At 51.0% G+C, this 57,671-nt stretch carries 43 protein-coding genes, 1 rRNA gene and 1 pseudogene (1 of these 45 running past the window's edge); 15 read left to right on the forward strand and 30 right to left on the reverse strand.

Annotated features, from left to right (window positions below; translation table 11 throughout):
* Window positions 1-703 (reverse strand): 16S ribosomal RNA (locus GJ688_RS14365); the annotation flags it as partial.
* Window positions 704-1,236: 533 nt separating this feature from the next.
* On the opposite strand from GJ688_RS14365, the pseudogene GJ688_RS21595 reads away from it, so the two are divergent.
* Together GJ688_RS21595 and GJ688_RS14375 are read left to right on the forward strand one after the other, a co-directional pair.
* A pseudogene (locus GJ688_RS21595) lies at window positions 1,237-1,377 on the forward strand (DUF2922 domain-containing protein); the annotation flags it as partial.
* A 173-nt stretch (window positions 1,378-1,550) separates the two neighbouring features.
* Window positions 1,551-2,060, forward strand: coding sequence for a VUT family protein (locus tag GJ688_RS14375; RefSeq protein ID WP_207708821.1), 510 nt, complete (start codon window positions 1,551-1,553; stop codon window positions 2,058-2,060).
* Window positions 2,061-2,254: 194 nt separating this feature from the next.
* Here the strand turns inward: GJ688_RS14375 and GJ688_RS14380 are convergent, their stop codons facing one another.
* The 4 genes from GJ688_RS14380 to GJ688_RS14395 all read right to left on the reverse strand — a co-directional run bounded on the left by GJ688_RS14380 (window position 2,255) and on the right by GJ688_RS14395 (window position 6,822).
* Window positions 2,255-2,605: a cupin domain-containing protein gene (locus GJ688_RS14380; RefSeq protein ID WP_155477253.1), complete on the reverse strand. Its 351-nt coding sequence runs from the start codon at window positions 2,603-2,605 to the stop codon at window positions 2,255-2,257.
* A 205-nt stretch (window positions 2,606-2,810) separates the two neighbouring features.
* Window positions 2,811-3,140: a nucleoside triphosphate pyrophosphohydrolase gene (locus tag GJ688_RS14385; RefSeq protein ID WP_155477254.1), complete on the reverse strand. Its 330-nt coding sequence runs from the start codon at window positions 3,138-3,140 to the stop codon at window positions 2,811-2,813.
* A 51-nt stretch (window positions 3,141-3,191) separates the two neighbouring features.
* Window positions 3,192-5,552 (reverse strand): DEAD/DEAH box helicase family protein, encoded by a 2,361-nt coding sequence (locus tag GJ688_RS14390; RefSeq protein WP_170292021.1) that lies wholly within the window; start codon window positions 5,550-5,552, stop codon window positions 3,192-3,194.
* A gap of 217 nt (window positions 5,553-5,769) precedes the next feature.
* Window positions 5,770-6,822 (reverse strand): DUF7309 domain-containing protein, encoded by a 1,053-nt coding sequence (locus GJ688_RS14395; RefSeq protein ID WP_155477256.1) that lies wholly within the window; start codon window positions 6,820-6,822, stop codon window positions 5,770-5,772.
* Window positions 6,823-7,044: 222 nt separating this feature from the next.
* Between GJ688_RS14395 and GJ688_RS14400 the strand changes: the two genes are divergently transcribed.
* The gene (locus tag GJ688_RS14400) at window positions 7,045-7,869 is read left to right on the forward strand and encodes a hypothetical protein (protein ID WP_155477257.1); all 825 of its coding nucleotides are present in this window, start codon (window positions 7,045-7,047) and stop codon (window positions 7,867-7,869) included.
* 54 nt (window positions 7,870-7,923) lie between these two features.
* On the opposite strand, the gene GJ688_RS14405 is transcribed toward GJ688_RS14400, so the two are convergent.
* Window positions 7,924-9,072, reverse strand: a complete 1,149-nt coding sequence (locus GJ688_RS14405) for a zinc-dependent alcohol dehydrogenase (RefSeq protein WP_155477258.1) — start codon at window positions 9,070-9,072, stop codon at window positions 7,924-7,926.
* Window positions 9,073-9,449: 377 nt separating this feature from the next.
* Window positions 9,450-10,523, reverse strand: a complete 1,074-nt coding sequence (locus GJ688_RS14410; protein WP_155477259.1) for a uroporphyrinogen decarboxylase/cobalamine-independent methonine synthase family protein — start codon at window positions 10,521-10,523, stop codon at window positions 9,450-9,452.
* Between the two features lie 172 nt (window positions 10,524-10,695).
* Between GJ688_RS14410 and GJ688_RS14415 the strand changes: the two genes are divergently transcribed.
* Window positions 10,696-11,100, forward strand: a complete 405-nt coding sequence (locus tag GJ688_RS14415; RefSeq protein WP_155477260.1) for an acyl-CoA thioesterase — start codon at window positions 10,696-10,698, stop codon at window positions 11,098-11,100.
* 130 nt (window positions 11,101-11,230) lie between these two features.
* Here the strand turns inward: GJ688_RS14415 and GJ688_RS14420 are convergent, their stop codons facing one another.
* Entirely contained in the window at window positions 11,231-12,094 is an 864-nt protein-coding gene (locus GJ688_RS14420; RefSeq protein ID WP_155477261.1) for an alpha/beta hydrolase, read from the reverse strand.
* Between the two features lie 36 nt (window positions 12,095-12,130).
* Complete coding sequence (locus GJ688_RS14425) at window positions 12,131-12,955, reverse strand: PIG-L deacetylase family protein (RefSeq protein WP_155477262.1); 825 nt, start codon at window positions 12,953-12,955, stop codon at window positions 12,131-12,133.
* Between the two features lie 379 nt (window positions 12,956-13,334).
* Between GJ688_RS14425 and GJ688_RS14430 the strand changes: the two genes are divergently transcribed.
* Entirely contained in the window at window positions 13,335-14,393 is a 1,059-nt protein-coding gene (locus GJ688_RS14430; protein ID WP_155477263.1) for a gluzincin family metallopeptidase, read from the forward strand.
* Window positions 14,394-14,500: 107 nt separating this feature from the next.
* Window positions 14,501-15,307, forward strand: coding sequence for a YhfC family intramembrane metalloprotease (locus GJ688_RS14435; RefSeq protein ID WP_155477264.1), 807 nt, complete (start codon window positions 14,501-14,503; stop codon window positions 15,305-15,307).
* A 161-nt stretch (window positions 15,308-15,468) separates the two neighbouring features.
* On the opposite strand, the gene GJ688_RS14440 is transcribed toward GJ688_RS14435, so the two are convergent.
* Complete coding sequence (locus GJ688_RS14440; protein WP_155477265.1) at window positions 15,469-16,653, reverse strand: M24 family metallopeptidase; 1,185 nt, start codon at window positions 16,651-16,653, stop codon at window positions 15,469-15,471.
* Window positions 16,654-16,752: 99 nt separating this feature from the next.
* Window positions 16,753-17,406, reverse strand: coding sequence for an HAD family hydrolase (locus tag GJ688_RS14445; RefSeq protein ID WP_155477266.1), 654 nt, complete (start codon window positions 17,404-17,406; stop codon window positions 16,753-16,755).
* A 213-nt stretch (window positions 17,407-17,619) separates the two neighbouring features.
* Between GJ688_RS14445 and GJ688_RS14450 the strand changes: the two genes are divergently transcribed.
* The 3 genes from GJ688_RS14450 (at window position 17,620) to GJ688_RS14460 (ending at window position 22,335) form a co-directional block, all read left to right on the forward strand.
* Window positions 17,620-18,426 (forward strand): M23 family metallopeptidase, encoded by an 807-nt coding sequence (locus tag GJ688_RS14450; protein WP_155477267.1) that lies wholly within the window; start codon window positions 17,620-17,622, stop codon window positions 18,424-18,426.
* Between the two features lie 140 nt (window positions 18,427-18,566).
* Window positions 18,567-21,758, forward strand: coding sequence for a PAS domain S-box protein (locus GJ688_RS14455; RefSeq protein ID WP_170292022.1), 3,192 nt, complete (start codon window positions 18,567-18,569; stop codon window positions 21,756-21,758).
* A gap of 148 nt (window positions 21,759-21,906) precedes the next feature.
* Window positions 21,907-22,335, forward strand: a complete 429-nt coding sequence (locus GJ688_RS14460) for a hypothetical protein (RefSeq protein WP_155477269.1) — start codon at window positions 21,907-21,909, stop codon at window positions 22,333-22,335.
* A 174-nt stretch (window positions 22,336-22,509) separates the two neighbouring features.
* Here GJ688_RS14460 and GJ688_RS14465 read toward each other — a convergent pair whose 3' ends face one another.
* Both GJ688_RS14465 and GJ688_RS14470 read right to left on the reverse strand, forming a co-directional pair.
* Entirely contained in the window at window positions 22,510-24,672 is a 2,163-nt protein-coding gene (locus tag GJ688_RS14465) for a YcdB/YcdC domain-containing protein (RefSeq protein WP_155477270.1), read from the reverse strand.
* A gap of 199 nt (window positions 24,673-24,871) precedes the next feature.
* A complete protein-coding gene (locus GJ688_RS14470) occupies window positions 24,872-26,314 on the reverse strand; it encodes an aldehyde dehydrogenase family protein (RefSeq protein WP_155477271.1) in 1,443 nt (480 codons plus the stop codon).
* A 215-nt stretch (window positions 26,315-26,529) separates the two neighbouring features.
* Here GJ688_RS14470 and mutM point away from each other — a divergent pair, with 215 nt between their 5' ends.
* From mutM to GJ688_RS14495, 5 genes are all read left to right on the forward strand, one after another.
* Window positions 26,530-27,348, forward strand: a complete 819-nt coding sequence (gene mutM / locus GJ688_RS14475) for a bifunctional DNA-formamidopyrimidine glycosylase/DNA-(apurinic or apyrimidinic site) lyase (protein ID WP_170292023.1) — start codon at window positions 26,530-26,532, stop codon at window positions 27,346-27,348.
* Between the two features lie 176 nt (window positions 27,349-27,524).
* On the forward strand, window positions 27,525-29,204 hold the full coding sequence (locus GJ688_RS14480; RefSeq protein WP_155477273.1) for a spore germination protein: 1,680 nt from the start codon (window positions 27,525-27,527) through the stop codon (window positions 29,202-29,204).
* Entirely contained in the window at window positions 29,188-30,300 is a 1,113-nt protein-coding gene (locus GJ688_RS14485; RefSeq protein WP_155477274.1) for a GerAB/ArcD/ProY family transporter, read from the forward strand. Before GJ688_RS14480 ends, GJ688_RS14485 begins: the two co-directional genes overlap by 17 nt.
* Window positions 30,297-31,592, forward strand: a complete 1,296-nt coding sequence (locus tag GJ688_RS14490; RefSeq protein ID WP_155477275.1) for a Ger(x)C family spore germination protein — start codon at window positions 30,297-30,299, stop codon at window positions 31,590-31,592. Before GJ688_RS14485 ends, GJ688_RS14490 begins: the two co-directional genes overlap by 4 nt.
* A 6-nt stretch (window positions 31,593-31,598) precedes the next feature.
* Window positions 31,599-31,766 carry a hypothetical protein gene (locus GJ688_RS14495; RefSeq protein ID WP_155477276.1) on the forward strand — a complete coding sequence of 56 codons (168 nt, stop codon included), beginning with the start codon at window positions 31,599-31,601 and terminating at the stop codon, window positions 31,764-31,766.
* A gap of 43 nt (window positions 31,767-31,809) precedes the next feature.
* Here the strand turns inward: GJ688_RS14495 and GJ688_RS14500 are convergent, their stop codons facing one another.
* From GJ688_RS14500 to GJ688_RS14580, 17 genes are all read right to left on the reverse strand, one after another.
* Complete coding sequence (locus GJ688_RS14500; protein WP_155477277.1) at window positions 31,810-32,367, reverse strand: 3'-5' exonuclease; 558 nt, start codon at window positions 32,365-32,367, stop codon at window positions 31,810-31,812.
* Between the two features lie 259 nt (window positions 32,368-32,626).
* Window positions 32,627-34,339, reverse strand: a complete 1,713-nt coding sequence (gene phnD / locus GJ688_RS14505; protein ID WP_235911003.1) for a phosphate/phosphite/phosphonate ABC transporter substrate-binding protein — start codon at window positions 34,337-34,339, stop codon at window positions 32,627-32,629.
* A gap of 98 nt (window positions 34,340-34,437) precedes the next feature.
* Window positions 34,438-35,754 carry a phosphopyruvate hydratase gene (gene eno / locus GJ688_RS14510; RefSeq protein ID WP_155477278.1) on the reverse strand — a complete coding sequence of 439 codons (1,317 nt, stop codon included), beginning with the start codon at window positions 35,752-35,754 and terminating at the stop codon, window positions 34,438-34,440.
* Between the two features lie 102 nt (window positions 35,755-35,856).
* Window positions 35,857-37,407 (reverse strand): 2,3-bisphosphoglycerate-independent phosphoglycerate mutase, encoded by a 1,551-nt coding sequence (gene gpmI / locus GJ688_RS14515; RefSeq protein ID WP_155477279.1) that lies wholly within the window; start codon window positions 37,405-37,407, stop codon window positions 35,857-35,859.
* Window positions 37,408-37,517: 110 nt separating this feature from the next.
* Window positions 37,518-38,273 (reverse strand): triose-phosphate isomerase, encoded by a 756-nt coding sequence (gene tpiA / locus GJ688_RS14520; protein WP_155477280.1) that lies wholly within the window; start codon window positions 38,271-38,273, stop codon window positions 37,518-37,520.
* 183 nt (window positions 38,274-38,456) lie between these two features.
* Window positions 38,457-39,641 (reverse strand): phosphoglycerate kinase, encoded by a 1,185-nt coding sequence (locus GJ688_RS14525; protein ID WP_155477281.1) that lies wholly within the window; start codon window positions 39,639-39,641, stop codon window positions 38,457-38,459.
* Window positions 39,642-39,644: 3 nt separating this feature from the next.
* A complete protein-coding gene (gene gap / locus GJ688_RS14530) occupies window positions 39,645-40,670 on the reverse strand; it encodes a type I glyceraldehyde-3-phosphate dehydrogenase (protein WP_155477282.1) in 1,026 nt (341 codons plus the stop codon).
* Window positions 40,671-40,977: 307 nt separating this feature from the next.
* On the reverse strand, window positions 40,978-42,714 hold the full coding sequence (gene pyk / locus GJ688_RS14535) for a pyruvate kinase (RefSeq protein ID WP_155477283.1): 1,737 nt from the start codon (window positions 42,712-42,714) through the stop codon (window positions 40,978-40,980).
* A 29-nt stretch (window positions 42,715-42,743) separates the two neighbouring features.
* A complete protein-coding gene (locus tag GJ688_RS14540; RefSeq protein ID WP_155477284.1) occupies window positions 42,744-43,964 on the reverse strand; it encodes an anaerobic glycerol-3-phosphate dehydrogenase subunit C in 1,221 nt (406 codons plus the stop codon).
* Entirely contained in the window at window positions 43,961-45,226 is a 1,266-nt protein-coding gene (gene glpB / locus GJ688_RS14545) for an anaerobic glycerol-3-phosphate dehydrogenase subunit GlpB (RefSeq protein ID WP_155477285.1), read from the reverse strand. The genes GJ688_RS14540 and glpB overlap by 4 nt, the downstream gene beginning before the upstream one ends.
* Window positions 45,219-46,829 (reverse strand): anaerobic glycerol-3-phosphate dehydrogenase subunit GlpA, encoded by a 1,611-nt coding sequence (gene glpA, locus GJ688_RS14550; protein WP_155477286.1) that lies wholly within the window; start codon window positions 46,827-46,829, stop codon window positions 45,219-45,221. Before glpA ends, glpB begins: the two co-directional genes overlap by 8 nt.
* 377 nt (window positions 46,830-47,206) lie before the next feature.
* Window positions 47,207-48,709 carry a glycerol kinase GlpK gene (glpK, locus tag GJ688_RS14555; protein WP_155477287.1) on the reverse strand — a complete coding sequence of 501 codons (1,503 nt, stop codon included), beginning with the start codon at window positions 48,707-48,709 and terminating at the stop codon, window positions 47,207-47,209.
* 104 nt (window positions 48,710-48,813) lie between these two features.
* Window positions 48,814-49,524 carry an MIP/aquaporin family protein gene (locus tag GJ688_RS14560; RefSeq protein WP_155477288.1) on the reverse strand — a complete coding sequence of 237 codons (711 nt, stop codon included), beginning with the start codon at window positions 49,522-49,524 and terminating at the stop codon, window positions 48,814-48,816.
* A 482-nt stretch (window positions 49,525-50,006) separates the two neighbouring features.
* Window positions 50,007-50,579 (reverse strand): glycerol-3-phosphate responsive antiterminator, encoded by a 573-nt coding sequence (locus tag GJ688_RS14565; RefSeq protein ID WP_155477289.1) that lies wholly within the window; start codon window positions 50,577-50,579, stop codon window positions 50,007-50,009.
* Between the two features lie 256 nt (window positions 50,580-50,835).
* Window positions 50,836-53,055, reverse strand: a complete 2,220-nt coding sequence (locus GJ688_RS14570; protein WP_170292024.1) for a hybrid sensor histidine kinase/response regulator — start codon at window positions 53,053-53,055, stop codon at window positions 50,836-50,838.
* 131 nt (window positions 53,056-53,186) lie between these two features.
* Window positions 53,187-53,648, reverse strand: a complete 462-nt coding sequence (locus tag GJ688_RS14575) for an ECF transporter S component (RefSeq protein ID WP_155477291.1) — start codon at window positions 53,646-53,648, stop codon at window positions 53,187-53,189.
* 193 nt (window positions 53,649-53,841) lie between these two features.
* The gene (locus GJ688_RS14580) at window positions 53,842-55,647 is read right to left on the reverse strand and encodes a SulP family inorganic anion transporter (RefSeq protein ID WP_155477292.1); all 1,806 of its coding nucleotides are present in this window, start codon (window positions 55,645-55,647) and stop codon (window positions 53,842-53,844) included.
* A 450-nt stretch (window positions 55,648-56,097) separates the two neighbouring features.
* Here GJ688_RS14580 and GJ688_RS14585 point away from each other — a divergent pair, with 450 nt between their 5' ends.
* On the forward strand, window positions 56,098-57,671 hold the 5' portion of the coding sequence (locus GJ688_RS14585; RefSeq protein ID WP_155477305.1) for a heavy metal translocating P-type ATPase. Its footprint extends 826 nt past the window's final position; the window shows 1,574 of its 2,400 coding nt (coding positions 1-1,574); the start codon lies at window positions 56,098-56,100; the stop codon falls past the right edge of the window.

The following is a 57,671-nucleotide window of genomic DNA, read 5'->3' on the forward strand; positions in this document are numbered from 1 at the left end:
GCCACGGGTGTTCCTCCCGATATCTACGCATTTCACCGCTACACCGGGAATTCCGCTATCCTCTCCATCTCTCAAGACATCCAGTTTCCAAGGCCATTTCGGAGTTGAGCTCCAAGCTTTCACCTCAGACTTACACGTCCGCCTGCACGCGCTTTACGCCCAGTCATTCCGGACAACGCTTGCCCCCTACGTATTACCGCGGCTGCTGGCACGTAGTTAGCCGGGGCTTCCTCCTCAGGTACCGTCAAAATTCTTCCCTGAAGACAAGGGTTTACAATCCGAAGACCTTCATCCCCCACGCGGCATTGCTCCGTCAGGCTTTCGCCCATTGCGGAAGATTCCCCACTGCTGCCTCCCGTAGGAGTCTGGGCCGTGTCTCAGTCCCAGTGTGGCCGTTCACCCTCTCAGGCCGGCTACCGATCGTCGCCTTGGTGAGCTGTTACCTCACCAACGAGCTAATCGGACGCGGACCCATCCAAGAGCGGATTGCTCCTTTGGTTGTCCGGGGATGTCCCCAAACAACGTTATGCGGTATTAGCAGCCCTTTCGGACTGTTATCCCCCACTCTTAGGCAGGTTATCCACGCGTTACTCACCCGTCCGCCACTAAGAGCTTCCATCGAGACTTCAGCTCTCCGTTCGACTTGCATGTGTTAGGCATGCCGCCAGCGTTCGTCCTGAGCCAGGATCAAACTCTCCACAAAAAATGTAGATAAGCTTGAGTCAAGCTCTTATTGATTAAATTTCTTATCGAGTTAATGCCTCTTATAACAGAAGTCATCCACTTGTAAGAAGTTGTCCATCCTTCCCGCTTGCGCGGGTCAAATTGACTTTGGTTTCGCACGCTTTTGCTTACAACTGTTTGATTTTCAAGGACCAGATTTTCTCGCCCGCTTGCCGGGCGGAATCATATAATATCATGTTTGTTTCTCTAATTCAACTGGTACTTCTAAGCAATTTAATTGCCTATTGAAAAGTCCGTTGATTAGAGCATAACCAAAGCCCATGATTATGTCTGGAACGCCTCAACAAGGGATTTGGTTGCGGCAGGAGCTATAGCTTATCAAATAGACCTCTATAATTCAACCAGAAATGTTTGGCACATAAAATCAGGCCGGGTGGGAACAAACTTCCTCCACCCGGCCTCTCAAAAGAGGTAAAAAATCGGTGGGAAATATAGAAACACTCGAACTGTCTTTCAAATTGGTCGCGATGTGGTGCTGCGAGTCCTAAAGCAGGCCTTACGAGAGAAGAAGTAACAACGGTCATGGACACCATCATTGCTAACAACCTGTTCACGACCTCAGACAGAAACTCAATTGGTAAAAAGGACGTCCGTATGGTCTCCTCGAATGTAACCGCCCTATATAACCCCTAAGAACAGGTATGACCCCAGCATGAGCCGCTGTAATGTTACGCAGGGACTCATCTTGGGATAGTCTAAATTGTTTTTCATATTGACACGAGGGCTCTGTCAAAAGGATACTATGGATAGCTTCGAATTGTTAATGAAAGGTGGTAACGCAACTGTTTTTAATTGCAATGTACATCATGGCTATCGTTGCCGCTAACGTAATAACGGCGGCGTTCGCGCCATTAATTGCCGGTCCCATGGTGATCCCTTATGGAACCTTCCTCATCGGTGTTACCTTTATATTGCGAGATCTTGTCCAACATCATTTTGGTCGGATGAAAACGTATGTGGTCATCATCCTCGCCCTGGTCTGTTCGGCGATTAGTTCGTACCTACTCGGAGATACTTTATACATCGTGTTCGCGTCATCGATCGCGTTCATCCTCTCCGAGTCTTCCGATACGGAAATTTACTCCCGACTTTCTCTTCCTATGGCCTGGAGAGTTTGGTGGAGCGGACTGGTAGGCGGACTCTTGGACAGTGTCGTTTTTGTCGTGATTGGACTATCGCCCCTCGGGGCAGGTATGGTTCCTTGGGAAGCGGTGCCTATGGCGATATTAAGTCAGATTCTAGTCAAAACGGCACTTCAAGGTTGCGGTGCTTTGATCGTTAAGGAGTTTCCTGGTATGTTTCCAGAGCTACGTTAATTAAATAAAAAATTTAAATCCCATTGTATTTCTACGCGCATTACATATGGTAAAAGAGTTTACCGGCAAGAACGGTTCCTTACTTCGTTGATCGAAAAGAATTGATTTACAGCAACTCTGTCTCACCTCGATAGTTTTTCAGTAAAAGAGCCCCTGCTACGATTGATTAGCAGGGGCTCTTTTTTCTGGTTATCTTACGGCAAGTAATCCTCCCTTACGGGTGCAAACACTTCAATGGCGACAGTATCCTTAAGAACTCGAGCCGCATGTTCTATATTACCTGGGATGCACCAACTATCTCCTGGGGAAAGAGTGTATTCTTCTGTCTCGATAATCAGGACAAGCTCACCCGATACCAAGTACCCCGTCTGTTCGTGAGGATGTTTGTGACGAGGAAGCTCTTGGCCTTTCACGAGTTGGAATTCGCTAAGCAGTGTTTTTTCTCCATAGACGAGCGTTTTCCGAGTTATTCCTTCGGTGACGGTAATGTAACCTTCGCCGCTTTTGCGGTAGATTACATGAGTCGGGGTGCTATTCTCTGCCATATTTGTACCTCCTTAATCGTGTTCTCATAAGTAAAGCTGAAGGTATGCTTTTTGAACTTATCATTACTTTAATGGGCCTATTGCCGGTTGGCAATGAGTTCCTTCATCTTGTTCTTTTGATTTCGCTTCTTTTCATCAATTCGTTCTTGAAATTCCCTACGAAGTTGTTCATCTTGCTGTACGATACGAGCCACAGTTTTGCCTCCTAAACTCCCTTTTCTCGAACCCGAATGAGCATTATCTTTTCGTTGAACCCGCCTCGCTCTGCTCTTTTCCGCTCAGCAATCGTTTCAATTTCTCCCCAACTCACTCCATGAAGTTTGGAGAGCGAAAGCATAACCTCCAAGATATCGGCTAGTTCTTCTATATCGCCAGATGTCAAATATTCCTGAACTTCTTCCGTCAATTTTTCTCGAAGCAATTTACTGTACTCTTCATCATTTAAAACACGAGTTTCTGGCTGCTTCCCGGCTTGAAGAATGATCTCAGGGATACGATCCCTCACGAGCTTATGATATATCTTGATTTCCGACAACTCGATCTCCCCCGTAATTTAAACTTCTCCCAGCCTACCGTAGGCATCTTTTCACGACTTCATCCAGCGGCTGTAGTAATCCTGAATTTGCTTTTGCCCTTGCTCAGCCACAAACTCCTTATCAGTTACGGTTAACTTTTTCCATAACGATGGATTCCACTCCACTTCCGTCAGTTCTCGGCAGCGACGAAAATAACCTTTTCGTTCGAACTTTTCAAAGGGCATTTCGAAGATTAAGGAGCGTACATCCTCCACGGTCAGCTCCTGAACTCGAAGCATTTTCGAGCCTTTCTTCTCAGCAGGAAGCCCTTTTTCGGCCCGTTCTATATAAAAGGTAACGAATTTTTCGACTAAGCGCTCGACAGATACTTTCCCTTCTGGATCAGCCAACTCCAACATCGCCAAAAGCAACACCGGTTTATAAGAAAAAAACATATCCCCCTGCCGTACGAAAGCCATAAACTCCTCATAGATGGGTAGACGTTTGGGAATCCCCTGCCGAATTCGGATTTCCTCCAAACGGTCTGGTTCAAAGTAATAGTAAGTTCGGCGGCCCACCGGTAGCGTGTGGTCCGCTTTTTCTTTGCTCTTTTGGATCCACTTGATGACGGTATCGTCGGAAACCCCTAACTCAATTGCCAAGCGTCGGTGACTCCACAGGTGTTCCACTGCTTCTTGCCAATCGAAGAGTTCAACGGCCTCTATATCTGTTACCCATAAATGGAGGTGGGTCGTGACCTCGGGGCGGTCTTGTCCGAGTTGATAAGCCTCCCAGGCCGCTTGTTCCTCAGCCAATTTTTCCTTTGGTGCCAAGACGAGTCGTCCAGCGGCATACTCCTTGATCTTGAACAACCGGTGTAAACTAAGGCTCTGATTGTACCGGTTTCCGTTATCGACAAAGTCAACGACCAGCAACGCATGTTTGCCGGGCGCTTTTCGGGTCCCCCGTCCTAACTGTTGCAGGTAGACGACTTTTGACAACGTGGGACGAGCCATGAACAACACCTGTGTCTCCGGGCTGTCCCATCCTTCGTTTAAGATGTCACAGGCACAGAGCACATGAATCGTCCCTTTTTCGTAGTCCTTTAGAATTTGCCGACGTTCGTTGCGACCGAGGCGGCCAGAGACGGCTTTAGCGGCGATACCATGTTCAGTAAAGTGCTGCGCCAGTTCTTCTGCATGGTTCACATTGACACAGAAGACAACCGTTCGTTCTCCCGGGACCAAGTCTAGGTAGGTTTGTACGATTAACTTGTTTCTCTCCGGGATATGCAGTATCTCCTCTAAGTCTTTCACCTGATAGCGAATCCCGTTGAAGCGAACCGAAGACAAGTCTACGTTCGTCTTTACTCGCACGCATCGAATCGGTACAAGTTCACCCAGTTCTATCGCTTGCCGCAAATCCATCCGGTGAGCTACATGTTGAAAAATATCCAATAGTGACTGCCCGTCCATCCGCTCGGGGGTAGCAGTCAGTCCGAGCATATGTTTCGTTTTGAAATAACTGATCACTTGCTGATATGTACGTGACGTGGCATGGTGGGCCTCGTCAATGATCATATAGTCAAACTGCTGCGGATCGTAATCAGTAAGATTCCGGCTGATATACTGGACACTGCTGACCGTCACGGGAACAGGCTCCCTTTTCTCTTCATCGACGACTGCCAATGTATGTACGGGTTCGTGGATACATCGAGGACCGTCACCATCGACCACGGTTACTCTTGCACGGGGCCACAGGCGGGCAAAGGTCCTTGCTGCCTGGTCCAGCAGTTCCCGAGTATGGGCCAAAAATAATACGGGCAGCCCCAATCGTTTTGCGTCCATCACTGCCGTCGTAGTTTTTCCCGTTCCTGTCGCATGGGTCAATAGGGCGATGGTCTTCCCATCTTTCCGGAGCCTCGTCAGTTCTTCCAGCGCAGCCATCTGGTGTTCTCGAAGCTCTAAATCACCGGAAGCCACTTCTCCTGCCCGTTGCGCGGGAAGAAAGTCGGCCCATAATTGCAGCATTGGGTTGTGACCGAGGAATTGTATCAATTCGCTTTTCACTTGCTCGCGGCTCTGCGTTAGCTGACGGTAAGCCCAGCGATATACTTTCCATCCTTGATAAATGAGACTATTTTGCCGGATTAGGTCATCGATAAACTTATCTCTAGCTACTTGAGAGGGATCGTGATATCGCTGACCGTCGATTTCCAGAGCGTATTTTTCAATTCCCGACATCAGTGCATAATCGATGCGCCGGGGATAGCCGTATATATCATCAAAAGGATATTCGGGAACGAGATATTGAAGTTTTTCTAAGCCAAAGGTATCCGCGAATAGTTCTAGGAAAATGTCCTCGGAAGCCAATCCTTTGGTACCTGATTTTGGCGTTCCCATGGTCTCGTTGCTCCCTTTTTCTTTTTTCAACGGGCATCCATGCTAACTTTTGTAGGATGAAATAAAAACTTCTATTGATTATTTTCCAATATTTGAATTAAGATTCTACAATCTTCACAATAAACCTTCTGCCGAGGATTGATTATCTGGGGTCCTGTCCTTTGTTTTCGACAGAAAAGAGAAGCCCCTCCAACTTTTTAGCATTTGGAGAAGCTTCTCTTTTATATATCCCTTTACTTCATCTTCGTTACAAAAATTCCCTGTGCATCTCAACCTTCATCTGTTCTAACAACGGCAGTGACTCCTTGAGAACCAAGGTGATTCCCAACCGTGTAACAATCGGCTCAAACAATTTCTGAACTTCCGGCTTTTTGACCTCGATGAATTTGGGCAGTTCCGAGATCGTTTGTAGCTTTTGGAGGAACCGGGTGGTAAACTCTGCTGCTTCCGTGGCCTTCTCAACCATGTGAAAGTCCAGTATGTACCCACTTTGTTTGTGTCCTACTGCGTACATATATGGATAATAGGGTCGCTGTTTCGGGGATTCACAGACTGGCCCGGTCGGTGCGTAGAAACAGTCAATCTCCCAGGTTCCTTGCTTCCGCCGTTTTTGTCTAAGGATGCTAGCCAACATGATCTCATCAAAGGCGGCGGTTGGAGATTTTTCCTTCGATTCCTTCCGGTCGTAAGAAAAGATTTGCAATAAGCTGAGCCAATGGTCTTCCCACTGCAGATCTCCTTGATTATCCTCACGGGGAACACGTACCAGAAAATTTTTGTTGACATCGGCCTCACCGATTGTAATTTGTCTATCGAGGCAACGCTGAGATACATCGATAGCTTGTTCTAGAACAAGCGTCATCAATTCCACTTCATGATCAGTTAAATGGCGAGGATAATATCCCGGCTCAAACTGCCGAAAACTCGGCCAGGCATGCTTCCCCCGAAAGCGATATCCTAAGGAACGGATGATTTTCATGTCTTCACTATCCATCTGGTCGCGACTGTCAAAAGAAACCATCAGCGCATGTTGTACATGGAGCGCATCGACAGGATCCAGGCAACCCCGCAGCATGTTTTGAAATCCTCGAAAACCACTTTCTCCGAGAAAGAGCGTCAAACCAAAAAACTCGCCTAACCCGCCCAAGATCGAGCAAAATCCGATTTCCTTGGTTCTGGGGTTTTGCACGCCAAACAGTTGATCGTCATCCATCCACTCCCAGCAACGGAGCTGTTTAAATGAAACGGCGGCTTCGTACAGTCTCAACCAATCGTCTAAAGGTCCCTTATATTTGCTCATAACCTGCCTCTTTTCTCTCTTTTCCCGTCATATTAGCATTTTTAACACCAGAATCCTTTGGATATACTTTCCAAACCGCTAAGTTAGCTTATTTTTTCACCAATTCAACTTTACACAAAAGAAACCTAAAGAACTATCATTCGCCTGTATTATCAAAGATTCGACAATCATGTATAATTATCTATACAATCATTTGACCTATCTTATACAGGAGATGATCACATGAGCCTCTTCCCCTGGGACAACCTTTGGGAAATGGCCGCCTGGTTCGCCCTTTTTGCCGGGTTGTGGCATTACAGCGACCAACTGGCGATTTCGTTGATGGAACGAGGCTACTTACGGCGAAAGGCCGCCTGGATGTGGCTCGCCGCCCTCAGCATTGGTTTGGGCATGTTCCCCATCATCTATCTGGGTGCGGAGCTTCTGCTTACGGAAGCCGTCAATGTGGCCGGTGCCAATATGCCTTTTCAAGGCAAGATAATCTCCGCCGCTGTTATGGCTTTTAGTATCGTCTTGCTGATTAGTATGGGCCGTTACATAAAACTGCAGGAAGGCATTCTCTATCAGCTCATCCTTCCTCACTGGGATTTCGACTACGAGGACCTGTTAAGTCAAAAAACGTGGACCGTCCAAACAGTTTCTGAGCTAAACGACTTAAACCTCCGTTTAGGTATCGGCCGCCTTGCCGTAGCTGCCTTGAACTCAAGCGGTCACGTAGTGACCTTGGCTGTCCGGCGGACCAACCGGCTTCGGTTGGATCCGATAGAGCGATTTGCCCTCACTTACTGGGCCCGCCTCGAAGGAAGCCATTCCCTGTCTATCTGGTACTGCGCCGATGCGGAACGTCCCCCTTTGGAGAGCGAATACACTGAAATTGAAACTATTCTCAAGGTCTTTACGGAAAATGGAGTCGAAATGCAATCCGTCTTGTTCCACGATGGAAACCAAATAGCATGCCTCCATGCGGCTTCATCGTTCCAACCTTCCCTGCGAGCCGAATCCGATTTGCCGCTATGGAAGGCTGAGTCTACCGGCCAGAGAGCTTAAAGCCGTTTACGATGTCTTTCCCTAAACGTACAAATTCCTTCAAAAAAGAAGCTGTTAGTGTACCCCGCCCGGCTTGAGCACCACTTTGATGCAGTCATCCAGCTTGGCGTCAAAGACGGTGTAGGCATATTCGGCCTTCTCCAGAGGCAGTCGGTGGGTGATGATGTCGGTCGGGTCGAATTCACCCCGCTTGATCCGCTCGTATAGTTCTGGCATGTAGTGAATGACCGGTGCTTGCCCCATTTTCAAGGTAATGTTGCGGGCGAAAAGATCGCCTAAAGGGAAGGCGTTGTACCGCATGCCATACACGCCGACCAGTTGGATCGTGCCTCCTTTTCGCACAGCCTGAGCGGCGATGTTGATGGCTCCCAAGGCACCGCCCTGCAGCTTGAGGGCCGTTTCTACCATCTCCCATGCGGACATCTTGCCGTCCATGCCTACACAATCAATGACGACGTCAGCGCCGCCTTGGGTCATCTCCTTGAGGTGGCTGCCCGTGTTGTCATGGGTGGTAAAATCGACGATCTCCACGTGGTTCGTCCGTTTAGCGTGCTCTAATCGGTACTGAATGTAATCCACGGCGATAACCCGTTTGGCTCCTCTAAGCCAGCAAAACTTTTGGGTCAGCAGTCCTACTGGACCGCAGCCCAGGACGATGACCCTATCGCCTTCCTTGACGCCGGCACTTTCGACACCCCAGTAAGCCGTCGGGATGATGTCCGAAAGAAAGAGCAGTTTTTCATCTTCCATCTCCGCATCTTCAGGCACCTTAAAGGGAGTGAAGTTGGCAAAAGGCACCCGTAAAAACTCGGCTTGGCCGCCGGCATAACCGCCGAATGTTTCCGAATATCCCAAAAAGCCACCCACATCGCCATGGGGGTTGGAGTTATCGCACTGGCTTTCCAGGTGATGTTCACAGTAATAGCACTTGCCACAGGCCATCGTAAACGGGATGACGACCCGGTCGCCTTTCTTCACCCGGGTAACGTCAGGTCCCGTCTCCTCGACGATCCCCATCGGTTCATGACCGATGATATAATCTTCCGGTGTGTTCGGCACCATGCCATGGATCAGGTGCAGGTCAGAACCGCAGATAGCCGTGCTGGTGATGCGGATGATGATATCATCCGGTTTTTCGATCTTCGGATCATGGACTTCTTTTACCTTGACGTCCTTGACGCCTTGAAAGGTTACTGCTTTCATCGCTGTCTCCTGTCATCCAAAATTTAAATCCGCATAGTGAACTACGCCTATTACTGAACATCGCTGATTGTTGGTGGCCCTTCGCATCCCAGACGAAGAACACGTTCTAGCGTCGAACTCTGCCTAGCCGCTTCTTCTCTGGTTCGACCGGAATCTTCTTACACTTTACCTTTCCCCCAATGCAGGGAAACCATAATCAAAAAGCCTTCGTTCCCCCTCTTTCGGGAAACAAAGGCTTCTTTAGCTTCGTTATAAATATCTCTGTACGTAGACCGAGACACCGCAATGATGAAGTACCTTTCACCCAATACATTCTGACTTTCGAAAGTTACATTACAGGCAAGGTTCTATTTTCGATGTTACTTTTCAAAGAGAAATTATTGGTCCATCAACTCTCCCAGTTCTCGAAGCACAGCGTATCCTTTTTCCGCATCGTCAGCGCTTCGTGAGCCATAGCCGCAGGCTGGCGTCAGGATCATCTGCCGCCGCAAGGCATCTCCCGGTACACCCGCTTTTTCCAGCACTTCCAGTTGACCCTGCAGTTTTTGCTGCAGGCTCTCTGCCGTCACTTTCGCCAATTCATCGGGATCGGTCGGAACGATTCCCCAGGCGAGGAGGCCGCCTCGGAATAAAAAGGAGCCGATTGCTTCGGGATAACGGGCAAAGCTTTCAAAATGCCGGCTGGCGTCAAAACTGATGATATGAATGGGGCTGGTTAGCATCAGGGACCAGTCCGTGTTGCCGCAGCAATGGACGCCGGAGAGCGTTCCCGTCGGGCTGAGCGCCTCGGTCATGGTTTCAATGAATTCGCGAACGATTTCCGCCGTCACCATCGGATATTCGATCTTTCCCAAGGTGTACAATCCCGGTTCGTCGATAAAGACCATAGCCGGCCAGCAGTACTGGCGCAGGTCACTGCCGAGCCAGGTCGCCTGATGGGCAGCCGACATCAGCATCAGTTCCCGCAGTTGAGGATTGTCGAAAAGGGGCTTACCTTTCTCATCCTTGACAAAGAGAGCTGCTGTCAGTGGGCCGGCCAGTTGAGCCTTCAGCCAAGACGGGCGGACAGGCCATGTATCGTCCCGCAGGTCCTGCCGCCAGCTCCGGTAATTGGGGCTTTGCTGAGCGAAGATGGATTCGTCATTGCTGTACCACTCGATCGGTTCATCGACGCCGCATTCGCCGTAGTTACAAATGCTCCTAAAGCGGAGCAGGGCTTCATCAAACCCATCCGCTTTCCGGTCCACAATGGCCGTACCGTCCGGTAACCGCCGGATCAGCCCGGCCCGGTCCCAGGGGGCCAAAGCCTGTTCTAAGAGCTGGTCCTCCCGGCAGGCCTCGGGAAGTTGGGGGCTGTGGAGAATTTCGGGGCAGCAACGGGCGATCAACGCTTTTGCTTCTTCATAACTTTCATAGGGCAAGCTGCCCATGCCGGTGATCATGATATTCATGAGTACACATCCTCATTTACGATATCTTCGACAAATTTGGTAGAGTCCTTTCATTGTAACCATACTTCTCATCTCAGGTAAAGAAAGATCGCCGATATCAAGAGGATTTTTATAGAACCTTGCCTAAAATGTATAACAACAGTAGTGAACATGGGCTGGAGGAATTATCGATTTGAAAGAGATACGCTACGAATATGAGTTGGATTTTGAAGTTCGCGATTATGAATGCGACCTGCAGGGTATCGTGAATAACGCTGTCTACCTGCATTATTTGGAACATAGCCGGCACAAATACCTCCTATCGAAAGGTATCGACTTTGCCAAGATGCATGAAGAAGGCAAAGATCTTGTTGTCGTACGGGTAGAAGCAGATTACAAATCCCCCCTAAAAAGCGGGGATCGCTTTGTCATTCGTTTGAATGTGAGCAAAGAAGGCCGGTTGCGCATGGTTTTTCATCAGGATATCTACCGATTGCCAGACGAAAAACTGGTGCTGAAAGCGAAAACGCTGGGTGTTTGCCTCTTGAACGGTCGTCCCATCGTGGCCGAGGAAGTTGAACGGGCGCTCTTTTCTTAAACGTAAAATAATCCCCTCTGACCGAAGGAAACACGGTGCAGAGGGGATTTTCTATTCAACCTATACTTCAAACCGCGGCGATACATAACGACCAGTTACGTAAAGGATTCTGCACGGTTACATACATGATTTAGGCGAAAGCCTCACAGCGCGGATCTTCTTGCCGTTGTAGGCTCTTCCCTTCTGAGAGCCAGCGAAGGGTCCGTTCAAAGACCGTCTGTTCCCAGTCGAGGCGGGAGAAGGTGTGGTCCGCTCCAGTAATAAAGCCTACCTCTGTCAGTTCCTGAAGACCGGTAGCCACTCGGCTCAACCGGTACAGGCAGCTGTTCATGCAGGTGATTTCCCGATCGCCCGTGCCGTGTAGGATCAGCAGCGGCTTTTTCACCCTTTTGACCGACTCTAAAGGACGCTGTTCTCGCAGCGATTCTAAGAAACTCCGGCTAATGGCATAGCCTTCAAAGTCAGCAATCCCTGTTCCGAAGGCTTCCGCCGTCAACTCTTTTCCCAAGATGCCGGTGATATCTTCCCATGGCCGGGCTACGGGCGCCCAAAGGACCAGACGTTCCAAAAAGGGCAGGGAGGGAGCGGTTAACGCGGCTACGGCACCGCCTAAGCTCAGTCCTAATAAGGTGACACGCTGCCGGTCGATGCCCGGATAACGGGAGAGCCACTCTACCGCGAAGCGGGCTTCTCGCACTTGGTCCTGCAGGGTGATCCCTTCCTGTTCCCCATCGCTGTCCCCGCAGCCGCTGAAGTCAAAACGTAATACCGCATAGCCTGCCTCGGCAAAGCGGCGGGCGGCCTTGACGAAGATGCGGTGCAAACCGATTTTCGTACCGCAAAAACCGTGGCACATCACAACGGCCGGTACATTGACTGCGTTAGAGTTGTCTGCACTAGCTTTGATTCCGCTATCGTCTCTGTTCGCTCCGGGCCAATGCAAGATGCCCCGGAGGGTTTTATGATCCACTTGAAAGTCGACATATCGCTCCACAGTTTACCTCTCCTTTTTACAAAGTTGCCTATGTCATCAATACCCTACGGCCTCGCGCCAGTACGTGCCATTTCTTGCTGTCCCCGCTACCGGGTCAAACAAGTCATGGTTGACCTGTTTAGCTCCGCGCTCCAGGCCCTGAGGCTGAAAAAAGTACTCATAATCGCGGACCTTCAACCGCTGCTCGTCCCGAGTCGAAAAGTCAGTGAGCCTCTCTAACTCCCGGATGCACTTGCTTTGCGTTCGGTGGCAGTAAATCGCCGCTCGCTTCGTCATCAAATAGTCGCCGACGGGGATGGCGGCGCTCACTTCGCTGTCCTTTCGGGCTACACAGTGCTGGACACCAAAAGCGTCTACATAGGAGCAAGGCATGCCGGTGTAGTAAAGCTGTGCGCCTTGCCATGGCTCGCCTAATTCCGGATACGCCGATCGATCGGAGGCTAAGTGATAAGCCCGGGTGGCAAAGTGAGATATGGCAACATGATCCTTATGGCAGGTCAACCCGTCTGGACCGAACGTGATGACCACCTGGGGACGGATCGTGCGAATATGTTTGACCAGCATGGGGAGAATCACGGCTTCAGCTGCCTCGGCCAGTTCTTTGTCCCGAAAAGGCAGGAAGTGTAACTGTTTGATCTTCAAAATTTGGGCAGCCTGCCGCAGTTCAGCCTCGCGGACGGCTCCTAATTCCTCTTGTCGGCAGAGAGGCGGTTCTCCACATTTTCCGGCCTCGCCGCGAGTGGCGCAGATCAACGTAGTCTGGACGCCTTCATCGGCGTATTTGGCCAGAGTACCGCCGATGCAGAAGGATTCATCATCAGGATGAGCTAGAATCGCCATCAGTCGCCGCGAGTGGATCATGGGTCATTCGCCTCTCTTTCTCACAATAAAAGGCCGAGGAGATATCGCCCTTTTCAGCGAATCGTCCTCGGCCTCCAGTTTTTCCGGTCAGCCTGTATATTATAGTTTACTGTTCCAGTCGGATAATATGATATTATATTCGTAAAGCTCATTTGTCAAGGGTGGATCAAGTCGACACCTATACGATAATTTGCCTAGGGCTTAGGCTGCGATTTTTTTCTACTGTTTTACTGGTACTCAGCTAGCGGAAAATCTTACTTTCGTCTTTGCGCAGACCTCGGCAGGACTCGCTTCGTTCGAAGTCGAACCATAGGAGAAGTTAAACGATATGTACTGAATCTACACAATTTCCAATCGCTATAAAAAGGAAGGGACGCAGATGAAACGCTTTGTCGTCCTCATACTGTTTATCGCCGCTTTCATCTATATCGGTTCTAAGAACCACCTTTTTCCACCAAAGGGCCTTTTTGATCTCGAAAAAACGTTCAAGTCAGCTGTCCAAGAGGGTACTCAACTCGTGCAAAGCGCTGTGAACAATCCTGAGGAAACACAGGACAAACTGAACCAGCGGCTGACGAAGATCCTTGACGACGTAAATCAACTCAACCAGGATTTGCTCGCCCACGCCAGGGATCCCCGGCGCTTAGCCGAACAGTTTGGCGTCCGCCATTTACCCCGTCCCAAAGATCCCGACGTAGACGCCCGGACCCAGAAAACGCCCGTCGGGCTTCATATCGTCCCTGGGGACAGAGGGGTCTCCGATTCAATCTTGCAGACAGCGACCCAATTGGTTCAAAGCACAGCGATGCCTATTTTGTCGGTCAACTTGAATCACACCCCCTCGGACCAAACGGAGATCGTTCTCTATTCCCAAAAAACGACCTACGGCCAGGCGTTGCTCCAAGCCGGTATCGACCCGAACATGATCCTATCGATCGTCCAGAATACCGGTGGGATCACCATCGGCTCTGACGTCTGGATCCCCCTCTATAACCAGCAAGACCGGTCCATGTTAGGCAACGTCCTGACCCATGAACTGGTCCATGTGGTTTTCAATGAAGAGGGTATCGGCGAAAAACTGCCGACCTGGATGAACGAAGGCATCGCCTGGCAACTGGGCATGCAGGCACAGAAAAAGCTGAACCCGGCGATGGCTCGGGAGATGACGTCCCTCTTAAACAGCCAAGTCCGAACCGCGTCGAAACAAGGCCGTCTTTTGCCGCTCTCGGCCTCCCAGGAAGATATCCTTCGAGCCGACTACAATGTGGAATGGGAAGATTACATGGCCGTGGACGCTTTGGTTAAGAAATACGGAGAAGAAAAACTGCGTACCTTCCTCCGTGATGCCGTCAAAAAAGGGGTTCCCAACAGTTTTAAAGCCTGTTACGGCATGACCATGGAGCAATATGAAGCGGAATTTCTCGCATCAGCCCAATAAACCTCATCGATACCCCCGCTAACTATCGGGTATAAGGACTGGACAATTTGCGAAACCATAGGGAAGGCTTTTGATTTTCTCCGGCTCGTCCGGATGGGAGGTCTTCTATGGTTAGCAACTTGTCCTTTTTCTTTATGGCCTCTACATTGCTTATTTCCATCTTGGCGCCGGTTGGATTGTTCCTTTACCTCCATCTCCGCGAGAAGCTTTCTTTCAAGGTCCTTGCCATCGGCGCCTTAGTCTGGTTTTTATACACGCAGGTGCTCGAAAAAATGCTCCACGTCTATATGTTCACCATAAATCCCCAAACGGCGGCTTTTTTAAAAAATCCCCTCTGGTACGGAATCTACGGATCCATGGCGGCTGGCCTCTTTGAGGAAACAGGCCGGTATCTCGCCTTTGCCTCTTGGCTAAAACCCCGGTGGGCTTGGAAAGACGGTATGGCTTACGGCATCGGTCATGGCGGGCTTGAGTCCATACTGATCGGCGCTTTTGCCAGCGTCCAGTCGATCATCCTAGGCCAGATGATCAACAGTGGAACTTATTACAACCTCAGGGAGAAGCTCCCGCCGGAGACTTTTGAGCAGACCCGCTCTTTACTGCTCGATACGCCGCCTTACCTTTTCGCTGCCGGAGGCCTAGAACGCTTAGGTGCTCTAGCGATTCAAATCGCCTTGTCCCTCTTTGTGCTCTCTGGCGTCAGGAAAGGAAAGCTGATCTACCTCCCCCTCGCCGTCTTGCTGCATGCCTTTATCGACTTCCCTGTCGGCTTATACCAAGCTCAAAAATTCAATGGTTGGTACTTGGCGATGTATTTGTTTGTGACTTTTGTTCTTTCCGTAGCCTATATCCTAAAGACGAGAGTGTTATACGATGAGCAGCCTCCGGCAGGGCTATTGTCGAAGAAGGAATAAACGCTTCTTAACCTAAGAACGAACAGCCATGAGCCGATTTAGTGCGGTCGTGGCTGTTCGTTCATCTATACTACTCGTTTCTATTATTTAGGTTGTTTCTCATCTAGGCATGATTCTACAATCTGGACATTCCCGTTATCTTGAGAAGTCCTACTCACTACTTATGGTAAATAAATAATGCCCTCTTCGTACTCCGTTATCGCTTCCAGCCCCTCCGGCCGCACGACAAAGGTGTCTTCCAAACCTACGGCCCCTTCTGGGAAGACGAATTTGGGCTCCATGGCGAAGACCATCCCCGCTTCCAGAGGTGTCTTCACCCCTTTGGCGATGACAGGCCACTCATCTAGTTCGATGCCAATGCCGTGGCCCACAAAGGATACCTGGTCCGCATAGCCCATGAAATGATCCGACAGCCCGTGCTTTTTCGCCACAGCCACCGCCTTTTCATACAGTTCGCCGCCAGTGACGCCGGGTCGGCCCTCGGTCTTGAGCAAGTGTTGAATCTCTATAGACACCTCATGAGCACGGACCAAGTGATCCGGGAGTTTCCCCATGCAGAACACCCGCGTCGCATCGACCATATAGCCTTCTCGAATACCAACGTAATCGACGAAGACCGTTTCATCCCGTTCGATGATCTTTGTACCCGAGCCCATGGACAGCAGAGGCGAAAGTCCTGTACCGCCGATGGGGCCTTCGAAAAAGGAAGGAATGGCCAAGCTCGTGCCCGATGATAGCTGGCCGTAGCCGATATCCATGTTGAATCCTCGAGTGCGCACATGACCGGGATGTCCCTGGGATCGATAAAAGGCTTCCACTTGACTGGCGAGTTCGACTTCACTTATGCCGGCTCGTAAGCACTGGGAGACGTAATCGAAAGCCCCGCGGCTTTGTTCACCGGCCCGTTTCATCAGACCGATCTCGTATTCCGATTTGATGGCCCGGACGGTTCGGATGAGGGAACTGCCGTCAACAAGCCGGATTCCTGAAAAGAGCTTTTGGTAGCGGAAAAATTGGCTCGTCGGCAGCACATCTAACTCGAATCCGAGCGTATTTATGTAGGTAAACCCATGGGCAGCCAGCATAGCAGGAAGGTCTTTGGGATTATCGAGAGGGATGATTTCGCTGAGAGCCGACTCCTCTTTGGCCCGCTCGTAACTTCTCTTGACGAAGAGCAGCGGCTTGCCCTCGGCAGGTATAAAGAGATGAGAACGCTGGATGGTTCCGGCGAAATAGAACAGATCGGCATTTTGGACGATGATCATGCCGTCTATGCCTTCTTGAGCAAGCAACTGTTGTAAACGATGGATTCTTTGATCCAGTTCACTTTTAGGGGTCAGTAGCATTCGATAATTCTCCTCAGTCATATAAAGTCTTTTGTACAGCCTAAATGATTAAAATAAATTGTGCCCACAGGTTTACCAAATCGGACACTCCTGTTTGGACTATAGACATAGAGCCAACAGTTCACTCGGTTGGGCGATGAGCTTTTTCGCTCCGGCGGCTAGCAGTTCTTCCGCCGGCCGGAAACCCCAGAGAACGCCGATAGCCATCATGCCGGCGCTATTGGCCGTCTGCATGTCCGTATTCGTGTCCCCCAGGTAGAGGAATTGTTCCGGCGGAATATCAAGGGCGGCGGCAATTTCCAAGGCGCCTGCCGGATCGGGCTTTTTCGGTACCGATGGCCGCTGTCCGTAGACCAGTTGAAAGGCCTGTTGCGGGAAAAAGTGCCGCACCATGATCTGTGTCCATTCATCGGGCTTGTTAGACAGGATGGTGAGCGGAATGGCTCGTTCGGCAAGTTGTTGGAGAAGCTCTGGGATTCCGTCGTAGGGACGGGTCAGTTCGGCCCACCGCCGGCCATACTCCGCTTGCATGGCGGCAAAACATCGTTGCACCGTTTCCTCGTCTTGGCACTCTTGCGGCAGTACTCGCTTGACGAGCGTGAGCAATCCGTCACCGACGAAGTACCGGTAGCAGGCGACGTCATGAGTCGGAAAGCCGGCCTGTGCCAACACCCTGTTCATCGAGTTCGCCAAATCAGCTAACGTGTCGAGCAAGGTGCCGTCTAGGTCAAAGAGAACTGCTTTATACGTCATGGTTGCACATCCTTTTCATTCGATACAATGCTATAAAACGATTTCAGCTAACGGCAATACGGAAGGGTGATGAACAAGTAAGTGTTCATGTCCATTTTAGAATTCTCGTCTATCCTATAAATTCCTTTTCTGCTTTCATAAAAAGGGAGCAAGCAACCATATATATTAAGGGGGAACATCTACGAATCCTGAACAGTCCGGGGAGGTCTCCTGATGCATATTACAGCGCTTCCCAACCCAATTCCCGGGGCCACACTCACCGACACCTTCGGCGCACCCCGGAAGGAAACAGTCACCCATGACGGCATTGACATTTTTGCCGTTCGAGGAACCCCCATCTACGCTACGACCGGCGGTGTCGTCGAGAAAGTCGGCGTCAACGCGATCGGCGGCAATCGAGTCGGGATTCGCGACGATGACGGAAACTATCATTACTACGCCCATTTAAGCGCCTATGGCGATGTTCGTGTCGGCGATCACATCGCTGCCGGTACGATTGTGGGTTATGTGGGAAACACGGGAAATGCTCGCACGACACCGCCTCACCTGCATTACGGTATTCGAAGCCCTGAAGGGGACTGGGTCAACCCCTATCCCTTTTTAGCCGCAGCAGAGTCATCGGGGACGAACAGAGTCCCGGCAAGCGGACAGCCTTTTAGCGAGAAAACCTCCTTCGCAGTCGCTCTTCGCCGCGCCATCCATGCCTTACCCACTAACACACCGAAAGCGGCTCCGCGTCTCTATAGCCGTACTCCATTGGAACCCAAAATAATCCTAAGCTTCTCGCTGTCCCTTCCGCCCGCTGAGGAAGCCCAAAAGAAACCTCTAACTTCCCCTCCCGTACCTGCAGCTCCCCAGTCCACTTCGAATAACCCCTCTGCCGAGATCGTTGTCAACTCTTCCCCTTATGAACTCAACGGCTCTGAGCTTGTTTTGACCCTCTATCAACCAACCATCATCTCTCCTGTCATCCGGCAGAATGTGGAGAAGCGAAAAGATCCCCCTTTTCGCTTCTGGTAAATACGAACGAAAGGTCTTAGCCTTCACCGCAAGTGGTTGAGGCTTTTATTTTTATACTGCTCCGTACAGGGACTATTGCAGCCCTAAAAAAATATGTATAATTTAAATTACAAGCAAAGCCTCAAGGCGGTGGTTTCACAGTGGGCCAGTCTGAGCAAAGTGAAAAGCAATGTTCAGAGCTTTTAAAGATCTTGCAAGCACGGGAACAGCGGTTTCAAACCCTGCTGAACGCCATGGATGACGTCATTTTTACGTTGGACCCCGAAGGACGGCATACGGGAGTCTACGGGAGATGGTTGCAAGCGACAGGTTTGGCAGCAGATGTCTTTTTACATAAAACCCATCGAGAGATATTGGGCGAAGAGAATGCTCAGATTCACCAGGACGCGATCGATCGTTGCCTGTCCGGCGAGGTCACCCTCTATGAGTGGTCTGTTGTTGTGGCAGAGGGACAACAATATTATCATACATCACTCTCGCCTATCTTTGATCCCGACGGTAAGGTCATCGAAATCATCGGTGTAGGCCGAGACGTTACCCACTTAAAACAGATGGAAAAAAAACTGCGGGAAAAGGAGCAGCGTTTTTGCGATGTCCTTCGCGCCTTTGACGAGTACATATGGGAAGTCGATCTGCAGGGCCGCTACACCTACCTTTCGGAACGAACCATTGACATCTTGGGAATACCTCCGGAAGAGATGAGCGGTAAAAGCGCTAAATCCCTCATGCATCTTGACGATGTATGGGCTTATGAAAAGATTTTCAGGGAGGCTGTTCAACAAGAACGGCCTTTTCGAGACTTGATTTTTCGTAAGCAACTGCCTACGGGACGAATTGTTTGGCTCAGTGCCAACGGGGTGCCTTTTTTCGACGAACGGAACAAATTAGTCGGCTACCGGGGCGCCACCCTCGATATTACCAAACAAATTGAACAGGAAGCGGCTTTGCGGGACCGTGAAGAGAGCTACCGTTCGATCGTAACGGCCATGGCTGAAGGGATGGTCGTGCAGAACCGCGACGGACGCATCGTGAGAGCCAACCGGACGGCCGAACAGATCCTGGGTCTAACGGTTGAACAGATGGGAGGCCGCACCTCTATCGATCACTGCTGGAGAGCGATCCATGAAGACGGCTCTCCTTTCCTCGGAGAGGATCATCCAGCCATGGTTACCTTGCGGACAGGGCAGCCTTGTCATAACGTCATCATGGGAGTGCATAAGCCGACAGGTGAACTCACTTGGATTCAGATTAACTCAGAACCGCTGCGCCGACCCGATTCGGACATCCCTTATCAAGTCGTAACGACCTTTTCTGATATCACCGAACGCAGGCGTATCGAAGAAACATTGCTCGCCACACAGGAACAGTTGAGCAATGTATTTGAAAACCTCGATCTTCTTTTCTGGTCTTTGGATACGACCAATCAGAAAATGCTACAATTCTCTTCGGTCAGTGAAAAGATATACGGTATTCATCGAGAAGCTTTTATGGAAAAGCCGGACCTATGGATGGAATTCATCCATCCAGATGATTTTGAAGAGGTCATGACAACGGTATCGCTCGTCGACGACGGTCATCCTTTGGCCAATGAATATCGCATTATCCGCCGGGATGGAGTCGTTCGCTGGGTACGGGACCACATGATCCCTGTCCTCGACAGCAACGGAAAAGTGATTCGTCTCGACGGGCTCGTCATGGACATTACCGAAAAAAAACAGGTAGAAGAAGAACTGCAAAAAGCCAAAAAGAAAGCGGAAGAATCCAACCAGGCAAAGAGCAACTTTTTGGCCATGATGAGCCATGAGATCCGGACACCGATGAACGGCATCTTAGGGATGACAGACCTGCTCCTCGATACGGACTTGTCCAAGGAACAACAGGAGTATGCCGAAGCAGTGATGGAATCAGCCACAGTCCTGCTCAACGTGATCAACGATATTCTAGACTATTCGAAAGTGGAAGCGGAAAAGATGGAACTCTATATGGTCGATTTTTCCCTGCCTCCACTCGTTCATAGCGTCACTAAACTGTTCGCCAACCGGGCACAAGAAAAAGGCATAGTGCTGACCACGAACATTTCGTCGCAATCCGCTCCACTTCTCTGGGGCGATCCGAACCGGATACGGCAGGTCTTGTTGAATCTCGTCAACAACGCCATGAAATTCACCGAATGCGGCAATGTCACTGTCGATGTTCAGGTGGAATCAGAGTCTGGCAGTGAACTGTGGGTCCGCTTTGCCGTGACCGATACAGGTATCGGGATTACCAATGGCGTGCAGGAGCGCCTATTTTACCCCTTCACCCAAGCAGACAGCTCTACATCCCGTCGGTTTGGCGGAACGGGTCTCGGTTTGGCGATCTCCAAACGGCTGGTCGAATTGATGGGCGGCCAGATCGGGGTGAACAGTGAACCCGGTAAAGGCTCTACTTTCTGGTTCGCTCTCCCCTTACACATGGCTGTTCAGCCGGCCACCTTTTTTAAGGAAGAAAAAACAGCCGAGATTAAGGGACGGCGAGATAAGAAATCGGGAATCAACGATACTTATTTTCAAGCGGACCTCCCCATCCTCCTTGTAGAAGATAACTTGGTCAATCAACGGCTGGCTAGAGCTCTGTTAGAGAGACTGGGGCTGACCGTCCATGCCGTCTCCAATGGTCTGGAAGCGATAAGCGCTGTGGCCAAACAGGGCTATGCGCTGATCTTTATGGATTGTCACATGCCTGAGATGGACGGTTTTGAAACGACAGCCATCATCCGCGATTGGGAATCGGAAACGCCGCGCCATGTGCCCATCATCGCTATCACGGCTTTGGCTATGCAGGGGGATCGGGAAAAGTGCCTCAATGCCGGCATGGATGATTATATAAGCAAACCGATCGATCCCGAAAAGCTGATCTCCCTATTAAAACACTGGCTGCCACCAAGACCGGATCACAGTGCGGTCATAGACATGACTTCGCTCGCCCATGTTCTTGGCGTTAAAGAGGCCGACTTGGATGAGTTACTTGATGACATCCTTTCCACCTATCTCGACGAATCCGCTCAACTGATGGAGCAACTGCATCTTGCCGTGGTCCATCGAGAGTCGACCGGCATTAAAGAGAATGCCCATGCCTTAAAGTCTGCCAGCGCTGCTATCGGAGCCAAACCTTTTGCCTCCCTCTGTGAGCAAATGGAATCTTACGGGCGCTCCGGCGATATTGCCTGCACGGAAGACTTATATCAAAGGCTCGATGCGGAATATGTCCAAGTCTTGGCCGCTTTGGCACAAGTCAGTGACCGTCCGAAAGGGCCACTAAAAGACGTCGTTGGCAATGATCGGCAGGCATGATATAATCACCAATATAAAGAGAATGAGATAACGAATAGCAAGCTTGTTTTGACTTCCCAAGGTGAAAAAGCCCTTTTCGGCGTATGTGCCTCGTTGACGCTGGAAAAGGGTTTTTTTATAAAATCGGGATATTAGTGAGGTGGCGGTTATGTTCAGAGGAAAAAACCCGAATCGTGTACAAGTCGAGCAGACCAATCACGACCAGTGCGTACAAGCCGTAGCCAGCCAACTGAAAGCGGCGGGATATTTCGTCCTGGCCGATCATATCCATTGGGAAGATGGAGCCCCGAAAGAGATTGAACACTGTGTGCCGGACATCATGGCGAGCAAGGATAATGTAACGACAGTGTACGAAATTGAAACCTGCTCTACTTTAGGCGACGTACATACGACACAACAATTGACTACCTTTTCCTCTCAGTATAAAACGGTTCTCGTTGTTCCCCAAGATTGCTATAGTAAATTCCTCAACGGTTCCTTGATCGACCATGCCAAATCGGGATTACTGCGAGAAGGTCTTCGTCATGTCTCGGTGGCCGTTTACGATCCATCAACAGATAAATTAAATTATCGGTAACCCTCTGAAAAGTCCTGCCGCATAGTCCCCTAGAATAATCCTTGGGTAGCTTCACCGAAGGGCAAATCTTTCAAATAAGCAATTCTGTAGGGATGATAAATACATGAACAAAGACCCTGCCGTTTATAAATGCGGCAGGGTCTTTCTTGTTCGGGCAAGGTTTGAATATTAGAATTACCTCTTTATATCCATCAGATGAACGAGCGCAACGGCTCCATCGGCGCGACTGACAACATCGTTGGCTCGGAAAGTGCCTTCTCGCGATGAGATGACACCCATAGCACCGGCCAATACAGCATAACCAACCTGTTCCGGTGGCAGCGTGTCCGCATCGCTGTAAGGTACTTTGTAGATTCCCCCGTACCGGGCCGCCACGTCGAGTCCCAAGAAACGGACAACCGTTTTAGCCATTTCCATGCGAGTGAGAGTAGAATCGGCCTTGAGATTTTTGTCCAGCCAGCCTTCGCTGACGGCCTGTCGCACAAGTGCGCCCTCGTCCGGCTGCCATCCCTCATGCCTCAACTGGTAGAGTGCCTTCACGAGGGCTACTGCTTTCAGCGGTTCATCGGGATGAAAGGATTCTTTATACTCCCGGAGCATATCGAGCCGTCCGACCATCTGGATTTCTTTTTCCGCTCGATGCCCCGTCACGTCTGTAAATACTTTGTCGCCGATAGCAGAGACAGGTTCTCCGTCATAGCTGAGGGGTTTTTTGCTGCGACCATCTATCATCTGTACAAAGCCCATCCCCGGCTTGATGTCGGGAGCGTACGTCAAGAGGACCGGAGTCTTTTCCACTTGACGAAAGGGCACATCATAGACCAATTTGAGGGGCATATACTCCAAAAAAGCGTCCACAGCCTCATCTGCCGAGATGACGCCGTCGGGAGAAGGAAAGTCCATTTGATCCCAACTGCATCGATATCCGGTGATTTCTTTGGTTACCGTATCGACCTCAACCTGGAAACCGTTTTGGGGAAAGGGAATTTGGTTGACCATTCGATTATAGAAAAATGTCTGGTGATTTGACAGTTTTCCATCGGCTCGGAACTCTGACAGAATAGCTAATGGATCGTACTGGGTCAACTTCAGTTTATCGGGCTGTATTTTCCGCAGAAAATCGTCGGCTATCTTACGGGCACCGTCACGATCCAACTGTCCGGGCTCACTTCCATCAAAATGGTTTCTCCTCGATATTTCAACGAGGTCCCCCGTTTTAGCGTCTACGCTGGCATTACAAAATGTGTTATTTTCCGACCAACTGAAATCCCAAATAAAGTTATTCTTGCTTCCTAAGGGGTTTTGGTGTAAAACACTTTGTATTTCACCCTTTTTGGTCGTAGGTACCCATTTTTCAACTAGGGCTAGTGCTTTTTCCCGGCTGATCATACCTTCCGATTGGATTTTTGCCGCCTGTTCTTCCGGCGTTAATGCGTTGTTTCCAGGTCCTCCTCCCGTACCGGATAGAAATGGAATCATACCGTTACTAGATGTATCTCCCTGCGGTGTATAAGGTTGTCCTGTTTTCGCATCGATCTTCCCTTCGGAAGGGTGATGCAATTGATAGACCAATTTGACCTGCGGTGTTTGGTCGCCTTTTCGCGCATAACCAGGTGTGATGAAATATTGCAGTTGGAGCATCTGGGCTTTCTTAAAAGCCGCTTCTGCCGCTTCCGGGGTACACTGAGCAGTTCCGCTGGGGATCGTATCTCTGAGCCATGTAAAGTGATAATTAGTGATGTTTCCATCTTCCGTTGATACGGCTACGCCGGCTCCGTTCCAACGAACAGGGACCCCGTTCGCTTTACGAATCCACTCGAAAGAGTACTGACCGTTTCGCAAGGCATCAGCAGAATTGGTCATATTCGCCGACTCGGGTTGAAGTTCCAATTCTGCCATGAGTTCGGGGTGCAGCCGTTGGATTAGTTCCTTAGCTTCCTCTAATGCCTGTTCCCGGCTGATCTTCGGTGTTCGAATCAGGTTGCTGTTCCGGGGGTCATCTTTCCAACGAAACATGGAGCGGATATCTCCCGTGTCGGCATCGATAGAAATTTGCATGCTGCTAAAGTGGGGACCCCCGTCTTCCAGGTCCCATTGCAATTCCCAGCTTCGTTGATTTTCTTGCGTAGAAAAGCGGGACGTAAAACGGCTCAGTTCTGCTGGGATTGGAAAGGCTTCTTTTGCCTTTTTCACGGCCTGTTCCAAGGTGATTTTCGCCTGGGCCGTTTCGTTTTGATTTTGTTCCGGAGACATTCCGGCCCAAACCGCGGGGGCTGCACTGAACAGCATCAGCGCTGTCAGTCCGGCAGCAGTCCATTTACGGCAGCTTTTTTTCACAAGTACCCTCCTAATATTACTTTTCCTATAATGACGCAGCAGATGGACAGATGGTTTTGAAAAAATGACTGGATTTTCATTTTATACCTAATAAAAGCCGATGCAAATTAATTATGCATCGGCTTTTATTTTCCTTCTTTTGTATTGGGATAAATTAATTTTGTGTCGTAGTAAGAAGAATTACCATTTTATTACCAACTTATTCTCCTTGCGGCGGCCTGTGGTTGAAGACGACGATCCGGCTTTCGGTCATCTCCCGGACGGCATAGGCCGGACCTTCTTTGCCGGTGCCACTGTTTTTCACCCCGCCATAGGGCATGTTATCGGCCCGGTAGGTCGAAGTGTCGTTGATGATAATACCGCCGACTTTTATCTTTTTGGCGCATTCTAAGGCTACATCCATAGCGTTCGTAAAGATACCTGCTTGCAGGCCGTACTCGGAATCGTTGATCTTGTCGATGGCTTCTTGAATCGTCTGATAGGGCATCAAGGTGACGACCGGTCCGAAGATTTCCTGGCACCAGACACGCATGGTCGATCCCACATCAGCCAGTACCGTCGGCTGAACGAGGGCCCCCTGACGAGTTCCGCCGATAAGCAATTTAGCGCCTTGCTCCACTGCCTCCTGGACCCATTGGATGATCCGCTCCGCCTCTTGTTCACAGATGACAGGCCCCACATCTGTCGTCATCTCTCTCGGATCGCCGACCACCAGCCTTTGCGTCTGGGCTGTCAATTCCCGGGCGAAGGCATCAAAAATCTGCTCATGGACGAGGATACGCTGGACAGAGATGCAGATTTGGCCAGCGTTGGCAAAAGCCATGCGGGCGCACTGCCGCGCTGCCAGTTCCAGGTCAGCGTCTTTGTGCACGATGGTTCCCGAGTTCGAGCCTAGTTCCAAGGTGACTTTGCGCATGCCCGCTCGTTCCTTAAGCCGCTTGCCGACGGCATAGGAACCGGTGAAGGTGTAATAGTTGATGTCGTCGTTCGCCAGCAGCGCTTCCCCGACAGTCCACCCAGGGCCGACGACAACATTAAGCCAGCCGTCCGGGAGTCCCGCTTGCTGAGTAAGCTCACAAAGGCGTATCGCCGATAGCGGCGTTGTCGACGCCGGTTTCAATACGACAGCATTTCCGGCGGCCAAGGCCGGACCCACTTTATGACAGACCAGGTTCAAAGGGTAGTTGAAGGGACTGATAGCGCAAACAACACCGACGGGCACGCGGATGGTGAAAGCCAAGCGGTTTTCCGAACCGGGAAAGCCCTCCACCGGAACGGTCTCTCCAGTGATGCGCAGCGCTTCTTCTGCTGAGAGGCGGATGGTCTCCGCCGCCCGCCCGACTTCAGCCAGGGCGTCTTTCAAGGGCTTGCCTGCTTCCGTAGCGATCAGTTCGCCCAGCTCCTGGCGGTTTTCGAGGAGCAGATCCTTCAGTTTCATCAGGATTCCATACCGCTGTTGGGTCGTCATGGGGTGGGCCAGCGCAGCTTTGGCCGACGAAACAGCAGCGCGGACTTCTTTTTCACCGGCTTGACAGACCCGGGCGATCACTTCTCCTGAATATTTATCTCGAACTTCCAGAACGTCTTCTGTATGTATCCAAGCACCATTGATGAGCAGGCCGCAGGCCTGGTCTCTTTCCATATTTCTTCCTCCATTCCATATAGCCCTTTCCGTATAACCCCTTCCACATAGGCTCTGAAGGCTCTCCTTCGATTTTCTCCTTTTTTCCGATTCCTGTCAACGGAGGTTCCTGTTTCCCTAACATGCATTCAAATGGCCATATTGGACATCATGTGTTTAAAAACAAAAATAACAAGGTACTCTTAATAGCTATCACACTCGAGAGGTGCGTCCATATGCCGGAACTGCCCGAAATTGAAACAGTCCGTCTACATCTGGAAAAGCACGTTGTCGGTAAGCTGATTCAGGACGTCGTCGTCAACCGGCCAAAAACCCTCAACGTTTCAATCGAGGAGTTTACTGAAGCGTTGAATCAACAGTCTTTTTTAAAGGCTCAGCGGAGAGGTAAAGTCATCCGACTTCGACTGCCCGACGATCGGTCCTTGTTGTTTCATTTCATGATCGACGGATATCTGCGCTTTTTCTTACCGGCCGAACCCATACCCGATGGGGCCAACGTGATGATTCTCTTCGCTTCTGGAGAAAGGCTCGCCTTCTACCGGATGCATTTGGGCTTTATCCATCTCTTTTCGGATGAAACGGTCATGTCTCATCCCGACTACACCGAATTGGGACCGGAACCACTCGAAAGGCAGTTCTCATCGGCCCATTTCCAGCAGATGTTGAAGGGACGCCGGGGGATGCTCAAGCCGCTCTTGATGGACCAGAAGTTTATCGCGGGAATCGGCAACGTCTATTCCAATGAGATTCTTTTTTGCAGCCGGATCTTGCCGGTACGAAAGTCATCTACACTCCACGAATCAGAGATTGAACGGTTGTACCAGTGCATTCGATCTACGCTCCAAACAGCCCTTCAACAAGGGGGTGTCTCCGAGTACCCCTTTATGACGGGCGATAAATACACTGGAGGCTATACGAATCAGCTGCAGGTATACGAACGGACTGGTCAGCCTTGTTTTTCCTGTGGTCGCGCCATTGAGACTGCCAAAGTCGGAGGTCGCAACGCTTTTTTCTGTTCTAACTGTCAGCACTAATGTAGGCGAGTAGCTATAAGACTTTGTTTTTCAGAAAGAGCTCTACACAGGCAAGTACAGGTCGGATTGGTATGAATTGCACTATTCTGGGGATCTTAACAATGAACAAATTCCGACGGGCGATTCATAACGTTAGAAGCTTCCTGTATCTGAATCGGTAAAAGGAGCGCCTTTCGTTGACAAACAACTCTAAGGGTGCAAATAAAGTAACAGCCTATATAAAAGACCTTTTATCGGTCAATGAATCAACAACGCAGACACAGTTTTCTGTAAGCCCAAATCGTCCGCCTATTCGCCGCCATTTAAATATTAACAAACCTCAGAAGCCTGAAACCATTACGCCGATCCCTTCCGATGTTCACGACCTCCATCAGCTGCTCAAGGGTACGTTTCGGGCGAAGCGAAATCCTGATTTTATCATTCGTTTGCTTACGGCTTCCTGGGGAAGAATTACCCTCGCCTTCTACGAAAGTGTGACCAATTCTGAGCTCATGCAAGAGTCTGTCATCGGCCCCCTTCTGGAATACGCTGGTTCGGTTGAGGACATCACTCCTCAGCGACTGGCCGATGCCCTTACGTACTGTCATGTGATCGAAACCATTTCATCGTTCGAAGATGCTGTGAAAAACATCGTCATGGGAATGTCCCTGATTCATATCGAAGGTTTCGACTGGGCTATTGTGGTCGATTTACGACAGCAGCAGAGCCGCGGCATCGGTACACCTCGAATAGAAACGGTCGTACCCGGTCCTTATGACGCTTTTGTTGAGGCCGCTCAAAAAAACCTCAGTTTGTTGCGGATGCGCTTGGCGGTCCCGGGTTTCATGGCCGAGTCGCTTCCATCAGGCCGCCGCAGTCGAGGTCCCCTCTATCTCCTCTATATCGACGGTCTTACCAATCCAAAACTGGTCTGGGAAATGCGACGGCGGTTGAAGTCGATCGATGTCGACATGATCTACAACATCGGCATGATCGAACAATATGTTCAAGATCGGCCTATTTCCCTCTTTTCACAGATGCTGTTGACGGAACGGCCTGATCGCACTGTCGCTTTTCTTTTGGAAGGGTCCGTGGCTGTAATGTTGGAAGGCAGCCCTCTTGTACTGATCGCACCAGTTAATTTCTGGTCGCAGCTCCATTCTCCCGAAGATATTTACTTCCGCTGGCCCTTTGGAACACTCGCCCGTTTCGTACGCTTAATCGGCCTATTTATCTCTCTTTTTTTGCCGGCTTTATACGTGGCGATGGTTTCCTTTCACCCCGAGATGATCCCAACGGAGCTGATGCTTTCGATCGCATCGGCGAGGGAGCGGGTTCCTTTCCCAAGCTTTGTCGCCGTTTTCTTTTTAGAGTTGGCTTTTGAGTTTATCCGAGAGGCCACGTTGCGTGTTCCCAAGGTGATTGGTGCCACCATTGGTATCGTCGGAGCTATCATCATCGGGCAGGCTGTCGTCGAAGCGGGGATTGTATCCCCCGTGATGATTATCGTCATGGCTATAACCGTATTGGCCGGCTATTCGATGCCGCAATATTCACTTACGTTCAGTTTGCGCATCGTCCGTTTAATCAATCTGTTATTGGGAAGCATCTTTGGTTTTTATGGAGTGTTGCTCGGGCTGGTTGCGCTCATCCGTCATGCCGTCGGCCTTCGTTCCCTGGGCATGCCCTTTTTGACACCGGTGGCACCCTTAGAAAAACGGTTTTTGACACCCTTTTTCCGCAAACCCCCATTTAAGGAAGAAAAGCGTCCCGGCTATACCCGACCGCTAGACACGTTCAAGGCCAAAAAAGTGACCCGTCCGTGGGACGCATCGGTACCATTGGAGTTGGTTTTTCTAGATGAATCCAAAAAATAATCTAACCGGGCAGGGTCACATCGGATGGATCGAAACATCCATCTGTATTGGCAGCTTTGTTCATGTAAAAATGTTCTTGGCAAACCCAAGAGAACTCTGTCAGATGGGCGGCACAGCAGCCTGGATGCTCCCATTGATCGGTTTTTTTGGCGCGACCATTATTTTTTTCATTCTCAACCAGCTTACGACCACTTTTTCCCGCGCTTCCCTTCTCAGTATCGCCGGCTTATTTTGGGGCCGTGCGGTTCAGTTTATTTTGGGGATTCTTTTCTCAGTCTCATTTATTCTGATCAACGGCTATCAGCTGCGTATCTTTGCAGAATTCGTTCTCACCACTCTCCTTCCGCAGACTCCTATATCGACGGTTGTCATCTCTATGGTGATTTTAAATGTCTATCTCGCCTTTGGTGGTTTCGAAAGCTTATCTCGTACGATCATGATCATCGCGCCCATTGGATTGACGGTACTGACCCTCGCCTTGACTTTTGGGGGAAGTATGGGTAACATTTATAACTTGTCTCCCTGGCTGGGATATGGGTTTTGGGATACTTTAGGTACAGGAGTTCTCTATACAAGTTTATATGAGGAAATCATTTTATTTGGGTTTATTGCACCGTTGTTTCGGGAACAAAAAGACTTTCGACGCAGTGGTTTAGCTACACTCACTCTTTCTGTCTTTCTTTTTGTATTCGCACAGGTTGTCTACGAAATGTGTTTTCAGATCCGGTCTGCCCAACAGATGGGGTTTCCCCTCTATCAGGTGACTCGCCTCATACGATTTGAAACGTTTCTCCAACGGCTCGATCCCATGTTTGTCTTTGTATGGGCCAGTGTTTCATCGATCGGCCTTGCCGTTGGATTATATAGCGGGGCTTTAACGCTGGCCCAAGGGATTCGAGCGCCTGATTTTCGGCCGTACTTGATTCCCTTGGCTGTGCTTTCCATTTGCGTTGCCTTTATTCCGCCTCGAAGTCTCGATGCTGTACAGACCTATTCCATCATGCCCTGGCTGTTACAGGTCCCCTTTTTCGGACTACCGGTGGTTTTGCTATTGTGGAGCAAACTATTCTATCGCTCCGGGGAGAGCCATCCATGAGACTGAGGTTCCAAAAGATCAGTTTGTTTTTCGCTTTGCTAACGCTCGTCCTGCAAACGGGATGCTGGGATCGAAACGAACTGGAGAACTTAGCCTTTGTTTTAACGATGGGTGTGGATCGAAGTATTGACAATCAAATAGACGTCATCATGCGGATCGCCATCCCCGGAAATGTTGCCGGACCTACCGGAAAAACAGGCGGGGAATCGATATCGCAAACGACGAAACCGATCACCATCACGGCACGATCCATTCCGGAAGCTGTTAGCTTGGCCGAAGCGACGGTGGAGCGAAGAATCGATTTCCGGCACCTTCGCGTATTAATCTTCGGTGAAGAAATTGCAAAGGAAGGTATCCTTCCTCATCTCGATGTTCTGGAACGGTTTCCGCAGTTTCGCCGAAGCGTTTACGTGTGGGTGGCCAAAGAGGGACCGGCTCGAAATGTTTTCCTTACGGCCGAACCGGTACTAGAAAAAAGCGTGTCCCGGTATGTAGACGATGTAGCACGAGGAGTGATTCGATATGGCTATTCCCGAATGCCGACCTTACACGATTTTCTAAATGAGGTCGATAACCGTCAGAGCGATGCCGTCCTCCCTATCGTCGGAGTCAATCCCATCGTCAGTTCTGAGAAAAAGGATAGTTCCATAAAACCAATGCCCACGGATAAATATCATCAGGAGATCGCAGGAAATACGGAACCAGGCGGGAAAACCCTCCGTGCACTTCCCCGCTCGGGAGGCAATCCCTCTGAGTTTCTCGGTATTGCGGTGTTGCAAGAGGGTAGATTAATTGATAAATGGTCCGGTTGGGACGCTCGCATATACGGTTTGCTTCGAGACAGCTATCGGGGAGGGATTTGGGTCTTTAACACCCCCAACGGAAATGAGACCTTTAGCGTCATCATTCGCAGAGCCCGAGGACCAAGCATTACCGTCACCTGGGATGGTGACGTACCCCATATAGATATCCGCTTGTTTCTTGAGGGGCAACTGATGAACGTTCAATCCCAGGAATCTTATGTCTCGACAGAAGGAATCGCTATACTTGAGTCTCAAGCTATCAATACCATCACCAAGGAAGTGGATGCCCTTATCCGGCGTGCGCAGAAAGAGAAGACAGACCCCTTTTATCTCGCCCGCTCCATCCAAACTCAATCGCTTACCATGCAAGAATTCGATAATCTGGATTGGAAAAACCGTTTTTCCAACGCCAGCTTTACCGTCCAGGCAGATTTTAAAATTCGCCGGCCGGGCTTGCGTATACAATCGCGGTCCGATGAATCGAGATGAGGAACCATGACGACTGTACTTGCAGCGATCATCCTTTTGGGGATTTCCACCTATACCTTTAATTACGGTAGGCAATTGTGGAATGATGATCATAAGCCAGCTGCTGTTTTTACCTATCTGCTCGCTCTCGCGGTGCTCCTTTTCCCAGCTCTCTTGGCGATGTATAAAACGTAAAGGCTGACCCCGTTGGAACTGGAGGTCAGCCTCATCTTTAAGCTTACATGATAAAGTTATGCATCCCCACACCAAGCGAATCTACAAGCTGTCCCATACTTTGAATTTGCCGTTCCCGACAGATGGCTGAAACGATGCCAGCAGCGGCAACGGCATCTTCTAAAGCATCATGGTGCTGCAGCGAAATTCCCAAGTGCTCGGCCACCACGTTCAACTTATGGCTTTGCAGTTTCGGCCATGATTTTCGTGCCATCGCCAAGGTACATAAGTAGGGGAAGCTGTTGCCGGTGATTTGATATGTATTCATGACCGCCTTTAATACGCCGATATCGAAAGTGGCGTTGTGGGCCACCACCGGGCGTCCATCGAGATAGGCACTGATTTCCGGCCAAAGCTGACCAAAGGTAGGCTTGTCTCTCACCTGTTCGACACGAATACCATGAATCTCGGTAAAGCGTGGATGTATGTACAAGCGAGGCGGGCGAATCATCCAGACGCGTTTCTCGATTACCTGGTGCTGCGAGACGACAACTATTCCCAGGGCACAGGCACTATCCCGGTTATAGTTGGCTGTTTCAAAGTCGATCGCGATAAATTCCATCTTACCACCTCAAGTATTTCCGCTATGCTTCCCGTGATTGACAGGTTTACTGCGGAGTTCAACGGTTGATAATGCTATAGCTCAATTATGTTTTAACACCCTCACTTTATCACGGGTAGTCAACAAGGACAATGCTCCATTTTTAGGCGGCCTGATAAAGAAATATCGCCCTGCTTCTTTCCCGTACTAGAAAGAACGAAGGGCGACTACATCATTAACATTATCTATGTTGCCATGTAGATTTTATCTTACCGGATCATTAATTCACTCGATTGCTTCGATCTCCGAGCAAGACTTCCCGCACGATGTTGTAGTTTTCGTCTCGCGCTTCAATGAATCCCTGAATGGCGTTTTTCCCTAGGGCTGCTTTTCCCTCTCGAGTCTGAGCCAACTCCAACAAGCCTTGCTTTAACTTCGTGACGATCTCTTCATCCAGTTGGGGGCGGGCAGCGATGCAGTCTTTGGGAATCGGCTCTGTCTCAGCCAGGTAGAGGAGTTTCTCTACGTTCAAGCCGCGATGTTTCGCGTCATCGATAGCTTCGGAATAGGTGGCGCCGGCAGCGACTTCTCCCGATAGAACAGCATCGATGACGCGGCTGTGAGTTCCCAAGAAAATTGTCTCACCTAAGTCACGATCAGGATCCAGTCCAGCCCTGCTTAACAACCGGCGCGGATAGGCATAGCCTGATGCCGATTTGGGATCGACGTAAGCCAACCGCTTGCCTCGCAACTCAGTAAGCTTGCCGATGCTGCTGCCTCGATTTGTGACGATATATCCCTTATAGGTGGCGTGACCGTTGACGATTGGAGTGGCAAGAGGGATCGTTTTCCCGCTCGCTGATGCATTCACATAGGCCAAAGGGGAGAACCAACCTACGTCGACGATATTTGCATGGAGCGACTCGGCCAGCGCGTTATAATCGGAAGCGATCAGGATCCGCCCTTGGTAGCCAAGATTCGCACAGAGGGCATTGATGACGGGAAGATACATCTGCCTGATCGTATCCGGACTTAAGGCTGGATTGATGCCGAAGATCAGTTCGTTGCCCTGCTTGAACCGGACAGCCTGCTTTTGCAAGTTGTGAACATGCCCATACATCTGCCTGGACAGGTTTCTCAGGTACTGCTGGTGCTTCTCTTGGTCTCGCACTCGCTCAGTAATATCATGCATCCCTTCGCTCAGCGAGGTGAAGATGATCGCCATCTGTTCCGTCGTCTCGGCATGCTGGGAAGTGGCTTCTGACAGTTCACGATTGAATTCGGTGATTTCCTCAAAGGTATGTACCGTTGAAGACAGCACTTCTTTTCCGGCCCGGACATCTTTGACAATGGTGTTCAGTTGTTTGGAACTAAACTCCGCTCCCGATGCCACTGCGTGAATGTCTTTTTTGATCAGTTCCGCCGTCACTTGAATTCCTTGGGCAGATTGGGCGCTCTTTTCCGCCAGTTTGCGGATCTCTTCGGCGACGACGGCAAAACCTCTCCCGGCCACGCCGGCTCGGGCTGCTTCGATGGACGCGTTTAAGGCCAGCAAGTTTGTCTTCCGGGCGATGTCTCGCGATTCTTTGACAAAACGAGTAATCGATTCGGAGAGTTCTCGCAGTTTCACCGCAGCGTTGGCATATTCCATGACATCGCCGGCGATCTGCAGCAAGAGCGATTCAGCCTCGCTGACTTGTTTCTCACCTGCCTGAACTCGAGGCAGCCGTGCGCCGCACAGGCTTGCTACTTGCTGAGCTCTCTCTTCAAGCAGTCGAGCGACACCGGTGAGTTCTTCCAGACGGGCAGAACCATCCATCAATTCGTCGCTGTTTTTTTCAATCGTCTTGACGAGGCTCTTGGCCACCTCGGAAGTTTCCCCAACCGTCCAATTCACCTGGTGGGCATCAATGCCAAGCTTTTCTGATAAGGGAAGGATATCGTACTCTTCATTGGCTAGGGTTGTACTTTCTCGCTTCATGTCCTTTTGCATTTTGTCACCTACTGTTTGAGATTGCAATTTCTTTCCCACTTAATAAGGGATTTATTTCTACAATTACTCAAACATCCCCTTCTCGGAGAGCCCGATGATTAATACAAAATGCGTTTTGCCCGGCTGTCCGCGTGATCGAGATTGTAGAAAACATTTTTGCCCTGGTAACGAGCCTGATCGTCTAATTCTTCTTCAATCCGGAGGAGTTGATTGTACTTGGCGACCCGGTCGGTCCGGGAAGGAGCGCCGGTTTTGATCTGCCCGGCATTTGTGGCAACAGCCAGGTCGGCGATGGTTGTGTCATCTGTTTCACCGGAACGGTGAGAGACGACGGCTGTGTAACCGGCCCGTTTGGCCATCTCGATCGCTTCCAGCGTTTCTGTCAGTGTGCCGATCTGGTTGACTTTGATCAAAATCGAGTTGGCTACGCTGCCGGCGATCCCTTGGGCGAGGCGTTTCGTGTTCGTCACAAAGAGGTCGTCGCCGACCAACTGCACTTTTTTACCGAGGGCTTTCGTCAGTTTGGCCCAGCCTTCCCAGTCATCTTCGGACAGACCATCTTCGATGGTGATGATCGGGTATTTTTCACAAAGGCGGCTGTAGAAGGCGATCATCTCGTCGTCGCTGTAGGTGACGCCTTCACCGGAGAGGACATATTTACCGTCTTGATAAAGTTCGGTCGCAGCCACGTCGAGACCGAGGAATACATCTTCACCGGGACGATAGCCCGCTTTTTCGATAGCTTCCAGGATCACCTGTAAGGCTTCTTCGTTGCTCTTTAAGTTAGGGGCGAAACCGCCTTCGTCGCCGACAGCCGTGTTCAATCCCTTGGCTTTGAGCACTGATTTTAAGTTATGGAAGATTTCCGCGCCCATCCGCAGACCTTCGGCAAAAGAACTCGCGCCTACGGGCAGGACCATGAATTCTTGGATGTCTACGTTATTGTCAGCATGGGCACCGCCGTTGAGGATGTTCATCATCGGCACAGGCAGTTCTTTCGCGTTAACACCGCCGATGTACTGGTATAGAGGAAGGCCGAAATAGTTGGCAGCAGCTTTAGCGACGGCCAGCGATACGCCGAGGATGGCGTTAGCGCCGAGCTTGGCCTTATTCGGTGTGCCGTCGAGTTCTAAAAGGATACTGTCGATTCCATTCTGGTTGGTGGCATCGAATTGACATAGAGCAGGCTTGATCAGGTTCCGCACGTTTTCGACAGCTTGTCGGACACCTTTGCCCAGGTAGCGGCTTTTGTCGCCGTCTCGCAGTTCGACCGCTTCATAAGCACCGGTCGATGCACCGGAAGGTACAGCAGCCCGGCCCATGGTGCCGTCGACGAGCCAGACTTCGACTTCCAGGGTAGGGTTGCCACGGGAATCAAGAATTTCCCGGGCTTTGATATCATTGATGACGCTCATTGTAACATCCTCCGAATCTTTTTAACCGATTTTTTCTATCTATTTCCCTTGCTAAACATATATCTTTATAAACTGTTCCTGCCTGGCTTTTCCCTTAGGTCATTAATCGACCTGAATCAAACTTGTCCCCGTCATCTCGACCGGTTTAGGAAGCCCCAATAGTGCCAACAACGTGGGAGCGATATCCTGTAAGCTCCCGTCATGGCGAAGTGTTGCTGATTTCCGTTGGTCATCGATTAGGATAAAGGGTACCGGCGAGGTGGTATGGGCGGTAAACGGACCTCCCTGCTCGTCGACCATCTTTTCGGCGTTGCCGTGATCGGCCGTGATGACGACCGTCCCCGATTGTTGCCGGATGGCTTCGACGATCCGGTCCAAGCTAGCATCGACCGTCTCTACCGCTTGCCGGGCTGCCTCGATGATACCGGTATGACCGACCATATCGGCGTTGGCAAAGTTCAGGATGTACAAGTCCTTGTCGCCGATCGCCAAGCGCTCTAGCAGGGCTTCCGTGACCGCCGGTGCAGACATCTCGGGGAGCAGATCGTAGGTGGCTACCTTCGGCGAAGCGATGAGCACTCGGTCCTCACCGGGGTACTGCGCTTCTACCCCGCCATTGAAAAAGAAAGTCACATGAGCATACTTCTCCGTTTCAGCCACCCGCAACTGCTGCAAACCTTGCTTGGAGAGCCATTCGCCGAGGGTATTGGCCATCGTGCTCGGCGGAAAGGCCACCGGGGCTTCAATGGTCTTGTCGTATTCGGTCATACAGACTAAATCGACGATCGGCTTTCCCTCTCCCCGGTCAAATCCTGCAAAGTCTTTATCGACAAAAGCGCGAGTGATCTGCCGAGCACGGTCGGGCCGGAAGTTGATAAAAACGACAGCGTCTCCATCGTTCACAACGGAGATGGGACAGCCCTGGTTATCGATGATTACCGTCGGCTGGACAAACTCATCCGTTTCACCAGCTTGGTAGGCCAGTTCAATCGCTTCTGACGGAGAAACCGCCTTCCGGCCTTCTCCCCGCACCATCGCCCGGTATGCTTTTTCAACCCGTTCCCAGCGATTGTCCCGATCCATGGCGTAATAGCGGCCGGAGATGGTCGCGATGATTCCCAGGTCCAATGCGTCCATTTGAGCAAGCACTTTGATCAGATATTCGCCGGCACTGGACGGCGGCACGTCTCGTCCATCTAAAAATGCATGTACATAGACCTGTTTTAGGCCCTGCCTTCGGGCCAGTTCAAGGACGGCGATCAGGTGATTTATGTGGCTATGTACCCCGCCGTCGGAGAGCAAGCCCATGACGTGGAGGCTTTTCCCCTGCGCCTTGACCTTCCGCACCGCTGCAAGCAGAGCCGGATTCTCGAAAAAGTCGCCCTCTTTGATCGACTTAGTGATTCGGGTCAATTCCTGGTAGACGACACGGCCTGCGCCCATATTCAAGTGGCCCACTTCGGAGTTACCCATCTGTCCTTCCGGCAAGCCCACGGCTTCACCGGAGCAGGCGAGTGTCGTCGAAGGGTACTCCTTCATCCAATGATCCATGTTGGGCGTTCTAGCCATAGTTATGGCGTTGCCGGTCTTTTCATCCCGCTGACCCCAACCATCGAGGATGATGAGGGCTACCGGGCGTTTCTTATCGGTCATGACCGGAACCCTCCTTACTTACACGTGAGAGAACATCTATCGTTTACTTTTGAAAAACAAATGGTAAACAGGCCGTCGGTAAACAAACCGCGAAAACTTCGATTGAATAATTAGGCTTTAGCTCCATCGATGATTCCTTGGAAATCTTCGATTTTCAAGCTGGCTCCACCGACCAAGGCGCCGTCGATGTCCCCTTTGGCGAGCAGATTTTCTGCATTCGACGGCTTGACGCTGCCGCCGTACTGGATTCGCACAGCTTCAGCTGCTTCCTTACCGAAAACTTCAGCAACGACACTGCGGATGTAAGCGTTGACTTGTTGAGCGTCATCGTCAGAAGCCGTCCGTCCTGTACCAATCGCCCATACCGGTTCATAAGCGATCACCAGGTCAGCCACTTCTTGAGCAGAGAGGCCAGCCAAGCCGCCTTTTGTTTGCGTGGCGACGACATCTTCCGTTTGTCCCGCTTCCCGTTGTTCCAGCGTCTCGCCAACACAAACGATAGGGATGAGTTCATGAGCGATGGCGGCTTTCACTTTTTTATTTACCGTTTCATCTGTTTCTCCAAAATACTGGCGCCGTTCCGAGTGACCCAGCACGACGTATTTACATCCGGCATCTTTAACCATGGCCGGAGAGACTTCACCCGTGAAAGCCCCTTGCACTTCCCAATGCATGTTTTGCGCAGCCACAGCGACAGGGCTGCCTTGCACTGCCTTTGCGACTTCAGCTAAAGCAGTAAAGGGCGGGCAGATGACGATTTCTACAGTCGGATTCGGGTTTTGGCTCTTGATCGCTTCGGCCAAAGTAACCGCTTCGGCGATGGTTTTGTGCATCTTCCAGTTGCCGGCGATGATCGTTTTGCGCATGCCTGAACGCTCCTTACGATAAATCGATTAATTTTATAAGCACGATTGAAATAAGACTATTTCGGTCGCCTAGTGCCCCTTACAGGCATAATCGAGGGTGTAATGACGAAGCGTGCCCAGTCATTACACCCTGATTTGTCACCATGTCTCGTCTGAGTGAGCCATCACCTAGATCGGAAATGGTCAGATAGAATCCTTCAATGCAGCCACACCGGGCAACACTTTTCCCTCTAAGAATTCGAGGGATGCGCCGCCGCCGGTGGAGATATGGCTCATCTGATCAGCTACGCCGACTTTGTTGACAGCAGCTACCGAGTCGCCGCCGCCGATGATGGTCGTACCTTGGCATACGGCCATGGCCCGGGCCACCGCTTCCGTTCCCTTGGCGAAGTCGTCAATTTCAAAGACACCCATGGGACCATTCCAGATGACGGTGGCTGCTTTTTCGACGACGGCTGCATAGGCGGCAGCCGTTTTCGGACCGATATCTAAGACCATCCAATCCTCTTCGATGGAATCAATGGCTACGGTCTTCTGGTTGGCACCAGCTTTGAATTCCTGGGCTACTACGACGTCGGTCGGCAGCAGCAGTTGTACACCTTTGGCTTTCGCCCGGAAGATCAGTTCGGTGGCCAGTTCCACTTTGTCCGGTTCCACCAGGGACTTACCGATCTCATATCCCTGCGCCCGCAGGAACGTGTTGGCCATTCCTCCGCCGATGATCAGGACATCCACTTTGGTCAGCAGGTTTTCGATGACACCGATCTTATCGGACACTTTAGCCCCGCCGATGACAGCGGCAAAAGGACGTTCCGCCTTGTCAATGGCCTTGCCCATCATCATCAGTTCCTTTTCCATGAGGAAACCGGCGACTGCGGGAAGGTAATCGGCGACGCCTGCTGTGGAGGCATGGGCCCGGTGGGATGTGCCAAAAGCATCATTGACAAAGATATCGGCCAGTTCGGCCAACTGCTTCGCATAGGCCGGATCATTCTTGGTTTCTTCGTTATAGAAACGGACGTTTTCTAAGAGAAGCACATCGCCATCGGCCATGCGCTCCACAGCGGCCTTCACTTCGGGTCCGATCGAATTATTGACCTTGATGACTTCTTTGCCGAGCAGTTCCGAGAGGCGCTGAGCGACGGGCGTCAAGCGGTACTCTTCGGCGACCTGTCCCTTCGGCCGGCCTAAGTGGGAAGCCAAGATCACCTTGGCTCCCCTTTCGACGAGGTATTGGATCGTCGGCAACGTCATCCGGATACGGGTGTCATCGGTGATGACGCCGTTTTTTAAGGGAACATTGAAGTCCTCTCGCACAAAGAGGCGCTTGCCTTGTACATCGATATCGCGAATGGACTGTTTCTGCATGATTTAGAGCCCCTTTTCGGCCATCATGGATGCCAGGTCGACGACACGGTTGGAGTAGCCCCACTCGTTGTCATACCAGGATACGACTTTGACCATTTTCTCTCCCAAGGTCATCGTCGACAGACCGTCGATGATGGAGGAGTTCGGGTTGCCTTTGAAGTCGATCGATACGAGAGGCAGTTTGCAGAAAGCTAAGATACCTTTCAACGGTCCTTCGGCCGCTTCTTGCAGGGCGCTGTTGATCTCTTCCACGGTAGCCGGTTTAGCCAGGTTGACGACCAGGTCGACGACAGAGACGTTGGGCGTCGGTACACGCATGGCGAAACCGTTCAGTTTGCCTTTCAGTTCAGGCAGTACGAGAGCGACTGCTTTGGCAGCGCCCGTGGAAGTCGGGATGATCGACATGGCGGCGGCGCGAGCCCGGCGGAGGTCTTTATGGGGAAGATCTAAGATCTGCTGATCGTTCGTATAGGCGTGAACGGTGGTCATCAAGCCTTCGACGATACCGAACTTCTCATGAAGCACTTTGGCAAAGGGAGCCAAGCAGTTGGTCGTGCAGGAGGCGTTGGAGACGACGTGATGGTTGGCAGGATCGTATGTATGGTCGTTTACGCCCATGACGAAGGTGGCATCGATATCTTTACCCGGCGCAGAGATGATGACTTTTTTCGCACCAGCTTGGATATGTTTGCTCGCGTCAGGACCGGAAACGAAACGGCCAGTCGATTCAACGACGATATCGACACCGAGTTCTTTCCAAGGGAGTTGACCGGGGTCTCTTTCGGCACATACCTTGATCTCTTTGCCGTCTACATAGATGGACTTTTCGGATACTTCGACTTCACAGGGCAGTTCGCCATGGATGGAGTCATATTTGAGCAAATGAGCCAGTGTTTTGGGATCGGTGAGGTCGTTGATGGCGACGATTTCGAGGGGAGAGCCGGCATGGAACATGTTCTTTTTCAGCATAGCCCGCAGTACGTTACGTCCGATACGACCGAAACCGTTGATGGCAATTTTTGTAGTCATTTTTGTATTCCTCCTAAAATATTCTGAGCAATGTTTTAAAAATAGGCCACCAACAGGTTCTCAAACCTGGTTGGCGGCCTTTTCTACAACTCCCGGCAAAATATCAAGTTCTATAAGCCAATGAAAGCCGTGAGGTTCTAGGGAAGGTCACCAATGTTTCTTATCATCCAGAAGCAACATGTACCTACATGCACTTTTGCTTTCGTAGAACTTCCGCTTCTCTACAACGACGAACTTTCCCATGCTGGTCACTACATCACAAAGAAAATAGTTGGTTTTCTATGGGTCACAAACGTTTATCTACGGGTTAGAGAACTCTCGCCATCCCTCGGTAGATTAAGCCCCGCTGTCCATCGACAGTCACCACTTCACCCGTCTTGAAGATCGATGTGGCATTGTCGACACCGACGACGACAGGCACTTTGTACTCTAACGCCATGATAGCGCCGTGAGAGGTGAGCCCGCCTTCTTCACAGATGATGGCGGCAGCATGTTTAAGGTATGGAACGTAATCGGAGTCTGTACCGATGGCCACCAGGATTTCTCCCGGTTTCAGTTCAGTAGCCTCTTTGGCGGTGACGCAGACCCGCACCCGGCCGGCTACCGATTTGGCGATGATCCCCGACCCCTGGGCGGCGGCCGTTCCGACGGTGTGGATTTTCATCAGGTTGGTCGAGCCTTGGACGCCGACGGGCACTCCAGCGGTGATGACGACCAAGTCGCCGCCTTTGACGACACCATGGTCAACAGCGGCATCTACCGCCGAGGAGATCATCTGGTCCGTATCGACGACTTTTTCCGTGCGCAAGGGAACGACGCCCCAGACGAGAGCCAAACGGCGCATGACAGCCGGATCGGGTGTGGCCGCAACGATGGGAGACTTGGGTCGGTAACGGGCGATCATGCGTGCTGTGTAGCCGCTGGCCGTCGCTGTAACGATGGCGGCTGCATCGAGTTGGTCCGCTGCCACACAGACAGACTGTCCGATAGCATCGGTCACATTGTTCCGTTCGCCCTGATGGGGTTGCCCCCAGGTCAGCGCTTCTTCGGCACGGCGAGCGATGCGGTCCATCGTTTTGACGGTGATGAGGGGATACTTTCCGTTGGCGGTCTCACCGGAGAGCATGATGGCATCGGTACCGTCGAAGATGGCGTTAGCTACGTCGCTCGCTTCAGCCCGGGTGGGACGAGGATTGTTGATCATGGAGTCGAGCATTTGTGTCGCTGTGATGACGGGCTTGCCTAAGCGGTTACACTGGGCGATCAGGGATTTTTGGATGATGGGGACTTCCTCGGCAGGGATTTCTACACCCAGGTCGCCCCGAGCAACCATGATCCCATCGGAGGCATGGACGATCTCGTCGAGGTTATCAATGGCTTCTCGACTTTCGATCTTGGAGATGATGTCGATGGTCGCGCCCGCTTCTTCAAGGATCTTGCGGATGGCGAGTACATCAGCCGCTTTGCGGACGAAAGAGGCGGCGATAAAATCAACCTTCTGAGCGATACCGAACTGGATATCGGAAATATCCTTTTCGGTGACCGAAGGGAGGTTGATTTTGATCCCTGGGACGTTGACGCCTTTTTTATTCGATACTTTACCGCCGTTGAGCACGCGGCATCGGATCTCCGGTCCTTCGACCGATTCCACTTGCAGTTCGATGAGGCCGTCATCGATGAGAATTTTGTCTCCTGTTGTGACGTCCTGTGGCAGGTCTTCATAGGTGATGGAGACTTTTTCAGCGTCGCCTAATACCGCTTCGGTGGTCAGCGTGAATGCTTGTCCGGCTTCAAGCATGATGGGCGGTGCGGCAAATTCACGAAGACGGATCTCGGGACCTTTCGTATCGAGAAGAATGGCCACATTCAATCCGAGTTCGGCAGCAGCCCGGCGGATGTTTTCCATCCGCTGGCCGTGCTCTTCATGAGAACCGTGGGAAAAGTTGAGTCGGGCCACGTTCATGCCAGCACGCATCATATCTTTCAAGGTTTCAATATTTTCGCTGGCTGGCCCGATGGTGCAGACGATTTTCGTTCTACGCATTCTTTACCCCTTTCTGGATCACTGGCCCCTTACTTGGGCAGGTAACTGGGGAGGCCGTACGCTTCGGCCAGCAGTTGGATGGGATGATGAATCGGCAGTCCGCTGAGGTGGTTGATCTGCAGTTGGCACATGCCGCATTCGGTGATGTTCTGGGTGACACCAGCTTCTTGGATCGATTGGACCACGTTCTGGCCGATTTCCTTGCTGATGGGGTATTTTTCTTTCTTGAATCCATAACTGCCGGAGAGGCCGCAGCAGCCCGCTTCGAGGTTGTGGACTTCCAGTTGAGGAATGAGGCGCAGGATTTCGAGAGAGGGGATGCCAAAGCCGACAGACCGGAGGTGGCAAGGCTGATGATATCCGAAGCGCTGCGGCAGCGCCTTGAGACGGGTGTCGAGTTTTCCTGCTTCGTGGAGCATGAGCAGGTATTCAAAGGCATCAAAGGTTTCGTTGTTGATGCGTTCGGTGTCCATGTCGAAGAGTTCATGGTATTCCTGCCGCAGGGTCAAGTTACAGCTCGGGCAGGTCGTGATGATTTTGTAGCCTTTTTCGATATAGCTGTTCAGTTTCGCCACGTTGTTTCGAGCGTACCCTTTGGCGACCTCGGTGAGGCCGTTGGAAACGGTCGGCAGGCCGCAGCAGTTGAAGGAGTCGACCACCATTTCGATGCCGTTATGAGCGAAGACTTCCGCTAAGGCAAGACCGACTTGAGGCGTGTAGTAGTTTACATAGCAGCCAGGGTAGTAAAGGACTTTTCCTTTGGGGTTGTTGATTTTTTTCGGTTTATATTGCTGGAGGAAGGTGCGGCTGGCAAAACGGGGAAAAGGCATGTCAGCAGCCACGCCGACCGTCGCTTCACCAATGGCCCGGAACGGTTTTACATTGGCAGCCCAGTTGACTAGCCAAGGGGCGATTTGGGCGGCTTTACAGATTAGTTCCACTCGGCCTAAGACCTGATCCCGAATGGGTGCTCCGTGGAGGGCCACATATTCCCCTTTGGCCTTGCAGTTCATGGCTGAGACGTTTACACCGGAGGGACAAACGACGTCACAAGTTTTACAGTTGCTGCAGTACTCGATAGAAGGATGGACGGCCCGTGGTTCGTCGAGACGGAAGCGCTCTAAGTCCGGTCCGTTTTGTTTGGGGCCGGCATATTTATCGGTCACCTTGACGACGGGGCAGTTGGCCACGCAGATCGAGCATTTGATACAGTTGTCTAAGATAAGATGTTTGTCATGCTTCTGGGTCATCGTGACACCTCCCCAGCCAGTTTCCCGGCTTTAAAGCCCGATGCCAGGGCTACGCCGTTGCCGCATTTTTCTATTGAAAATTCGCTGCCTGACAGGTTGGCACCAGTGACGAGGACATTCTCGAGGATCACTTTGCTTTGTCCATCGACAGGCTGCAGACGATTATTCACATCGATACCGAAACGGTTGAAAGGGTGACCTTTGAGGGAGAGGAATTCACCGGAGGCCCACTTACCATCACCGGTATTGATCGGCAGACCGAAGATCGTTTCTTCGATCTGGCCCGGTTTCGAATCAAATCCGCCGCCGACGAAGGAACCCGTCGCCAAGATGTAGGTCTGGGCTGAGATGGTGAAGGTTTTGCCGGCACCTTCTGCGGTGACATGGCTGCAGCGGTTTCCCGCCACTTGGGCACCGGTGACGGTGCTGCTGAGAATCACGGTGACGCCTTGATTTTTCAGGTATTTCAGGAACAAATCTTGCAGGCGCTGTCCAGGCAAGGCTGGGGGAAGGTTGGTCACTTCGTAGACGGAACACCCTAAACCTTTCGAGATTAGGCCAGCCACGTCAATGTCGCGGCGCTCACCCAGTGCCGGCGGGAAGAGGACGATGGCTCCCGGCTTGATCAAGGGTTTTAGCTGCCGAATCGCCTCTTGCTGCCCTTCGGGCTGTTCTAAGCGGTGGGCCAAGGAGGTGGCATAGAGTTTCTTCCAGCCGCTTTTCAGGTGGGCTACAGTGAGTTCGCAGTCGGGACGCAGAAGCTTGCTTTTTTTCAAGTTCGTCACCAGCACTTCCGGATAAAAATCCTTCAGTTCGTCAAAACCGGCAACGACGATTTGTTTTACTTTATTTAAGTCTTTTACGGCCATCGAAGCTGGAGCCAGGTAGGTCGGCCGCAGAGTGCCGACGGCGGTGGGTAAGAGCCAGTTCTCTCCCCCATTGTCTCGATAGGTCAGTCCGTCTTTATCGCAAATATCCTGGAAGAAGGTCAAGCTCTCTTTCAAGACATCGTAGACTTTCGCATAGGGATGGCCGGGGTTCTGCTCGACCACCTTCTGAATCTGGGTAAAGGGGTTGCCGCAAGGCTGCTTCGGGTTGTCCACTTCGTAACCCCAGAGGTCGATGCAGCCCGAGGTGAGGCTTAAAGTTCCCATGCCCTTGGTGAGCAAGGTGACCTTCTTCCCAGACTGAGCGGCCCTAGCGGCGGCCATCATTCCGGAAAGGCCGGCGCCGATGACGAGAACGTCCGTTTTTTTATTCATCATTCATACGCTCCATTCCGAAGAGTGAGCAGAAAATGCCTGTCGATAGTTGTGTTTCCCGCAGTTGTTGACCCCAGAGAACGGGCCGGATGCCCCGCCAGCGGTTTTGCAGGAATTCGGTGATGAATTCGCGGTGGCCTACGGTAAACTGGGGGTTATTCCCTAATGCGCCTAAGGTGCGATAGCTGCAGAAGATGCCTTGACAAGTTCCCATGCCCATCCGAGTCTTGCGACGGATATCGCTCAAGGTCTTGCTGTCGCCGTCTTTGGCGACATAATCGATTTCGGATGCACTGACCAGTTCGCATTCACAGAACATTCGGCGCATGGATGGGTCTTGCTCGGCTTTTTCCACGACTTTTCCGTAAGCATCGCCAAGCCGCTCCGCTGCTTTTTTGTAACCAGGGACGCCGAAGACTTTTTTACCCCGTTCCAGCATTTCTGAGGTGACCGGTTGGGTCAAAGGCTCTTCAGCCGTCCGGCAGGGAGTGTTGTTGCCAAGCTTTTTGGCGGCTAAGTCGACGGTCTTTTCCGCCATCAACCGGTAGGTGGTGAACTTACCGCCGACGATGCTGACGAGGCCTTTGAGACCATCTTTTTGTTCATGGTCGATGAGAGCAAAGTTCCGGGTCACTGCGCGGCCACCTGCGCCTTTGTTCGCTTGATAGAGAGGACGTACACCGGCGAAGGCGCGGATGATGCGGTAGTTATCGATATTCGGCATCGTCTCACGGCCGATATTTAGCATGTTTTCGACTTCAATCTCGCTCGGTTTTGTGCAATTGGGATCTTCAACAGCGATAGAAGTGGTACCCAGGAGGGTGATTGTGCCGTGGGGGACGAAAATATCAGCGTCCCCCGGCGGCCGTAAGCGGTTGACCACCTGGTTTGTCAGGCGGTGGTTGAAGGCAAGTAGGGTTCCTTTATCTTTAATCATGTGGATTTCCAGTCCGGCCATGGTAGCCACTTCTCCGGCCCAAGCACCGGCAGCATTGATGACCATCTGGCATTCCACGGAGGTGATTTCTCCATTGAGGGTGTTCGTCAATTCAACTCCGGTGATGGCGCCGTTCGCCCGGGACACTGCAGAGAGCTTATGGTAGGTGACCATTTTGGCTCCGTAGCGGCGTGCCGAGTTGACGTTGCTCCAGAGGAGGCGGAAGCCGTCTACGGCGGCGTCAGGTGTGCTATAAGCTTTCGTGATGCGTGGCGATAAGACAGGGTACTTTTTGAGCAGTTCTTTGACGTTCAGCTCTTCTGTCTTGATACCCGATTCGGCACAGGCCTTCACCCATTTCTCGGCATAGGCCGGGTCGTCTTCAGGCAGCGCGGCGAAGAGGCCACCTGTCGGTTCGACGCAGTCCGAGGCGATGCGGCGAAGGATCATATTCTCTTCGAGACACTCTTTAGCTGCTTCCTGGTCTTTGACGGCGTACCGCCCGCCACTATGCAGCAGCCCGTGGAAGCGGGAACTGGTGCCGTGGGCTAAGTCGCCCTGCTCCACCAGGAGAGCCGATATTCCCCGCATGGCCAAGTCCCGAAGGATTCCTGTACCGGTGGCGCCGCCACCTACGACGACGACTTGTACTTTCTCGGTTGCCATATTTCAACCTCCGTTGCTGTTAAAGGTACTGTTTTTTTATATGAACAAAGCCGCACAATCCAGGGCGGGCCCTGGGATCGCGCGGCTTCTCCATCTCACAAGCCGGTTATCAAGTTTTTCATCAGTTGGTCCTATATTTTAAAGGCTCTGAAGAGCGTCCGTATCGTCATGGTTAATTGAGTTATTTTTATTGTATTCATTTGCGCTAATTTACACAAGATCTAGATGACTACTTTTCTTTCTTTTGCAGAGAAAGTTTTTGTACTGGATATAATCTATCTACAGAGAACACACAGTTGAGGCACACAGTGCCGGGATAAATCCCGGACACTGTGTGGTAAATCTTTCAGCAAAGAGACTTGATAAACCTGTGGGGATTAGTCTTCCAGTTCCCAGTCCATGCTGCGGGTAACAGCACGTTTCCAGCCACCATAGAGTTTGGCCCGTTTTTCTTCGGCCATTTCGTTTTCAAAACGATTGTCCAACTTCCAACGCTTGGCCAGCTCTTCTTTGGATGTCCAGAAGCCGACAGCCAGACCGGCCAGGTAGGCAGCACCAAGAGCCGTCGTTTCGATGACTTGCGGGCGATCGACGGGAACGCCGAGGATGTCCGCTTGGAACTGCATGAGCAGGTTGTTGGCGACAGCGCCGCCGTCCACTTTCAGCGCTTGCAGTTTGATCTCGGAGTCAGCTTCCATAGCACCCAGGACGTCTTTGGTCTGATAAGCCAGAGACTCCAGGGTGGCCCGGATGATGTGAGCCTTGGTGGTACCGCGGGTCAGGCCGACGATGGCACCACGAGCGCGCATATCCCAGTAAGGTGCGCCGAGACCGGCGAAGGCAGGAACCATATACACGCCATCGGTGTCTTGGACTTTGCCAGCGAAGTATTCCGAGTCAGGAGCAGCTTCAAGGATTTTCAGACCATCGCGGAGCCATTGGATAGCGGCACCGGCGATGAAGATACTGCCTTCCAGGGCGTATTCGACTTTGCCGTCGAGACCCCAGGCGATGGTGGTCAGGAGGCCGTTTTTGGAATCGAACAGTTTGTCGCCGGTGTTCATGAGCATGAAGCAGCCGGTACCGTAAGTGTTTTTCGCCATGCCGGGCTCGTAGCAAGCTTGACCGAAGAGGGCAGCCTGCTGGTCACCAGCGACACCGGCGATAGGAATGGCATGACCGAGGAAATTGTCAGGAGCTGTGCATCCATACACTTCACTGGAAGGACGAACTTCGGGGAGCATGGAAGCCGGAACATTCAAGGCTTCCAGTAGTTCGGTATCCCATTTCAGATCACGGATGTTGTACATGAGGGTCCGGGAGGCGTTGGAATAGTCGGTGACATGAACTTTGCCGGCGGTCAGCTTCCAGATGAGCCAAGTGTCCATGGTACCGAACAACAGGTCACCTTTTTCGGCACGCTCACGGGCGCCTTCGACGTTGTCCAGGATCCACTTCACTTTGGTGCCGGAGAAGTAAGCGTCTACAACCAGACCGGTTTTCGTCCGGAAAGTTTGTTCCAGGCCGCGAGCTTTCAGTTCGTCACAGATAGCGGTGGTGCGGCGGCATTGCCAGACGATGGCATTATAAACAGGCTTGCCGGTATTCTTGTCCCAAACAACGGTCGTTTCCCGCTGGTTGGTGATACCGATGGAAGCGATATCTTCAGGGTTGATCTGAGTTTTGGCGATCAGTTCGGCGATAACACCGAACTGGGTGCTCCAAATTTCTTCGGCGTCATGTTCCACCCAACCGGCTTTCGGATAGAACTGGGTGAATTCTTTTTGGGCGACACCGACGATGTTGCTGTCTTTGTCAAAGAGAATAGCACGGCAGCTAGTGGTACCTTGGTCTAAAGCCATTACGAATTTTTTGCTCATTGAACCAGACACTCCTTCTTTTCTGCTTTCATTTCATTGAATCCAGTATACATGTCGGAGCGAAATTAACTTAAAAAAAGCCTGGTGAGACCTGGGTGGGTAGATTATTTTACAAAGAAGGTGGCGTAGAAAAGGGCACCGGCCACTGCACCGATGATAGGACCGACGACAGGAATCCAGGAGTAGCCCCAATCAGAGCCGCCTTTGCCAGCGATAGGGAGAACGGCATGGGCAATCCGGGGAGCCAAGTCACGAGCGGGGTTCAAAGCATATCCGGTAGTTCCGCCTAAGGACATACCCAGAACAGCGATCAGGACAGCAACCGGAAAGGTTCCAAGACCGGCCGCCCATGGGTTTGCGCCAATGGCCAGAATGCCGAGAACGAGCATTGCAGTAGCAACGATTTCACTGAAGAGGTTGTTGGGGACGCTGTAGATAGCAGGGCCAGTACAGAAGACAGCCAATTTAGCGCCTTTATCCTCAGTTTCTTTCCAGTGGGGCAGGAAGAACAGATAAACAAGAACAGCACCGATAAAACCACCGATCATTTGGGCAGCGATATACGAAGGTACTTGTTCCCAAGGGAATTTACCAATCGCAGCAAGACCGATCGTTAAGGCAGGGTTCAAATGAGCACCGCTGTATTGTCCTACAGCTGTGGCAGCCATCATAACGGCAAAGGCCCATGCTAGAGTGATGACAATCCAGCCGGCATTTTGAGCTTTTGATTTGTTGAGTAACACGTTGGCAACAACACCGTCACCGAGAAGAATGAGGATCGCTGTACCGATGAGTTCACCCATAAATGGCGACATTGATTATTCCTCCTTGTATAGCTTCCTTTTGTTCTTTTTGGCTTGGAACCAACGGATTCGTTTGGCAAACTTTTCGTTTCTTTCTCTCTTTTCAAAACGCTCCGTTACTTGAAATCGAGCTTCATTCCCCTTGCTGAGTATACCGTTTGGCGGTAACCTCGAAGCACTTAGAAAAATCTATCTATCCCCCTTTCTATGTGCATATTATAACAACCACTTTCACACCACAATGATTTTGCGAAAAATCTGCAATAATCTGCAATAAGATTGCAACAATTTGCAAGAATTCGCAAAATGGTGATTCTGCGGCTGCTATACACAACTGAAATCGAGAAAGGAGGTGAAAAACAAAATCCCCTAACAGGGCACAACTTACGTCGTGTCCTCTTAGGGGTTATCTCCATTACTCCTAACCCAATATCAAGTTCTTAGTTATAACATTCGTCATCAGACCACGAATTCCTGCTCGAATGTTAAAAAAATTATAATTTGCCGGACCAAAGATGTCGTAAGCTTGTGGACACGGCGTCAATCCCTTTACCCAAGGCTTCTTTCAGAGATTCTTCCGTTTTTAAGAGGCCCCCGGCCAGCACGGGAAGTCCGAGCGATTTTTTTAAATCGTCGATGACAAATTGAGGTACTGTCGCCGGCATGATCTCGACGGCATTCGGTCTGACGTCGCCAGCCACGCGAATGGCTGTCTTCAACGATTCCGAATCGACGATGAAAATGCGCTGCACGACCCACAAGCCTTCTTCAATGGCAAACTTGGCCAAATTGGACTTCGTCGTGACGACACCATGTATGCCCATTCGTTTTAAGAGGTGAATTCCCGCTTTGTCTTTACCCACCCCTTCAATGAGGTCAATATGAACAAGCAGTATTTTGTCGACAGCTTTTACCCGTTTAACGACGGTGGGAACATGATTAATGTCACTGCCGAGCAGAAAAATCGTCTGGATATTCGGGTGCCGGAGAACTTCTTCTAAATCTTCCAATCGTCGAATAGCCCCGCCGACTCTTTTGCCCTTCATGACCTCTTGCAAGAAGTCCATCTTACGCCTCCATTGGAAACCAGAATGTGCTTTTCATTAGTTAATTCCCTTATGGGAACGTAACCATTACAGACACGGTGCGGCGTTTATCTTTTATTTCTGAGCATCCTCTCCCATGCTCCAGTTCGATCATTCTCCATCAGAATACTTTCTCCTGCTTCAACAACAGATTCAACAAAGCAAATTCTTATTCCACTAACAGATCGTTCGGATCGATATTTTACCGATATGCATAACTATGAAATAAGGAGCTGGATCAATAGTCCCGGCTCCTTGCGTTCCTACGATTTGTTTCTTGCTCTTTATGACTTAACCAACGTTCTAAGATTTTTTTCAAAATCTCTATATCGATCGGCTTTATGATGAAGTCATCCATACCGGCAGCGAGACATTTTTCGCGGTCTTCCTGTAACACGTTAGCTGTCATCGCCACGATAGGCGTACATCGGCCTTCATCGGCCTCCTGCGCCCGGATCTGTCTCGCCGACTCAAAGCCGTCCATGATCGGCATTTGACAATCCATCAGAATGAGGTCAAAGGGTTGTTCCGCGGCCATATAGGCGGCCTCCTGGCCGTTGATCGCCAGTTGCACCCGTTGAGCACCGAGCTTGCGCAGTTGGAGAAGGAGCAATTCCTGGTTAATTGGGTTGTCTTCGACCAGCAAGATTTCTCCTTCGACAAAACGTACTGACTCTTGACTTAGGGCTGTCTCCAGGGCTATTGGCTTACCTTCAAGCTCTTCCATCCCGACGAGTTCCCAATACGGCTCATAGGGTATAGTAAACCAAAATGTAGTTCCCTTTCCAGGTTCGCTATTCACACCGATCATCCCGTCCATGAGCTTAACGAGACGCTCACAAATAGTCAAACCGAGTCCGGTTCCCCCATACATGCGTGTCGTCGAACTGTCCGCCTGGGTAAAGGGGGCGAAAATTCGCTCACAAGCTTCAGGCGCGATACCGATCCCCGTGTCGGTGACAGAGAAACGAACCATCTTCTCCCCATCTGGTTTAACTTCGAGCGCGATGGCGAGCGAAATGCTTCCCCTTTCCGTAAACTTCACCGCGTTTCCGAGAAGGTTCAGCAGGACTTGGCGCAAGCGTACCGAGTCGCCGAGGATGGCCGGGGCTATGATTGAACTGATTGTAAAATCAAGATGTAAGCCTTTGGAGTCTGCTTTTCCAGCCACCACACTCGTCGATTCCCGAGCCAGTTCCTCAAGCACAACGGGCGTCTTCTCAATCTCCAGCTTGCCTGCTTCTATTTTTGATATGTCGAGAATGTCATTGATGATGTGCAGTAAAAGACGGGCCGAATCACGGATGATGCCCGCATAATGCCGTTGTTCTCCGTCGAGGGGTGTATCCAATATTAGATCGGTCATCCCGATGATCCCGTTCATAGGCGTTCGAATCTCATGGCTCATGACAGCCAGAAATTCACTTTTTGCCCGGTTCGCTGCCTCAGCCACATCCGCCTTATACTGGCTTTCGCGCAATTCTTCCGTCATTTCTTGATGACGGGCCAGCATGGTCGTCAGGGCGATACAAAAAACGGTAATAATAATGCTCGCCATCAAGGCCCAAAAGTAATAATTCGCACGATGGGTCTCATAGTTGTCAAGGGCTTCCTGCTCCGAAACAGCGACGACGACGGCAAAAGGATACTCTGTCAGCGTCCGGTAGGCATAGATACGCCGGATTTGATCGACAGGGCTGTCTGCGATGATGTTGCCATTTTTGTTTTCAAAAATCGTTTTATATAGATCAGAAGAACCGATCTTTTGCCCAACTTCCGTATTGCCTCCCGCTTCTCGGGCACGGATGACGCCATCAGTCCCTACAAGTGCGACCAACCCGTTCTTATGTAAATCCACTTGGCGATAAAACTGCGAAAAATCATTCGGATCGACCGAAACGAAAGCAACGCCGCCAAAGGATCCGTCGGATTTATTGATACGCCGCGTCATTTGAACAGACCACTTGCCAGTTCGAAGATCCATGGCAGGTCTGCTGATATAAATTCCGGTATTCGTATCTTTCTGGTGAACCAGAAAAAGTTTACGTTCTGTGAGATCGACGGGAGACACTTTTTCGCTGCTGTAAACCAGCGACCCCTTTTCATCAATGATGCCATACCAGTGAATGATTGGGTTCGTAATGATTCCTTGCCGAACAATGCGTTTGATACTTTCCGAGTTGGGAGCCTCTTCATACTGCGTTTTCAAAAGCATCAAAGTTTGGTCAACATTTTTTATCGTGCTGACCACATGCTCCTCAAAGGCTCTCGCCAAATTGGCATTTTCCCGAATCGTTCGTTGGATTTCCATATCTTTATCAGCGTCTACTTTAACGATGATGACCGCCCATATCAAACAAGACAAAAGAATGCCAAAAAGAACGATGATAGAATAGATGCTGGTTCCGTTTAGTTTCTCTTTACGCCCTTCTCCTGATCCCGTTTCGACTTCGTCCATCACGATACCTCCGATATTGCCGCCCGATCCCACCGAGTAACTCTTAACATCTTCTTTGACAAAAGAGAGCATTTTCCTTTTACTCTAGAAAAATCTATTAAAATTATATTAATTGTAAGAAAAAAAGGCCCCTACAAGGCCTCTCGTTTCAAGTATCGTAAAAGGACTATTCCCACTAACCCGCCGGTAATTGCCGTAAATAGCTGAGGCAGTGAAAGGGCATTCGCCACTGCCGGCGGTACCTGAATGAAATAATTGACTGCCAACGCCATAAAGGCAAACTTTAATAGGGCGCCCACGGCGAGACCCATCCATTCGCTTCGTTTCCGCAATGTATAAAAGACGGTACAAAGCAGAATGTTGCCCACGGCGATAAGGGGTACCACGATGACGAGGGGCATAATCCCCATGAGAAAAGCCAGGAGCGGCGTTAAGGAGCCGAGAAGAATGCCGCCCAATAGCCCGTTATAGCCTGTAGCGATGATCAAAAGCGCATTGACGGCCGGCCCTGCAATCCATTGAACTTTGATTTGCTGTAACACAAGGGCCAAGGCAATCAGCACCGCTGTCCTCGTCAACAGTCTCGTATTCATGTATGTTCACCTCAGTCAGCCGTGCTTCGATGCAACTGCTTTTTCTGTATTCGTCAGTATTGACATTTGACACTACGATCTAAAATTTCTACCCCAAGTTTCATATTCCTGTTTTTTTAATGGAAAAAGACTGCCGGCAACTCGGCAGCCTTTTTCCCTATAGAAAACCGTTCGCTACATTGGCTCGAACGCTCTAGGCTTTTTCTTGTACTAAACTAGGATTTGCAGGCTGTTCCGTTGGAATGGAGCCTTTTATATGAATACTACCCACCCTCGAAAGCTGACTGCATTCGTAAAAGGCATTGTGAGGGCAGCCGACACAACGATGGCGATCGATATGGTTCAACGCAGAGGTAATGGCAGCCCCAGTCCGTTTGAAGAAATGTTCCTCGCCAATGCTCTCATAAAGACCTGATTTTCGCAGCAATTCTTCCGGTTGAGGCATGATCCCGGAGATCAGGATGCGTCCTCCCCGTTTACGGAAGTTATGTACGATATCCTCTAAAACCATCTCTCCCGTGGCATCCATCATGGGTACATGACCCATGCGCAAGATGAGCACCTTAGGCTTCGATTGAATGGACTCGGTTAATGTCTTTTCAAAGATCGCGGCGGCACCGAAGAAGAGCGCCCCATCGATCGTGTAGATCGCGATTTGTGGACAATCATGGATCGGCGTCACCGCTTCAGGAGCCAATTTTTCGTCAGGTCCCTCCGGGAGAACCTTGCGGATGGCCAAGCTCTCGCTCATGCCGTTGATGAACAAGGCTGCCGCGATGATCATCCCGATACCGACCGCGATGGTGAGATCAAAAATTACAGTCAGGGCAAAGGTGACGATCAAGACAGCCATGTCACTACGAGTGGTGCGCAAAAGGTGTACGAACTCCTTCCGGTCACTCATGTTCCAGGCCACACGCATCAAGATCGGCGACATGCTGACGAGTGGAACTTGAGCGACAAAGGGAGCAAAAACTAAGATCAGAAGAAAGACCGTCAAGGAATGAACAAGGGCCGCCACGGGTGTGGCACCGCCGCTGCGGATATTCGTCGCCGTCCGGGCAATCGCCCCGGTTGCTGGAATCCCACCGAAGAGGGGGGTGACCATGTTTGCAATCCCCTGTCCGATCAGTTCACGGTTACTGTCGTGACGTTTGCCGGTCATGCCGTCGGCAACAACACAGGAAAGCAGCGATTCAATGCTGCCTAACGCAGCGATCGTCAAGGCAGGCCCGACCATGTTCTGTATTTGATCCAGGGTGACGCTGGGCCAATGAAAGGAAGGTAGGCCGCCAGAGAGTTGGCCGAACTTGGAACCGATCGTCTCCACATTTCCGCCGAAGACAACATGAGCAAAGATCGTCGACACGACAATACCTACCAGAGGTCCGGGCACAGCAGGCACGAGTTTGTGCGAGAAGAGCAGACAGACCAGGCAGACCAGCGCCACGGTGATGCTCGACCACTGGACAGTATCTACGTGCTTTGATAGTTCAATAACATTGTCGATAAAGTCTTTATGTTTTACGACGCCTTGGAGTCCGAGAAAGGTATCCACTTGCCCGAAAAAGATGATCACGGCGATGCCAGCCGTAAAACCGACTGTGACTGGGCGCGGAATGAACTTGATCAAGGCCCCCATGCCAGTCAAGCCCATAAAGATGAGAAAGAGTCCGGCCAGCATTCCGGCGATCAGCAGATTATCATAGCCGTAGGTCATCATAATCGAAAACAAAAGCGGTACGAATGCGCCGGTAGGGCCGCCGATTTGAACATGGGAACCGCCGAAGATAGCTATCAAGGCCCCAGCGATAACCGCTGTATAAATTCCCTGCTCCGGTGTTGCCCCCGATGCGATGGCAAAAGCCAAAGCCAGCGGAATCGCCACCATCCCGACGGTGATACCGGCCACCAAATCTTTGCGTAGCTTTTCCATCGAATATCCGGCCATACGACCGGTGAATTGAAATTTTCCCCATGTTGGAAAGTTTCGCTGCATCCTTCCCCACCACTCCCTTATGCTAAATCAAGTTGAAAAGGACACTGCGGAGGTCCTACCCCTGTTTTTTGGCAACAAAGTTAATCATAGTGCAAGGGATAGGACCTGGCAAACCGACCCCCAGACTTTCCAAGCCTTGGTAGGGGCTACGGGAACCTCTCGGTGCGCTCATCTTTGATTCTCTCTCAATTGCTCCCTTTCTCGGGGTAATACAATCACTTATCCCAGCTAGCGGGGTTGCCATCAAGAACTATCATAACAGTTCCGTCCTTCATCAACGCCTTAGTGTCTAGCCCCCTACAGTCGCTCCCCTTACATAGGAACTATTGCGGTCATAAGGCCGTAAATTGTCGGTAAAGTTCTCTATTGACATCACCCCTCGCCGGACATACGATATATATGAACATGTATTCATATGTTATCGAAAAGAACCGAAGGGAAGTGAAACCTATGTCAGAACGATTGGAGATCTGTTCGAATACGACCCTTTTTCAAATTGACGGGATCTGCTGCCTCGATTGCGCCGCCAAGTTCGAAAAAAGCGTCGCTTCCCTTCCCGGTGTCATCAAGTCAACCCTTAACCCGATGACAGGGAAGCTGACCGTGGTAGGCAACGCGGATGTGCAATCTATTCGCCGTTTGGGGCAGGAAGAAAATTATTGGGTCCAACCGATTGAAAAGCCGGCTGCAACCTCGAAGACTGTACTCTCCGTCGATGGCATCTGCTGCCTTGACTGTGCCTCTACATTTGAACGGCAGGTAGCCAGTCTTCCCGGCATTACATCGGCTTCCCTAAATACGATGACCGGAAAGATGACTCTGGAAGGAACCATTGACATAGAAGCGATCCGACAGCTGGGGCGGGCGGAAAACTATCAAATCCGTGTCGTCAGCGAACCGGCTTTGTCTGGAGCAGATTCGCGGGGGCATTTACAGGGTGGCCCCCGCATCGAATCATCCACAGGGGATACTTCACAGAAAAAAACCATCCCTTGGGAACGAATCCGGATGGCGGCCTCAGGTGCAGCGCTCGTGATGGCTTACATCGCTGAAACACTCAACATGCCTTTTCCCCTTTTTGTTTCATTATATTTAACAGCAACTATCCTCGGCGGCTGGGGTAACTTCCGCAAAGCGGCTTTCGCCTTGCCTCGTGGTAAATTCAACAGCAGTGTGCTGATGAGCGTGGCCGTCCTCGGCGCTATCGCCATCGACAAGTGGGAAGAAGCCGCTTCGGTCGCCTTCCTCTTCTCCGTCTCAGAGATGCTGGAGTTTTGGACGATGGATCGAGCTCGTCGCTCCATCCGCCAGTTGATGGACATCGCACCGAAAAAAGCTCGCATTCGCCGCGGCATCGACGAAGTGGAAATCCCCGTCGAAGAGATCCGCATCGGTGATGTGATGATCCTTCGTCCCGGTGAAAAGATCGCCATGGACGGCCTGATTCTCACCGGTGAATCAGCCGTCAACCAGGCCGCCATCACAGGTGAATCGGTCCCTCTCGAAAAAGGGCCCGGCGATAGCGTTTTCGCCGGAACCTTAAACACCTATGGTTACCTAGAGGTCTCTGTGACGACGCGAGTCGAAGACACGACGATCGCCAAAATCATCCACATGGTCGAAGAAGCCCAAGGGAAGCGAGCCCCTTCTCAAGCCTTCATCGAACGCTTTGCTGCCGTATACACGCCTATCGTCATGGTTCTCGCCGCAAGTATCGCCCTTCTCCCGCCGTTGGTACTCGGCTTTGACTGGGGTCCCTGGATTTATCGCGGGCTGGCCTTATTGGTCATCTCCTGCCCTTGTGCACTCGTCGTCTCCACGCCGGTAGCTGTGGTCAGCGCCATCAGCACAGCCGCCAAAAAGGGCGTATTGATCAAAGGCGGTCTTCATCTGGAGGAAGCGGGCTCACTGGCAGCCATCGCTTTTGATAAGACAGGTACGCTGACCAAAGGAGTACCTGCGGTCACCGATATCATCGCCTTCGGGAAGACGACCCAGTTGGAACTGCTGAAGATCGCGGCAAG

It is taken from the genome of Heliobacterium mobile, from assembly GCF_009720735.1.
In the GTDB taxonomy this organism is placed as follows: Bacteria; Bacillota; Desulfitobacteriia; order Heliobacteriales; family Heliobacteriaceae; genus Heliobacterium; species Heliobacterium mobile.

What these genes read in the sequence shown, in the direction of transcription:
- glpB (WP_155477285.1), bottom strand. Translation starts at nt 45,226, where the DNA reads ATGAATAAAAAAACGGACGTTCTCGTCATCGGCGCCGGCCTTTCCGGA.
- GJ688_RS14580 (WP_155477292.1), bottom strand. Translation starts at nt 55,647, where the DNA reads ATGCAGCGAAACTTTCCAACATGGGGAAAATTTCAATTCACCGGTCGT.
- GJ688_RS14445 (WP_155477266.1), bottom strand. Translation starts at nt 17,406, where the DNA reads ATGACGTATAAAGCAGTTCTCTTTGACCTAGACGGCACCTTGCTCGAC.
- gap (WP_155477282.1), bottom strand. Translation starts at nt 40,670, where the DNA reads ATGACTACAAAAATTGCCATCAACGGTTTCGGTCGTATCGGACGTAAC.
- GJ688_RS14395 (WP_155477256.1), bottom strand. Translation starts at nt 6,822, where the DNA reads ATGAGCAAATATAAGGGACCTTTAGACGATTGGTTGAGACTGTACGAA.
- GJ688_RS14375 (WP_207708821.1), top strand. Translation starts at nt 1,551, where the DNA reads ATGGCTATCGTTGCCGCTAACGTAATAACGGCGGCGTTCGCGCCATTA.
- GJ688_RS14565 (WP_155477289.1), bottom strand. Translation starts at nt 50,579, where the DNA reads ATGGACTTCTTGCAAGAGGTCATGAAGGGCAAAAGAGTCGGCGGGGCT.
- GJ688_RS14435 (WP_155477264.1), top strand. Translation starts at nt 14,501, where the DNA reads ATGGTTAGCAACTTGTCCTTTTTCTTTATGGCCTCTACATTGCTTATT.
- GJ688_RS14430 (WP_155477263.1), top strand. Translation starts at nt 13,335, where the DNA reads ATGAAACGCTTTGTCGTCCTCATACTGTTTATCGCCGCTTTCATCTAT.
- GJ688_RS14460 (WP_155477269.1), top strand. Translation starts at nt 21,907, where the DNA reads ATGTTCAGAGGAAAAAACCCGAATCGTGTACAAGTCGAGCAGACCAAT.
- GJ688_RS14410 (WP_155477259.1), bottom strand. Translation starts at nt 10,523, where the DNA reads ATGAATATCATGATCACCGGCATGGGCAGCTTGCCCTATGAAAGTTAT.
- GJ688_RS14470 (WP_155477271.1), bottom strand. Translation starts at nt 26,314, where the DNA reads ATGGAAAGAGACCAGGCCTGCGGCCTGCTCATCAATGGTGCTTGGATA.
- mutM (WP_170292023.1), top strand. Translation starts at nt 26,530, where the DNA reads ATGCCGGAACTGCCCGAAATTGAAACAGTCCGTCTACATCTGGAAAAG.
- GJ688_RS14525 (WP_155477281.1), bottom strand. Translation starts at nt 39,641, where the DNA reads ATGCAGAAACAGTCCATTCGCGATATCGATGTACAAGGCAAGCGCCTC.
- GJ688_RS14405 (WP_155477258.1), bottom strand. Translation starts at nt 9,072, where the DNA reads ATGAAAGCAGTAACCTTTCAAGGCGTCAAGGACGTCAAGGTAAAAGAA.
- GJ688_RS14540 (WP_155477284.1), bottom strand. Translation starts at nt 43,964, where the DNA reads ATGACCCAGAAGCATGACAAACATCTTATCTTAGACAACTGTATCAAA.
- GJ688_RS14450 (WP_155477267.1), top strand. Translation starts at nt 17,620, where the DNA reads ATGCATATTACAGCGCTTCCCAACCCAATTCCCGGGGCCACACTCACC.
- glpK (WP_155477287.1), bottom strand. Translation starts at nt 48,709, where the DNA reads ATGAGCAAAAAATTCGTAATGGCTTTAGACCAAGGTACCACTAGCTGC.
- phnD (WP_235911003.1), bottom strand. Translation starts at nt 34,339, where the DNA reads ATGCAAAAGGACATGAAGCGAGAAAGTACAACCCTAGCCAATGAAGAG.
- GJ688_RS14495 (WP_155477276.1), top strand. Translation starts at nt 31,599, where the DNA reads ATGACGACTGTACTTGCAGCGATCATCCTTTTGGGGATTTCCACCTAT.
- GJ688_RS14560 (WP_155477288.1), bottom strand. Translation starts at nt 49,524, where the DNA reads ATGTCGCCATTTATGGGTGAACTCATCGGTACAGCGATCCTCATTCTT.
- GJ688_RS14380 (WP_155477253.1), bottom strand. Translation starts at nt 2,605, where the DNA reads ATGGCAGAGAATAGCACCCCGACTCATGTAATCTACCGCAAAAGCGGC.
- glpA (WP_155477286.1), bottom strand. Translation starts at nt 46,829, where the DNA reads ATGGCAACCGAGAAAGTACAAGTCGTCGTCGTAGGTGGCGGCGCCACC.
- GJ688_RS14400 (WP_155477257.1), top strand. Translation starts at nt 7,045, where the DNA reads ATGAGCCTCTTCCCCTGGGACAACCTTTGGGAAATGGCCGCCTGGTTC.
- pyk (WP_155477283.1), bottom strand. Translation starts at nt 42,714, where the DNA reads ATGCGTAGAACGAAAATCGTCTGCACCATCGGGCCAGCCAGCGAAAAT.
- GJ688_RS14490 (WP_155477275.1), top strand. Translation starts at nt 30,297, where the DNA reads ATGAGACTGAGGTTCCAAAAGATCAGTTTGTTTTTCGCTTTGCTAACG.
- GJ688_RS14485 (WP_155477274.1), top strand. Translation starts at nt 29,188, where the DNA reads ATGAATCCAAAAAATAATCTAACCGGGCAGGGTCACATCGGATGGATC.
- GJ688_RS14425 (WP_155477262.1), bottom strand. Translation starts at nt 12,955, where the DNA reads ATGATCCACTCGCGGCGACTGATGGCGATTCTAGCTCATCCTGATGAT.
- GJ688_RS14575 (WP_155477291.1), bottom strand. Translation starts at nt 53,648, where the DNA reads ATGAATACGAGACTGTTGACGAGGACAGCGGTGCTGATTGCCTTGGCC.
- gpmI (WP_155477279.1), bottom strand. Translation starts at nt 37,407, where the DNA reads ATGACCGATAAGAAACGCCCGGTAGCCCTCATCATCCTCGATGGTTGG.
- tpiA (WP_155477280.1), bottom strand. Translation starts at nt 38,273, where the DNA reads ATGCGCAAAACGATCATCGCCGGCAACTGGAAGATGCACAAAACCATC.
- GJ688_RS14570 (WP_170292024.1), bottom strand. Translation starts at nt 53,055, where the DNA reads ATGGACGAAGTCGAAACGGGATCAGGAGAAGGGCGTAAAGAGAAACTA.
- eno (WP_155477278.1), bottom strand. Translation starts at nt 35,754, where the DNA reads ATGAGCGTCATCAATGATATCAAAGCCCGGGAAATTCTTGATTCCCGT.
- GJ688_RS14440 (WP_155477265.1), bottom strand. Translation starts at nt 16,653, where the DNA reads ATGCTACTGACCCCTAAAAGTGAACTGGATCAAAGAATCCATCGTTTA.
- GJ688_RS14500 (WP_155477277.1), bottom strand. Translation starts at nt 32,367, where the DNA reads ATGGAATTTATCGCGATCGACTTTGAAACAGCCAACTATAACCGGGAT.